This is a genomic window from Xanthomonas sp. A1809 (genome assembly GCF_017746015.1).
Classification (GTDB): Bacteria; Pseudomonadota; Gammaproteobacteria; order Xanthomonadales; family Xanthomonadaceae; genus Xanthomonas; species Xanthomonas euvesicatoria.
Map to the genome: position 1 here is coordinate 57,672 of NZ_JAGHWZ010000001.1, position 51,847 is coordinate 109,518.

Here is a 51,847-nt window from a genome sequence, read left to right on the forward strand (position 1 = left end):
AAATCGTTCCATTCGATGTTAGTAGCCTTGCAGCGCGTCTCAACTTGCTCAACAATCCAATGCGAGTAGACAAGCGCGGGTACGTTGCCTTCTGCGATCTGATCTACTGCTGCGCCGACTAGCCAGCCAAGTGCAACTATTTCATCATCCGTGCCAGCGACAGGGTCATCTTCCACTACGACCGTCCAAGAATCTGTATCGTCACCCTTAACGTAGGCAAGAACCACTCCATCTTCCCCTATAAGTTCAACAATAACGTTGCGCTCGGCATCAAAAACGGCCATCCAATTTTCAACCTTACTTGGGTCTGTCAATGGTCGCGCCTGAGCTTCTTCAGCCTTTCTACGACGCTCCTTGAGCTTTGCTTTTCGTGCCGCATCCGATTTCTTTGCCATTGTTGCTCCCAGCGTCAAACGTGGTACAGGCACCTGCTCAGCAGATGAGGTCTGTCGTCGTCGCAGTCTAAATCCTGCTTCAGTCAGGTACTCATCCCGGTTATGACATTCTCGGCCCTGTCCTGCTCGGGTCATCCGGGGTGTGATCGCGCGCCTGTGCGAGCTCTTGCAGTCGCGTTTGCTCTTGCGTGTCGCGTGCCTGGTTCGCCGCCAGATACTGTTGTTCGGGAACCGCTGCCAGTGCCTCGCTGGTCGGCATGTGCGCGCGGTTGGCATACGGATCCGGAGAGGCTCCAGGGCCACTGCGCACCACGAACATTGTGACACCCCCTGGAAGCTGGTCGGCCGGTACGTTTAGGGCGACGTCGACCTTGTCGCCGGGCTTGAATCCTGCCTCCACAGCCATTTTGTAGGCGCTCGCAACCATGCGATCGCTGCGCTCATCCCACGGTTTGTTGGCGCTCTCATCGAGCTTGGCAATGGACAAGCGCAATTGCTCCACCAGCGCCGCATCTTGAGGCTTCGGGCCAACGACGCTCTGACGATTCATAGATAGCTGCTCGTCTTCCCGGGGATCGTGCGATGCAACAGAGCGCGCACCCATCTGCATTCCCGGTGCGGCGACCTGTGCTGTGGTCGCGACCGTGGCCGGTGTACGCCCCTGCGCATGATCGTCGTCCAGCGAGGACGATCTTCCTGGCGCTGTCTGCGACGACGGCGCGCTGGGTAATGGGGTTTGCGAGGAAGGTGCTGCAGGCTGCTGCGTCTGAGGCGACTGCGCAGGGGAATTGGCTTGGGGTGCATTGGCAGGCACAGCCTGCTGCCGTTCTGCCTGCGATATCTCCGCTGCCGTCGTGGTCGCCCTGATCTCCATGCGGTCGTCGTTCTGGCCAACCACCGTGGCGATTGAGCCATCTTTTTGCAGCTGCAGGAAGAAGGGCATCTGCTTGCCCGTGTCGCGTGCATGGTCTTGTGCAACTGCAGCCGTGGCGGCATCGATCTGGGCTTCAGTGCGCGTAATGCCAGCGCGGGCGTACATCCCGGCCACCTGGCTGTGCAAGTCGCTCTGCGTCGGTGTGGGATTGCTGCGGGCGACCTCCGCCATCGACGCCATGTCTTGAAGCCCGGTCTGTTGGCTCTGCCATGTGCGGTTCAATTCCTCGCGCGTGTTACCGGTGGCCGCATTCGTGCCATAGAGTGTGCCGGGCGTGGTCCATTCGCCGTTAGCGTCGCGGCTGTAGGAATGACCGTCGGAAGCCTGTAACGGCTGCGGTTGCGTGCGTGCGATCGTAATGGCCTGCGGCACCGGTTCGCGATTGGCGAACTCATTCCAGCCGAACTGGTTGTAGGCAATTTGGTAGCGGGCCGCTGTTGCTTCCGGAGTGTTGGCGGCGTTCTGCGCAATGATGGTTTTCGACTGCTGTTCCAACTCAGTCGCACGCTCGGCGCTGATTGAAGCGCCACGGGTGATAGGTATCTTGCCATCGATACTTTCTCTAATTTCAAGCTGCCACTGCCCTGTCTGCGCATTGCGCACATAGTCACGGCCGGTTTCAAAGGGCTCGCGCGGCGGATGCGTTTCGGTCTTGGCATCCAGGCGATATGGATCCTGCGGTTTGGGTGTATTTGCCAGCCCGAGCGAATACGAGTCGTTTGCTGCCCGGTAATTCAGTTCGTCGGCAAGTCGGCCAGCGGCAACCAGGCGGGTCTCCTGATAGCCGCCGCTTGGCAACGGGGCGCTCACCGTACGCGTCCACGTGCCTTGTGGATCTTCCGGATTGCGTGTCCACTCGTTGCCACTGCGGTCTGGCTGTGTGTAGATCCGGTTGATGTCCTGCTTCTCGGCCCAACGTTCGCCAAGATAAGCACCCGCCACGCCGCCGACCAAGCCAGTAGCCAGCGCCCCAGGACCCGTCCAGGACCCTGTGACGGCACCGTAGCCTGCACCAAGCAGGAAGCCGCCTGCGATGCCGCCTGCATTGCGGCCAACGAAGTGCGTGGCTGCTGACTCGGCGCCGGTGTCGTTGCCCTGCGTCCTTAGCTGGACAACGCGGTGGCCGGTCACGGCGAAGTCATAGGCCATCAGCGCGACGCCGGCAGCACCGGCAACACGTGCTCCAGAAAGCGACCCGCGAACGCCGGCCGCTTCTCCTGCAAGACCTTCGCCCGCGACGATACCGCCTTCACCTGGGGCGCCAGGAAGCCGCGGCCCAGCCGGTGGCCGCGCAAGAACCGGGGGCATCTCCTGGGCAAAGGCGAGGCGTAGGCGCGTTTCTACCGGTTCGGTGATTGGCAAGCGACCGGCTTGGTTTGCTTCGGCAATCGCTGTGCCAAGAGATTGCCGGCCACCCCATCTATCACTGAGGGTGGATGATCCCTGCTGATCGATCGCATCCAACGCCAGTTGGACATTGCCTTCAGACCGCGTCACGCCGGCCCAGCGCGCCTCTGCTGCGGCCATCTCTCCCACATCGGCAATCTGCCCAGCATGACTTTGTTGGTAAGCCGCGAGATCGCCATGAAAAGCCCGAATCTTTGCGTTCGCCTGCTGTGGGGTCATGCCCTGCGGCGTGTTGCTTACAAGGTCGCCATTGACCAGGCCCACCTTGAGTGTGTCGGTCAGGCCATTGACCCTAGCCGCGATGCGCTGTGCTGCGGCTTGATCGCCGCGCAGCGTTGCTTGGCCGTCGGGGGACAGTTCCAATCTTTCAAGCCGATTCGCAAGTTCCTCTGAATACGCCCCAAGCGGTCCGCCGGGGTGAGGCGACAATCCCATTTTCGCCGCCAGCGCCTGGTCGGCCGGAAGATTGAGCATGTTGCGTGGACCATGCAGGTCGAACAAGCCGCTTTTGGAAAGCGACTGCAGCAACCGGCTCTCACTGAAAGCCGCTTGCTCAATGACATGGTGTCCTTGGAAAGCCGGTGTGTCAGCCATCGGTGCAACTCCCGCTCAGAAATCCGTATCGAGGGTTTGACGCGTTAGAGGTCTGCGGCGTCTCGCAGCGAAGGGCCGCTAAGTTGGGCCGCGCTCAAGGCATCGAACAGAACGCGGTCACAAATGGCCTCGGTTCCTAGGCGTGATTGACGGAAGATGTGGGCGTTACCAACGACTTCCCGCTTGAATACAAGGCTTGCACCGCCGGAGACGCTGTAGAAGTTGAGGTCTTCCCCGGTCTCGTAATCGTGTTCGATCTCGATCTGGACCCGCGATTCACTTTCATCAAGCGCATCAAGCCAACGCGTCACGCTGCAGAGGTAGTACTGAGGACCCTGCGTGCCGTCTGCAAGAGTGAAGTCGCAAGCCGCGAAGGCGAAGCCTTCCGGATCAACGGCGTCGAACACCTGTTTCAATGCTTCCGAAACGATCCAGATGCCCGCCAGCTTCTCAAAATCACGTGGCATCTCTTGCTGTCCCGGCACCTGCACTAGGTGCGGCCTCACCGGATACTGGTTTGGATCACCATTGGGTGGATCCATGGTGTTCATGCCAGGGGGTAGAAGCAGCTCTTCGTTGGCGATCTTCAAGCCAGCGCTCTGACCATTGCCTCGGAAGCTTGGCCGGAGGACAAAAAATTCTCCTAGGTGGGAGTCGCTCGCAATGGTGACGGGAATTGCTGTCTGATCATTCATTGTGGCTTCCGTTGTCAATGGGTGCGCTGCACATTGCAGCTGATTCCTTCGGCTCTAGCGATTCTAGGGCAACAGGCGACCTGCTTGTGAGTAACCTTGGGGGTTTCTCGGACATATTAATGCCTTGGAAATGCAAGACTCGGAGGTATCCGTGAGCAGCAGTTGGTGTATGGATGAGTTCAAGGTCAAGGCGATCCGGGAATTGACCGATCGTAGGTCTAGGGAGGTAGAAGTCGCCGAGCGGCTGGGGGGCACGCGCAGATTAGGCCTGGCTACGCAAGTTTGGGGCGAAGCAAACCCGCGTCCGGCTGTCTGGTTCACTCGAACCAAGGGTGGGTCTACACCAGTGATGACTGGAAGTCATCTGGCATCCAATGGTTTGGTGTGCAGCATGATTCGGCGTGGCAACTGCCACGACAAAGTACCGGTGGAGAGCTTCTTTGGCCTGCTCAACGCGAGCGGATAAGGTAGCGGATCTATCTCACCAAGGAGGCCGAACGCGCCGAGGTATTCGATTACATCGACAAGGTCTACAACTCCAGACGCCGTCATGGTTCAACTGGCGACCTATCCCCTATATCGTTTGAATGTCGCTACGGGCTATGTAAGCGTCTGTGAAACCCTGCGCGTTCAGCTGGTGCGGCCTGAGGGGTATCAAGAGTGATTGTGTGGCTACGAGGAAGGACGGCCTCACTGGCAAGTTTCCACACCGAAGTGGACAACCCTCAAGCCAGCAATTTCCCTTCATGTGACTGCCTTCAGTCTCGCAGCACCGCCGACAAATTTTCTGCTGTCTACGTAGCCGGTTGATAGCCTAATCGTTCCCGTTGAAGGGTGCAACGGCAGCCTTGCTGCAGGATTCCGGGCGGCCCAGCAGCAATCTCAAACACCACTTATCTCAAGTGAAATCCGGGAAGCCGACTTAGAGCAGGCGCCGCGGGGGCTTTGCAACGCGCGATTTCCAAGGCGTTCGGGCTTTCTAGACGTATGAGTTATAGCTGCTGGTGAGTGATCGAGCGGGGCGAAGAACTTCATTTGTTATATGAGCACGAAGGTATTCGTGTTCCGGAGACCATACGGCAACTGGTGAAAGTATGCGCGCATAGGTGCGAGACAGCGGGTCGCTGAGCTTTCTACCCACGCAGGCTATTACTATTGGGCAAGGTCGTGGCGTCAATTCGAGCCAGCTTACGTCGGCTTGGTTGTCGAACAACAAAGTGTCTTCTTCCCCTAGGCGGTACACCGTGAGATTGCGGCGTCGTAGCCTAGGTCGTTAAGCAGCAGGCTTAATGACCGCAGTAGCTGGGACCTGTGCCTGCGGAGTCAGCACCGGCATCGGGATGTCCGGCATGGCTTGTTTCCAGAGTTCAGCCGAAAATACAGACCAAGCGCCAATGCTGCTCTGAAGGAAAAGGATGTCGGCTTGTAGTTGCCCGCCCAGCTCGTTGGGGTAGAGCACGTTATAGCTGATGCCCTCTAGCGACGAGGGATCCTCCGTCTTGCGCGCAACCTCCCGCAGGATGCTGAAGTGCGCCAGGTAGCGTCCAAGCGAAGCAGTAAGTACGGCGTTGGACGACAGGACCAGGCCGCCCTTGTCGTGGATCAATGCGCTCATCTGCTCGCCGATGGCGACGATCTCATTGACCATCGGCAAGGTTTCCGGATGTGCCTTCGCTAGCTCGTGCATGGCTTCGATCAAGCGGAATCTGACCGGCTCACTCTTTGATGGATCGCAGATGAAGAGGTGTTCCTGCCCGTCAGCTTCCTTTTTAAACTGAAAGCGCGCAGGACTCTTGGCGTGAAGATGATCGCAGATCTGTCGCCGCACCCCCGAGGTGCGCTGCAAACTCAGTAACAGGGGGTAATAGAACTCGTGTGCCTGTCGGGACCGGTACTCGACGATTTCTGTCTGCGCCTTGAAAGCGGCGCTCGCGCGATTGGCCTTTTCAGTGGCGACCCGTTGCTTGCCGTGAAGCCAAATATTGATTCCGCCACCGACGAGGACGCCGAAAAGGCCCAGCAGTGCCGGCCAGAGCTTTTCCAACCAGCCTGTAGCCCTGCTGTCTTGGATGAACTGCCGTAGCCGCAAATCGCTGGCGTCAAGCTCAGAACGCAATGCCGCTGTTGTGAGGCCCTGCTCGACCGAAATCGGGCTGACAGTGTGGAGTTGCGCCGCGGGATGGGGCGGCATGCTTGGGCTCGCCTGTACCGTTGGCTTACTAGGTTGAAGGGGCGTCGACGTGCTTTGTGCCGTAACGGCACCCGCGCCGACGAAGGTCAACATTCCAGCAAGCCCCGATCGCCATAACCAGTTCATTGTGACTCCCCTGCTTCTATAGCGACCTAGTGTCCGGTCTCCGCATACTTAGTTCCATCCCCCGGACGCGGCATGGGCGCGGAATGATGTCGACAATTCGCTCGGCTAGATAAAATCAATAAAATCAATAACTTATAGGGGTTACCTTCGGGTTAACAATGCGCGCTGGCGGCATTCGCCAGGAAACTCGTTGTCCGCTGGCGGTCTCCGCCAGTAGACTGCCGGTATGGCCCTTCCCGCGCTTCCCGACGACGTTCAATTCTCTGGTCACGAGACCTTCCCGCTTCGCCAATTGTGGCTGCGAAAGGCCTACGAGGCTGCGCAACACCCTGATTTTTTTGGCAATGCCAAGTTGGCGTTTGCGCCGGAAAACGGCATTCGCCGTTTCGGGGTAGGCAAGAACATGGTCTCCGCGATCCGCCATTGGGCATTGGCCTGCGACGTTCTGGAGGAACAGCCCGCAGGGAAGATGGGTGTCGGCACGGTCGGCCGAGCGCTCTTCGGCGGCCGAGGTCTCGATCCCTATCTGGAAAAGCCGGCAAGTGCGTGGTGGGTGCATTGGCTGCTCGCAGGGCGCGCAAAGCGATCGACCACGTGGTGGTGGGTCTTCAATCGCATCAATCAGCAAACCTTCGAGTCTGAAAAGGTCGCGCTTGCGCTTGCTCATGCAGCTGAGCAGGCGGGGCACCGCGTCTCCTACGTCACCCTTAAGCGGGACGTGGATGTATGCCTGCGCTGCTATGTGGCTCGCCGAGATGGACGTGAGGCCGATGATGCCGCCGAACCTCTCCTGGCAGATCTCGGCCTGTTGGCCGAAGGGCCGATTGGCACATTCCGGTTCAGGCGCGGCGCGCAGTCCTCGCTACCCGATGGGCTGTTTGCGCTTGCGCTGCTCGACTTCTGGGAAAGCAAGGAGCGGTCTAGCGGCTCGGGCCAAGCGACTTTGTCTTTCGAAGCCATTGCGCACGAATTCGGTGCGCCGGGGCGGGTGTTCAAGCTGGACGAGAATTCGGTGGGCGACCGCCTGACGAACCTAGAGGAGATCTCCGAAGGGCAATTGCGCTGGAGTGATACGGCGGGTGTTCGGCATGTTAGTCGGATTCTGACCGAACCACAGGATGCGCTCAAACAACGACTTCTCAAGCACGCATATGGCAAGTAGCATGGAACTCCGCATACAGGTCACCCCGCGCTTCCAACGCTCCGTGCAGTTGGAGTCTGATCTCTCGCGCGCCGATGCCTTGGATGGCTACATCTGTCAGTCCAGCTCACGAAATGCGCTTGCTGTGGTTGCACACCACATCAACGAATCCCAACAGCGTGCCTTTACCTGGACAGGGCCATACGGTGGCGGCAAGTCCACTTTGGCTCTGGCCTTGGCGCAGCTGGCCGGCGGGACGCCCACGGTCCGCAAGCGTGCCAAGCAGGCCCTCAATGTCGAGGCGGATGACGAGATCTGGAAAGCCTTTGGCAGCAAGAAGCCTTGGCTGGTCGTGCCAGTGGTGGGGCGCCGTCAGGCCCTTGAAGAGGCTCTAGGTCAGGCGATCGACAAGCATGCACCTCAACGCGGTCCCAAGCGCATGCGCAACGGGCGCCGCGATGTAATCGCTGAGCTGGTCCGGCGCGCAGAGGCGGGCGAGCACGGTGGCGTAGTGGTTCTGCTCGATGAGATGGGCAAGTTGCTGGAGGCTGCGGCCGCCGCGGGAGAGGACATCTATCTACTGCAAGAGCTGGCCGAAGCCGCCAGCCGTAGCGACGGCAAGCTGGTGGTCATCGGCATCCTGCATCAGGCGTTTGATCAATACGCCTCGCGCTCAGGTCGAGCCGTCCAGAGCGAGTGGGCCAAGGTCCAAGGGCGCTTTGTGGATGTGCCGGTTGTGGCCGGTACTGATGAGGTCATCGCATTAATTGGAGGCGCCATCCGCTGCGATGAAGCCCACTCGGGCAGCCGCAGACTGAGCGAGGTGATTGCCAAGGCGATTCAACGCCGTCGGCCCGCCTCATCTGCCACGCTAGCCCAGACTCTGGATCAGTGCTGGCCACTGCATCCGGTGACAGCGGCCCTGCTCGGCCCCTGCTCACGTCGCCGCTTTGGACAGAACGAGCGCAGCGTATTCGGCTTTCTGAGTTCAGCCGAGCCACTGGGCTTCCGTGAGTTCCTGGAGGGTCACACCCGTAAGAGCCTTGGGTACTACCAGCCGGCGCGCTTTTGGGACTATCTGCGCGCGAATTTTGAGCCTGCGATCCTTGCCTCGGCTGACGGCCACCGTTGGGCAATCAGTGCCGAAGCCATAGAGCGTGTGGAAGCGCGCTTCCGTGAGCCGCATGTGTCTTTGGCCAAGACGATCGCATTGATCGAACTGTTTCGGAATGGGTCGGGACTGGCAGCCAGTAACGATGTGCTTGAGTGCTCGGTGGACGACGTCTCGCCCAAGGTTGTCAAAGCTGCACTGGAAGAACTTGCTGCGGCCAGCATCGTCATTTACCGCAAGCACAACGAAGCCTGGGCCATCTATGCGGGCAGCGATTTCGATATCGATGCTGCCGTGGACACCGCCAAGCGAGAGCGCAGCCAAAGCATTGACGAGCAGCTCAAGCAACTAGCCGTTTTGCCACCGCTGACCGCACGCAAGCACTACTCCAAGACCGGCACACTGCGTTGGTTCGAACGCTCTGTGGTGACGCCGAGCGGCGCGATGGATCCCCATGCGCCGCCGAAGAAGACGCCGACCGGACGCTTCGCGCTGCTGGTGCCGAACGAGGAGAGCACTTCTGAACAGCTGGCGCAGACGGCTCACGACCTGGCGAAGGCGGCCAAGGATCCTCTGACCTTGTTTGGTGTCCCCAAGGGTCATCATCGCTTGGCCGAATATGCCAGCGAGCTGACTGCGCTGGAACACGTAGCCGAAAGCACCCCGTCGTTAGAAAATGATGGCGTTGCCAGTCGCGAAATCCATGCACGGTTACAGCAGTTGCGTGGCGATCTCGAAGCGGCTCTGCGCGATGCCTTCGCGACGGCAACCTGGTACAGCGCGAGCAAGACCTTCCATCCAACCGCCGAAGATGGCCTCTCGCCCATTGCTAGCCGGGTGTGTGATGCGGTCTTCAAAAGTGCACCTCAGATCTCCAGTGAACTGGTCAATCGCGATGTACTCTCTTCCAACGCGGCCAAGGCCCAGCGTCTGTTGATGCACCGCATGCTTTCCCACGGTGGGCACCACGAGCTGGATTACTCGGGCTATCCGGCCGAGGCAGGCTTGTATCACACTGTTCTGGCGCCTCTCGGGCTGCATCGGACCGTGAAAAAGCGTGGCACGTTTTCTTCGCCCGAACTGTCCGACGACCTCGAGGGCGCGCGCTCTCTGGTGCCGCTGTGGCAGGCTTGGCGTGACCTGCTGCAGGGCGCCGATGGTGCGATCACCCTGGCACAGCTCTACGACCTGGCGCGGCAGATTCCCTATGGGGTCAAGCGAGGCGTGTTGCCTATCCTCGCGCTCGCGTTCCTGCTCACCCATCGCAGCGAGATCGCGCTGTATGTCGATGACATGTTCTGCCCGGATCTGACCGACTCAGACACAGACGAGTGGCTGCAGGACCCTGCGCGCATCGGTTGGAAATGGGTGCGGATGGATGCCTCGGCCAAACAGATGCTGACCCTCCTGGCCTGCCGACTGGAAGAGGCGACGCACCGTCCGGTCTCAGCCGATCCTCTCGACTCTGCACGGGCGCTGGTGTCCTGGACCCTGTCGCTTCCGCAGTGGGCACAGCGCACAGCGAAGGTCAGCGATCTGTCACGCAACACGCGCACGCTTCTCCTGCGCGCCTCAGATCCTGTCAAAACGATATTTGTGGACCTGCCTGAAGTGCTCGACACGGGCCGCGATGGCAAAGCATTGGTCGATAAGATCGGCCAAGTCGTCGAAGAGCTCAATCTGGCTTATCCGGCTGCGCTCAAGGCGTTGGAAGGCAAGTTCCTCGATAGCATCGATCATGTGGGTGCCTTGGACGTCTTGCAGCAGCGCGCACAGGCGGTGCGAGGCGTGAGTGGTGACCTTAAGCTGGAGGCCTTCGCAAGTCGGCTGACAACCTATTCCGGTAGTAATGCGGACATTGAGAGCCTGGCGGCCTTGGCCGTCAGCAAGCCAGCCCGGGAGTTTAGCGATCACGACCTCGACCAGGCAGCCGTGCAGCTCTCGCAGTGGGCCTTCGAGTTTCGCCGTATCGAGGCGCTTGCTTCGGTGCAGGGGCGTCCGGCCGGTCGCCGCGTCATGGCGGTGGTCTTTGGTGGACAGGACACAATCTCGGCGACAATCGACGTGGCCGAGTCCGATGCGTCGGTCATCCATCGGATGCGGGATGGCCTGATCGAGCACCTGCGAAGCAGTGCGGTGAAGCCAGATTTAATCCTGGCAGCCATCGTGGAGGCGGGCGCCAAAGTTCTTGAAGAGTTGCATCCACAAGGAGGCAAACGTGGCTGACCGGCATGTGCTAGGAATCTCGGGAGGCAAGGACAGCGCCGCGCTTGCGGTCTATATGCGCCTGCATCATCCCGAGCTCGACCTTCAGTACTTCTTCACCGACACCGGCAAGGAGCTTCCGGAGGTGTATGAATTCCTGGGCAGCCTCGAAGGCTTCCTTGGCAAGCCGATTCTGCGCTTGAATCCTCAACGCGACTTCGACTTCTGGCTGCGCGAGTACGGCCACTTCCTGCCCTCAGTCAACACTCGCTGGTGTACCCGTCAGCTGAAGCTGGTGCCCTTTCGCAATTGGATCAAGCCTTGGCTTGAGGCTGGCGATCGCGTGCACAGCTATGTCGCCATTCGTGCCGACGAGTCGCATCGAGAAGGGTATGACTCGGGTCATCAGAATCTGACGGTGCATCTGCCCTTCCGCGAAGCGGGCGTCGATCATGCCGGGGTCATGGATTTACTGCAGGGCGCGGGTGTAGGCTTGCCGAAGTACTACAACTGGCGTTCACGCAGTGGATGTACGTTCTGTTTCTTCCAACAGAAGATCGAGTGGGTCCGCCTCAAACAGCAACATCCGGATCGATTCGAGGAAGCCAAGCGCTACGAAAAGAGCGCCATGGAACATGGCTCGCCGTTCACTTGGAGCGACCGGGAGTCGCTGGTAGAGCTCGAGCAGCCTGAGCGTGTGGCCGCCATCGAACGCGAGCATGAGCGCCGTTTGGCGCGTACCAAGGCCAAAAAGCGGATTAATCCACTGCGACCAGAGGCTACTTCCGAGGGGCTGGACATGGAGGATATGTTCGGCGCTGGCGATTCATGCCTGGTGTGCCACAAGTAGGTGTGACCGTCATGGGCGCTCAAGCTGGAGAGCCGCTATACCTCGATTACGCCGCGTCGGCACCTCCCGCCGAGGAGGTCGTTGAGGCGATGCTTCCATGGCTGCGTGGTCAACACGCCAATCCTCACGCCGAGCATTGGCATGGGGCACGGGCATCGCGCGCCATCGACGATGCTCGCGAAGCGATCGCCACGCTATTGGGGGGAGACCCAGAGGGAGTGATTTTTACTTCCGGTGCGACTGAGGCGAATAACCTGGCGTTGAAGGGCTTGGTTGGCCCGAACCGCTCGCGCATCTGGCTGAGCAAGATCGAGCACAAGTCACTTTTGGAACCAGCCCGCGCCCTCGCCGATCAAGGCGTCGTTGTGACCACGCTCAACGTGGATGCCCTAGGCAGGATGGACGCCTCGGGACTTGAGGCACAGCTGGAAGAGTTGGATGCCGCGCCTGGGCTTATCGCGGTAGGGCATGGAAATAACGAGATTGGTACTGTTCAGGACGTCGCGGCGCTAGCCAGGGTCGCGCATGAGCACGGCCACTTGCTGCACGTCGATGCCTCTCAAACGGCGGGTCATTGGCCCTTGTCCGCCCTCGAAGACGAGCTCGATCTGGTGTGCCTGTCTAGTCATAAGATGTACGGTCCGGCCGGCATTGGCGCGCTCTATGTCGATCCCAGTGTGATGCAGGAGCTGCGACCGATGATGCATGGGGGTGGACAGCAGCAGGGCGCCCGGTCTGGAACGGTCGCGCCGTTCCTGGCGGTGGGCTTCGGCGCTGCGGCACGCCTTGCCGCCCTTTCCGCAGCAGAGCATCGGTTGCACCTGCAGTCAATGGCCGCCGCTTTCCTCGCGCAGTTAGATGCCTGGGGGCTTGCTTATTCTGTCCTAGGTGACCCGGTCAACCGCATTCCCGGTCACCTGAGCCTGCACATCCCCGGCTTCGCGGCTGACGATGTGCTCGGTCGCCTTTTGCCGCATGTCTCGGCATCCAGTGGCGCGGCCTGCGCATCTGGGGAGCTACGCGCATCCCACGTGCTTAGGGCGCTCGGATTGAACGAAAGCCATGCCAGCCAGGTGATTCGCTTCAGTTTCGGCCGCTCCAGTAGCCTGGAAGAAGCCAGCGAGGCAGCCGCGCGCTTGCTTGATGTGATCCAACGGATCCATGCTTTGTAGCGTCCGGAAGCTGAGTCGGGCCGCCAGCCACGCGGCGCAACGTCATTTTGAGAGGACGCTCCGGGCGCAATGGTGCTCTGAGCCATCATGGAGAGGAGATCAGGTGTATGGCGAGACCGAATAAGAAACCTAAGGCGAAACCGGCCCGTGCTAGTCGGCCATCTACGCTGAAAGGATCCGGCTTCCGGGTTGCGGCGCGGACACTTCTGCACCTCGGTCGAGAGCTGATCACCTCCGATGAAATCGCGATCAACGAGTTGCTGAAGAACTCGTTCGATGCGGGGTCGCCTACAGTTACGGTGCGTTTGGTGTGCCCTGTGCCAAGTACGCTCTTGCACAAGATCGCCACACAGCTGAAAAAGAGTAGCAATCCGGTTGCGCAGCAACTGGAAGCAATCATTGAACAGCTCAAGGCTGCAGCGACCAAAAGGCAGAAAGGCTCAGTAACAGCTGAGTACTTTGAGGCCACTCTTTCTCGCCTGCGCCGCTCCAAAACAGTCGACGAAGCGGTAAAGATCATCGAGGAAGTCAACTTCGTCGAAGTGGTTGATACCGGCTGTGGCATTTCCGAAAGTAATCTTTTGCCCGTGTTTCTGACGGTGGGTACGGACTTTAAGGTCGGCTCTCAGCCGCCCGCCAATGTTGAGGAATACCTCGGGAATAAGGGTATCGGTCGCCTGGCAATGATGCGCGTGGGGGAGCGTGCCTACGTGGAGACTTGGGTTGCTAATGCTACCCGTGTGTCGTCTGTAGAGTTCGACTGGCGCCTGTTCAATAACGCCTCCCTGCAGATTTCTGATGTGCCAGTAGATGTTCGAAGGACTACTCGGAAGACGGATATCCCGAGTGGAACGATCGTAAGGATATTTGCGCTGCGCAGCGATTGGGCTGCTGAAAGTGATCAGATCAAGGATCTGCAGTCTTTTATCCGACGCCTGCGCAGCCCATTCTCTAAGTCGCGCCGCTTTCGAATCAGTGTAAGCCTCAATGATCTGCCTCCGATCGCTTTTCCGCCCTTGCCAGAAGAGGTCAGGAGCCTCGCCGATCAGTATCTGCTCCTGGAGTTCTATCCCCAGACAGCCAAGCAGCCTAAGGACGAGGTGCTGACCGTCACGCTCAAGGTGGCCCCCGAGGACGAGTCTGCGGACGTGCAAACGCGCAGCGCGGGGATCGTAAGCGGAAGTCTGGTCGAGGGCGGGGCAGTAAGCTTGGATGATCTCAAGTCCATTGGCCCCTTCAAGCTGCACATCATGCGATTCAATCGCAGATCCGTGCGGGAAAAGACCAAGGAGTGGAACTCGATCATCCGTCCGGAGCTGGACATCTGGTCCGGCGGCATAGCGATCTATCGTGATGGCTTCCGCGTAGGATTTACGGGCTCGGAGCGTGATGGTGATTGGCTGGGACTGGACCACAAAGCATTGCGTGGTAGCGGTTACATTGTCAATCGCATCCAGGTCGTGGGTGCGCTGGAAATTACGCACAAGGGCAATCCACAACTCGTCGATCTTACAAACCGGGAAGGTCTGGTGACGACGCCAGAAGCCGAGCTTCTCAAGCTATTGCTGCTCAAGTACGCGATCGGCCCCCTTCGTTCCCTGGTTGAGGCAAACGACGAAGCGCTTAAGCGGCAGGAGCTTGAGAGCCTTGTCAATGATGGGACTTCAACCCTCAATGACCGGCTAACGCTGGCCAAGCAGGAGGTGGCGTCACTGAAGTCAGAGATTCCTAAGAGCCTGCGGCCAACTGTCAATTCGCTAGACGAGCATCTGCACTTCATAAGCACCCAGGTGAAAAAGTTCGAGACAGCCATCGAGAAGGCTACAGAGGGGCGTGAAGACATTCTGGAGTTGGCGGGCATCGGCAACGTTATGCATGGCGTCATGCATGAACTGACGCGCACTACAGCTCAGACGCGAAGGCTGATGCTAGACCTGGCTCAGGACGCGGATGAAGACACGCAAAATCTTTTGAATAAGCTGGAAGAGGAAATTCGGGCGATCAACACCCGACTGCGGCAGTTTGATCCGTTGATGCCCGGCGCGCGACACACTAAGCGTGATATCGAAGTGGTCAAGCTCACGCAGACTATTCTCAAAGGCTATGCTTCGCGCTTCGCCAGGCATGGCATCGATTACGAGGTGACTGTCATGCCGAAAGACGCGGTGGCGAAGGTGCGGATGGTGCCGGGCTTCCTCAGCTTAGCGTTGGAGAACCTAATCAGTAATTCGGTGTACTGGTTAGGACAGCGGAAAGACACCATAGAACGTGGCCTTATAGAAATTGAAATAGACGCGAAGTCAAATACGATTACCGTCACAGACAACGGTCCTGGCATCTTCTCTTCCGATCGGGATCGTGTCTTTAATCCTGGATTCTCTTTACGCGCCAAAGGGAAGGGCTACGGCCTCTACCTGGCGCGAGAGGTGGCGGAATATCACGGAGGAAGCCTATATTTAGCTCCGACGGCTGGCGAAGATGGTCAGCTACGTACGTTCATATTGGAACTGCCTAGGACAGAAAAATGAGCTTGGAAGCGAACTTCATGAGCGCCGGGATTGGGCGAGTGCTTATCGTGGACGATGATTTGTCCCGCACGGTGGATATGGCAAGTCTCGACAAGCATGGAAAGGGGGTAGCAATCTCACAGGTGCTTGCCGACGAGAATCACGACTACACGTTTGCGCTTGACGAAGAGCTTGAACGGATGGCGTTACCGCATGGAAGTGCTGATGACCGCCTCAAGGCTCTTAAGGCTCCTGCCGTTCGGGCAGTGGCCCACGAAGTTCTTCGCGGCGCCTACGAGCGTGCGATGACAGACCGGGAAGCACTGCGAGCTCCGTTAGAAATGATCAAAAGCTGGCTCACCGTCCACGGAGTCGAACTAGATGAGTGGTCGGAGGCCAGAGATCTTCCCGAGGCGGATCGCTACGATTTGCTAGTGGTCGACTACTTTCTAATGGATAACGACCCGCAAGCTACCTACAAGCTCATCCGAGATTTCAAGCGGGCGCACGCCAACAGGGAACACCCACTCCTTGTCGTTCTCATGTCATCAGACATCAATGCCATTCGGGGGCATTTTGAGGACATCCGGGACGAGTGTGAAATATCTGCGTCTCGATTTCGGATTCTGGCGAAACCTGTCATCGCCAATCCCGACTCGGATGAGAATGTAAAGGAGAAGTGGCTGAGGGCGTTGCAGCAGCTTGCCACCGAGCGGCCCTTGGTCATGCCGATCGAACGTTTTGTTGAGGCTTGGAAGACGAGCTTAAACAAAGCTGCCGAGCAGATGGTTCGTCGCCTTTATGACCTCGACGCTAGCGCTTTCGCATTGCTTTCGGCCACCGCCAGCCAAGATTCGATGAAATTGGAAGAGTATCTGGCAGATGTGCTCTCGCGACGTGTCAGTGCGGAAGCCGAGGAGCATGGATTTCCTTTCGACGAAATTGATGCTCTCAGGGAGGCACTGAACGGCGCGCAATCAACCATTGGGCCCACGATCGACCAGGGCGTAGAAGTGCGGCATGCGCAACGAGCGATCAGGAGCCTCATGAGCGATGTCGCTTGGCACCGCCGGCCCTGGTGGGAACCTACGGCTGGTCCGCCCGGGCCGGCGGTCACACCACCAGCGGACCCTGCGGTGGCGCCCGCAGACGTCGCATCCGAGGCACACCAGAAGTTGCAGGCTGACGTGCAGGCCGATATTGCCCAGGAAGTAACTGCGGCAAATGCAGGTGACCTAGAAGAAGCTGTGGCTCCAGCTATCGTACCCAAAATGCCGCATCCAGCGCACACCGAAGATCGTCTGATCTGGATGAAGCGGCACCTCAGGTTCGGCACGATTCTGCGAGAGAAGGAAGGTGCCAGACGCTACTTCGTCAATTTGACTCAGGCATGCGATGTCCAGTCAGAAAAGCTGAGCGGCGTCGCTGACGTGCACTACTTACTGATCCAGGGCAATAGATTTCCGGTGGATCGCGTGGCAGTGGGCGAAAAACTTTTCGACTCTCCCTACTACTGCGATGACCTCGATTCAGACGACTTCTTTGCGCTTCAGTGGCGCTTACGGCAACCATTCACCCCTGCGATGGCGACGCTGCTGGAAACACTTGAAGATTACAACTGGGTAGGCCAGCTTCGTAGCGATACAGCCTACGCGGTTTTGTCAAAGTATGTCTCTCAGGCTTCGCGTGTGGCCCAGATCCGTATGCCTAAGGTCTACCGCTACTCCGCGTCGGTCTACCACAAGCAAGCCATAGGCTGGGTCCAAAAGAATGTCAATAAACTGATTGAGGTGAGCGCGTGGCAGACAGAAAAAAAGCTGTGGAGAATCCAGTTTCCGGTCGCCGATGCTCGAGCCCTACTGCCGCTTCTGAGCGGAGTCGCAGATGCTAAAAAAGCTGAATTCGTTAGCGAGCTCGTCTCTGGTATGGAATTGAGTCAAGGAGCGCCTTTTTCTTCGAAGGCGATCAAGAACACGGGCGCCCTGCTGACTCGCATGGATGCGAGCGCTGAGTTTGATGGTGCTGCATTGGTAGCTGAGATCAATAAGGCTGGAATGGGAAGCAAGCTGCCCGTAGGGGCCACTCTGATTCTTACCCGCGCATTCGTGTAGGTTGGCAGGCCACAAGAGCATTTCGACTTGTTGGCAGGCTCCTCCGCGACCGGCTTCCATGCGAATTCTGGTCAATCTCGATGTGCTTACGCTCATCACCCACGGCGATGAAGATCAGATCTTTCCCGCCCAGGGTCTGTGGTGATGATCCAGGGCTCGAGGCTGGCGGCCCTGGACTGCGGAGGGTGTCGTCAGCATCTGTGCCGCGTACCAAGCTAGCGCTAGCGCACAAGGTGGATTCAGCGTTCTGATCGCACGCTGAGGCGGCCGACCCGTCGCCTGACGGCGGTGTCGGCGCCAATTTTGCGCCGCTCGCAGCACCGCAATGGCTAGGCTTCGCACGGTTACCTGAAGGTGCTTCCGCTATTCAGCAGTGGCGGGTCGCCTCGGTACTATGAGAGTTGCATCCTCTTTGCCTAGTTGCACTGACTTTGCCAATTCACACACGTGAATTCGCTGCGTGGGGCGTGCCTAGTGCAAGGGATATTGGTCGCGGTTGCGATCGCTCAATGCTGGCCATCCACGTGCGTGACCGAGGCCCATCCCAAGGCGTTCCTGCGCGTATGGCCGGAGGCGGATGCTTTCGTATCGAAACATCCTTTCAGGACAGACCATGAGCGCGACGCAGCGCTTGGCGCCTACGCCGCGAAGGCGTACCACGAGCAGTCGCCTGGGTGGGGCAACTGGATCGCCCGGGAGAACAACGTATTCCTGCCTAGCGGTAGACCGGTCGCATACTGGTTTCCGGAGTGTCCCGAAGGTTAGCGCTTTGGTGCGTGTCATGACGCGTGGAGGCGGCCGAGCCTCGGCTTCTGGCCGAATGTGGACTGTCGCCCTCCAGAGCGAATAGCCTGACCTAGGCGCCCGCCCTGCTTGCACACGAGCGAAAACAGGCCTGATCCCTAGATAGATTCGACTTCTGGCCCGGCCGCCGGGGATTTAAACGTGTGTGCCTGACCCGGATCGGCTTGGCCATCGAGGGCGAATCATGACCATTAAAGAACAGGCTTACCGTGCGCACGCGTTCTTCCAGGCACGTTGCGTCACGTCACTCAAGCGCAGCCACGTTCACGAGCTGCTCGCCGCTGCGGTGGGCTACCACACCCACGCCGGGTTCCAGCACGACGCGACCTGGTGCGGCGTGCCGTTTCGCGTCACCGGTATCCATCCCGACCCAGATGCCATCCGGTCCCGTTGCCTAGAGCTTGGCCTTCCTGCGGACGAGGCTGAGCGAGTCGTTGAGGGGTTGCCGATTTTTCTGCACGACGCTGGTCACGCCCCGATACGGTTCAATGCGCTGATCGCGGCGGTCGAAGGTGACGACGAGGACTCCGACTGGCATCAGTGGGTATGGACACACGTTATCGAGCCTGCGAACGGCGCCCTGGACTTCTATTTCGAGCACCAGCGATTGCTACTGGAAGGCTTAGAGGCGGCGGCCCAGCGCGGGGCGCCGGCCGCGCACTTGGCGATCGCGAAGCTGCTCGAGTCCGACGCGGTGGGGTTTGGCGACGAAGACGAACGAGTGAGAAGGCAAGTAAAGCGCGAGGGCACGTGGACGAGCCCGTTTGTGAGCTTCGTAGACGTTGAGGCCCAAGGACTACGCGCGGAAGAAAAGCACCGCCACCACCTGCTCGCCGCGGCCCGAGGCGGAGACATTCGGGCGCTCATGGAAACGGCCGAACGCTACGGCGACCCAGCAATTCTCGAGCGCCGTCCGTCCGCCGAAATGGACCCGATGAGCATGGTCGATATCGCAAGCGAGTACGGAGATCGAGAGACAGCGCGCTATTGGCTAACGGCCGCTGCGCAGGAAGGCGACATCGGCGCAATGCGCGAGCTGATCCTCGACCATGAAGAACCAGACGAGCGGGCGTGGGTTTGGATGCACCTGTCCCGCCTGCTGGAGCACGACCTGAGTAAAGACAGGTACGAGGCTATCTATGAGGATGGCTCGCCTTATGACGATGACGTCGGAGGACCGGCCTACGTCGGCGGCGATGAGGGCATCGACTTAACGCCGCTCTCGAACAACGCTGATGCCATTGCGCGCCAGACGGCCGAGCAGCTCTTCGCTCAGATCAACGCCGAACCTGATCGCATGTGACGGCGACTCTGGTTCGCCGCTAGGGGTGCCGGTGGACATCGGCGCCCCGCTGGCCACTCTACTTTGCGATTCTTGGTGATTGGCGGCCCGAAGTAGTGGCTGCCGCGCTAAAACCTTCCCAGTCCCGGCGAACAAGTTGGGCGGGGGACTTGCTTGAGTGGTTCTTTTTTTTCTGCAAAATTGAGCACGCATCCCAGTGCCGCCTTCTCGGACGTTCAGAGTCGTCCAAAGAAGTCCAGCAGCATTAGATGGAAAAGTGAGTCAAAGTGTGAGTCTTGATTGTAGATCAATCTAGAAAAATATATAGGTTTCAACTACTTATTTTTCTAATTCGGTTGTTGGTGGGCCACCATAAAATCAAGCGCTTAGCTCCTGCCCGGCGCCTCAAGCTGAGGTTGCCGGGAAAATTACCGGGAAAATTAGCTGCGCTTTGGAGGCTTCACTACCGGCAGCGCGTGGTCATAGCGGCCGGTCATTTCTGGTGTCACGTGCCCTGCGGCGTCTTGTTTGTCGCCCCGGTTACCCACTGTGTCGGTAATGCCGCGATGCTTAAGGCCGTGCAGCGAAAAGCGCTCCTGCTTCGAAATGATTTCTTCTTTCAGTGCCAGCTTGATGAATCGCTGCCAGGCGCTATCCAGTGATGACTTAGCCATCGGATTACCGGTCTGTTCAACGAGTAGGCGTCGATCCTCAGCCTTGATTGGGACTGCAAAATTCCGACCTTTTTTAGTCCAGATGGCGGTCCGTCGTGCTACGAGAAGATCCCACGCCTCGATCATTTCTGGATCCCATTCGGTGAGGGTGTCGCGTGATCCCTTGCGCCGTTGAGCATGGATGCCTGCAGGTTGCTTATGTGTGTCGTTGAGTGTGCACACCTCGATGCCGCGTAGGCGTGCGCTATACGCCAGCACCATGACCGGTGCTAGGTAGCTCGGGCAGCTGCCTTTCGTATGCGGCGTGAGGGAGCCACGCTCTCGAGCGAAGGCCAGTACCTTGTCGAACGCGGCCGGCGTTGGCATCCGGTGTCTCTTTGCTTCGCGTGCTTGCCTCACGCCGATTGCTGGATTGGATCTGCATAGGCCGGCACGCACGCCCCAGGCGAGTGTGCGACGTAGATAGCGATGAAGGTGGTTTGCTTTACTGGGCGTCGCTGGAAGTGCGGGTTGGTAACGATTGGCCGGTCGCCCCATTGCGAAGACTTCCACGAGCCGCTGGACTACAGGCGTGGTGATCCGGTCAATCTGCACTGAACCCAACTTCGACCCATCTTTGCGGAGATAGTTGGCAATGGAGTCGGCATAACGCCGATAGTCATCCTGCGTGTCGATCGCCAGTTCTTTGAACTCCAACGACTCGTGAAAGCGATCGAAGAGATAGCGCAACGTGCCGCGCGTGCCCTTGCCCGCACGTTCCTCAACGATTCCATGCAATTCCGATAGACGAGCTCCAGCGTAAGCCACGGTTTGCTTTCGTGTGGCCCCGCCTTCTGGATGCGGTTCGACGACGTACCATCGACCATCTTCCCAGTACAGGCCGCGCGGGAGCGCGGCCTGGTCAATATGGGCTGGTATGAGCGGATTAAATTTTCGCTTGCGGCCTCTTGCCATTACATCAGCTCCTGTTCCGTATCCATCTCGATATTGTTGTCTTGCTGCAAGCCCAGTGCGGCGTTGAGCGCATCTAGCGTTGTCCAGATTCCCCCTCGACCGTCATACCTGTAACGGATGCCCTGATCGTTGGCCCAGCGCACCACGGTCGCTGCGCGCGGGGAGGGGCCAATTGGTGCGCATAGACGCCGCAGATCCTCGAACGTAAGCACCGCACTGCTCATGCACCTTGCTCCTTGATCCACTCCCGCCTGTGCGGCCATTGCTCGCGCATTTCCTTGACGAGCAAGTCAGCAGCGGCGTAGCCGCGCTGAGCGGCAATGCGGAGCCGCAGCTCTAGCACCTTGGCTGCATCCGTGTAGCCCTGCCGTAGCCAGTGACGCGCCTCGCACGCCCTGCGAAACCCTTCCATGTTGGCGCCCTCGATCATCGCTGGCGCGCCCCAGTGAAGCGCAGACCGAGCTGCACGACGTTTGGGGCGCAGTGCCTTGGTTGGCGTGGTGCGCGGATCCGATGCGCTCGGCGCCATTCGGTCATGGCCAACTCGAAGCTGGGGTGCTTCTGCGTCCGCCCACACACGCACTCGATGAAGTGCCCGCCGCCCGCCTCAGGTCGGCGGGCATCGAGCATGTGGCGAGCGACGTGGCCGCTTTTGCAGGGCGGCAGAGGTGTGTCGTGGTCGACCTGGCGTTGCGTCACTGCACCTCCGAGCGCAGCACGCGCTCGGCCTCTCGAAGATGTTGCGCAGTGTCCGAATCGATTCGGTCCAGCGCCTGGGCGATGGTGTAGTCCATCTCGGCCAGCCAATCAGCACGGTTCAGCACCAGAGCGGCAGTGAGCGCTTCGCCAGTGGACAAAGGGCCAGGCCCTCCCATACGGACGGCGGCGCGCGCAATCTCGATTGTGCGCTGCAGGTTCATGGTTGCGTCCTCCATGCGGAGCCCAACTGCCTGCGGGCTTCTTCGATACGAAGGACACGAAGACCCCAGCGCACCGACCATGTCTGTGCCTGTTGTTGATCGCAGGTCAGCATCAGCTGCCCCACGGGCTCCAGGCGATCGGCACGGAAGGTGTGCAGGATGTCTTCCAGCTCGATGACTTCCTCAAGGTCCAGCGCGTGGCAAAGAGCATCGGCATTGAGCGATTTTCCCGTGCCTTGCGGGCCAAGAAAGATGACGGACTTAGCCATGGAAGGCCTCCCTGCGTACTGCCATACGGGCGCGGCCACGGCGACGCTGTGGCACCTGGCCAACAGCCAGTCCCGTCCGAGTGAGACGTGGGCGGCGAGTCGCCCATAGCCGGTAGACCAGTGCGCCGCCGAGCGCCGGCGTAAGCACCATCGCGAGCGCGAGCAGCTCAGCCATTGGCCACCTCGCATGCAGCCTGTGCCACCGCGGCGGCGGCGGCCGCAGTCGGGCGGCGCGGCAGCATGTTGGCCAGGTCGAAGGGAAAGTCCAGGCCGTCCATGAACTCGGCCAGCTCCGTGCTGATCGAGTCCTCGGCAGCCGTCCACAGGCGAGGTCCTTCGATGAGTTTCCAGCCGCCGCCCGAGCCGCGTCGCCGCTCCCAAGACTGATGGGCCTCGCGCAGTGCCCCCATATTCAGCGCGGCAGTGACCACCACCGAACCATGCGTGACATGCAGGGTGATGGTGGCCGAGCAATCGCCCACGGCGCGATCGTAGGCCACGATGGCCGGCGTGCTAGCCTCCGCGTCGGGTCCGGTGCCCAAAGCCAGCAGGCGTGCTGCTGTGGCTGGACATGTTCCAGTTTGCTGTTGCATATCGACTCTCCTGAGTTGCGTTGGTGGAGGGCCTTGGGGCGGTGTTCCAGCACCGCCCGCCGGGCCCGCTGAAACGGTTAGATCAAATCGGTGGGGCGGTCGTGGTCTGCCTCCTGCTCGGGATGGATGCGCTGGGCGTGCAGCACCACATCGAGCAGCGTTTCGCGCACGTAGTCCGCAACTGCAGCGGTGCTATCAGCGGTAATTCCGGCCTGGCTCGTTATGTCGTTGCTGAGTGCGGCGAGGAGTGCCACCGCGTAGTGCGCGCGCCAGAGGCTGTCGTGCTCGGCTTCGCTGATCGTGTAGTCGGCCTCGCCGACCGTGAACTGGGGCATGTCGGCACGGTCCATCACAGTACCTCCGGCGCAGGCATGCGCCCGATGACCCATTCCTGCAGCGCGACGGCCTCGGCTTCCGGCATCAGCACGTGCAACGTGCCGATGACCAGGCCGGTGCCGTCATCGGCGAGGAACACGGCGGAAGGTTTTTCGATTGCGCTGCAGGCAAACATCACCGGTGCGCGGTCGTGCAGGCCATCTGCATACAGCTCGGCGAGCACGTCCTGGCTGCGTATCTGCAGGCTCAGGTACACGCCAGGGGCGACGCGTTGGGTCTTGATCATGGCGCGGCGGCTCACTGGCGCACCTCGGCCTGGTCGGCATTGATTGTTGCAATGGCCGCGGTAACGTCGGCCAGGGTCAGCGCTTCAGGCGCCTTGCCGCCGGCCTGCAGCTTCGCCTGCAGGGCGAGCCAGGCGGTGTGATTCCAGTCGAGGGTGTTGGCGATCAGGCCGAAATAGTGGGCGATCTGGCGCGCGGCAGCGGCCGGCGCTTCTTGAGCGTCGTAGGACATGCGGAACTCCGTTTGTAGTTTGGAGTCCGCCGCCCCGACGCCAATCGGGGTGGCGGACGGTGCGGGTTGGCGTACCGGACAAACGGAACCGGCGGGCCTTGCGGCCCCCACGCACCGCCCGCCATAGAACTGGCAGGCACGCACCCGAGCGAATGCCGGGCGAGAAAAAAGCGCCGGGCATCGGTCGATGGGCGCTGTTGCGCCGTTTGAAGTCGGGACGCCAATCCCGGTCGCCGAATGTGCGGCGACGCAGTAATAGTTGCTCCGTCCTTGGGGCGCTGTCAACGAAAAAATCCCAAAATTTCCAACATGGGCTAGAGCATTCATTTCGCAAACACCCAGCACTTAACGGTGGTGCCCACGCCGGTCAGTTCGTCCTTGAGGATCGCGCTGTTGACTGCCACGTTGGCGCCGATGAACTTGTGCCGACGCGAGTCGCTCAGCAGCGCCCGCAGTACCTTCAGATCCGGCACGCCCTGGCTGAACTGCGCCGCGCGTGCGGCGAAGTGGTTGAGGTTGATGGCGATGCGCTGCGCGTCGCGGCTGTGGTTGACCACGGCTTTGCCGTGGCCCGTGGCTTCGAGGTACTCGTAGACCTCCCAGAACTCGTTCACCAGCGCGTGGTCGGCGCTGATCGCCTTCTGGCGCTCCAGGGCCATGTCCAACAGCGCAAGGCGCGTTTTCTCGACCATGTCGTCGGGGATGGTGAGGACCAGGCGCAGGCAGTCAAACAGCGCCAGCATCTGCGCGTGGTTCTTGATGACGCGCTCCAGGCGCAGTTCTGGCTGAGCGCGCAGCTTGCCCTCGAACATCTTCACCCGTTCGGCGAACAGGTCCAGGATGGCGCGCTCCTGACGCACCGTGCGCACCAGAAAGTGACTCAGCTCTTCGACCTGCAGTGCGTTGAGGTTGTCGGCGGCGATGCGGCTTTCCGTGGTGACGTTGGGCCGCTTGAAGTGCAGCTTGACGATACGTGTCAGGATCGCCTCGGAGGCGTCCACCGCAGCGTTCTGGCTGATGACAATCGTGCCGCGGAACGGAGGCTCGTAGGTTTCGTTGCCACCGTTGCGCACGCCGCGCGTCGTCAGAGTGCCGCCGCCGAAAAAGTCCTTGAGCTCGTCCCACTCGAACGTCTTGGCGTGCGCCTTGTCTGGCTCACTGCGGTCGGCTTCGAGCAGCACCACCGGCATGCCGGACACCTGGCCCATGGCGCGCGCACGGCCGGCCTTGGACGACTTCGCCGGATCGAAGCCTTCGTAGTCCGACCTCGCCAGCAGCTTCCAGAGGAAGGTCAGCAGCGTGGTCTTGCCCGCGCCCGCTTCACCGGTCGCCTCAAGAAACGGGAAGCTCTTGTGCGCGGTGCGAATCTGCTCAGCGAACAGTGAGCCAAACCAGAACGTCAGCGCCACCATGCCGTGCGTGCCGAAGCACAGCCATAGCCAGGGCAGCCAGTCGGTACGGAACGCCTCGGCATCACGCTGGATGTCCAGCCGGATCGACTTCTGCGTGGTCTTGAGCCGCAGCTTGTCGAACTCGAAGTAGTCCTCTTCGTTTGCCACCACCAGCTCGCCGTCGCGCACGGCGATATCGCCCAGCAGGTAGGCGTGGTGCTCCTTGCTGTAGCCCACGAAGTCGATCGCCTCTACGGTCTTGATGGTTTCGGTCTGTTCCTCGATCAGCCGATCCAGCTGGTGGCCGCTACCGGTGAACAGCGCACCAGGTGCCAGCGAGATCAGGCGTTTTTTGAACTCGGAGGCGCTGGCGACATGGCCGCCGGTGAAGGTGCCTTTGACGCTGGGTTTGTCGTCCGGGTAGTCGACGCGGAAGTAGTACCAGCTCTCGTCGGTGACCTCGTGGCGCTGGAAGTACAGCGCCTGCGGGTAGCAGCCGGCGATACGCTGAACCGCGCAGGCGGCGCGCTTGATCTTGCGCAGATCCTCTGCCTCCAGTTCGTCATCCCCGTCTGTGTCTTGGTCGCCCAGCTTCTCGCGGCGCAGCTTCTCAAAGCGCTGCACGTCGAAATCGAACCAGAACAGGCGCGAGCCAAATTCCAGCCAGAAATCAGAGCGGCCGTCGTGCTCGAACATCAGCAGGCCCTTGTCCACGGCCGACCGGGCTGTGAGCAGGTCGCCCTGGTAGCGCGCCTCGGCGAGGTCGTTGTCCCACTGCTCGGCATCGTCGGAGGCCAGGGCGCGTAGATGCAGGTCGTTCCAGTCGGTCTTCTTGCCGTCACGCTGGACGATTTGCGCCGCGCGCGACTTGAAACCCAGCGCTGCAGCGCGCTTGATGTGACGGTGCGTGTAGCCGCGTGCGCCTGGCTCGTTGTCCAGCCCCCACACCAGGGTGGGAAGGTCGGCGGCGCGCGCCTTGGCCAGCTCGCGCAGGGAGTCCTCCGGATAGGCGTTTGACGACATCGCCGACACCGCGCAGACGCCATGCTGGAGTAGCGCGATGGCATCGAAGATGCCCTCCACGATCCATACCTCGCGCGCCGTCTGCATCGCGGTCAGGGTTGCCGGAGCAGCCCACCACACGCCCGCATAGCTCTGGCCCGGGGCGAAGCGCGCCTTCTGCTTGCCGAAGCGGTGCGGTCGATCGATCAGGCGCTCCCACCAGCCACCCTTGACCAATGGAAAGCGCACCGTCGCGGTGCCCGCGCTGATCTTGCGATCGTAGTGGCTGTCCTGGGTGTAAAGGCCTTTCAGCGGTGCCAGGTCAAAGCCACGCGAGAACTGCAGGTATGCATCGGCCGCAGCGTTGGGAGCCGCAGCCGTTGGCTGGAAGCGCTTGGACCAGTCGTCGAACAGGTCGTCGTACAGATCCTTGACGTGCAGCTCGCGCCCACACTTGGATTGGCGGCCGCATTTCACCACCCACGGCTTGAGGTGGTTGGTGTACAGCTCCTTCTTGCTGCACGACGGGCACTTGCCGCCTCGCATGTACTCGGTACCGCTACGGTGCTTGAGTCCGTAATCCCGTTCCAGCCGGGTCAGCACCTGTTGCCGCAGATCCTCTTGCATGTGCGTCCTTACGCGCCTGGCCGGCGCAGAGGCGCGGGCATGGCCGGGGTGCCGTCGAGGACGACGTAGGCGCCGCCTGCCAGGCGGTGTGCTTCGACAGCAGCGTGCAGCGCCTGCGCTTCCGCATGCTTGGCGCATGGGCGGACACGCTGCGGCGTGTGCGCAGCGCTATCGACAAAGCGCGGCTCCTGCGCGCTGTACCAACCACAAGGCGCCCTCATGCCTCCACCCCAGCGTGCGGTGTGTTGGCGTGGAACAGCACCTTGGCCGAGTCGGTCAGTGCGACATGGCGCTCATCGACACAATCAGCAGTGGCCAGTCCGTGTTGCATGAGCTGGGCGATGACAACGGCGCCGAAGCGCTCCTGCGTATCGGCAGGCGCACTCCGGCCGATGTAGCCATGCTCGGTCTGCTGCAGGCCGCCGTGGAGCAGCGCAATCTGCAGGCAAAGCTTCGCCGTGGGCGGCAGTGCCGCCCAATCAAGGGTGTTTCGCATAGGGGTGCCTCAGATGAGCGGGAAGACCGGCTCCCCGCCGGTGGTGATCAGATCCAACTGGCGCTCGCCGAGCGATTCGCGGTAGGCCTGCAAAGCCAAGGCGCGCTCAAACGCGGGTGTGGGCGGCAACTCGCTGTGTGCGGTCGGCACGCCGCTTGGACTGGCAATGCCGGTCAGCTCCGAGTGACCGGTGTAGGTGGCGCCGCACATCGGGTTTTCGCAGACGTAGGAGTCGTGTCGTAGGTACTTATGCGATAGCGAACTGGTGCGCTTGATGAGCCTGCTGCCGCAGGACTCACAACTGAAAACAACCTTCTTCCTGCCGAACATGCTCACCCCTTCGATCGCTTGGAAGTTTGGACTTTTGCGGCATAATCCGGCGGTGATTTGAGGCCAAGTGCGACCGCAGCGGTATGTGCATCGCCGTACTTGCCCTGAGAGCGCCCACGGAGCAGGTCGTCAACGACCGTGCGGCTGACACCAAGCTGCCGCGCGAATCCAGACACCGTGATGCCGTTGGACACCAACCACTGCCGGGCCTGATCAAGGGTTCGAACCTGGAACTGCTGCTGAGCTTGCACTTTGCGGGGCATCGGTGGCGGTCGTCTGCGGTTTTGGAAATTGTTGGTGTTAACACCAACTTTGTCAATATGAGGAAAAACCCGAGTGACTGTAGGGAAACGCCTGAAGGAAGAACGCAAGCGCCTGCGGCTGACGCAGCAGGAGATGGCCGATGCGTGTGGCATCTCGAAGTGGGCACAGCTGTACTTCGAGAAAGATCAGAACATGCCGGGTGGAGCCTATTTACTCGCGGCGCATGCGCGTGGCGTCGACATCATGTACGTGTTGTTGGAGCAGCGGTTGGAATTGGACCCGTCTGAGACCGCGTTGCTGGCTGCGTTCCGCGCTGCACCGCAAGGGGTACGGGCGGCAATACTGTCCAATCTTGGACCCGCCCACGTTGGCGTCATGAATGCTGCGCCCGTGGTGACGCTCAACGACGACAGTAACGTTTCTCAGCTGCTAACGACGACAGGCCCGATCGATCAGCGAAACGTACAGTTCAACGTAGGCGGTCGGAAAAAAAAGAAGTCGTGATCAACGTTCGCATAGGACAGCTGGTCCTCGGAAAAGAGAGCGTTATCGGCAGACAGCAACCGACGTTTAGTCTCTGAATTCGTAAATCGAACGCCTGTCAAAAAAAGCCGCCGGTGTGTACCGGCGGCTTGAAAGGTGTCGGCGCGTAGCTCCTTGCGATCCGTTCGCCGCCGTCCTGGTAGCGCGAGATGACCTGACATCCAGTATCAACAGTACGCACACCGTATCGTTTCGGCCATCAGACAATTCCCACATTCGAGGTCGGGAATACGCTGACGCAACGCCAACGCGATGCCGCGTAGAGTCCTGATTGCCTATCAACTACCACGCATGGAAGCCTGCATGATTCGAGCAGTTGGTGATTACTTACTGACGGCACACGCCACAACGGCCGGTGCTATGTTCATTCCTGAAATCCTGGTATCAAAAAGTGGCGGGCTGACATTGGCCCGGCACCAGTTGCCAGGGTCAGGGTATGACACCTACGCCCAGGCTGTGGCGTGCGCGCAGAGCGAACTGGGGCTGTATCGCGTGCTGAGCAATGGTTCGCTATTGGCTTGTCATTCCCAGGAAGCTGCAGCTGGATAAGCAGTTCGGCCCCTGCGCTACGTGCTCGTTTCCAATTCGAGTGCCGTGGTAAAGCCACTGGAGCCGCTCACCGTGTGGGTGGCTTTCGCGATCAGCCAGGATTGCCCATCAATTTCTGGCTTGAAGCCGCTGACCGTGATGCGTTGCTCTGGGAACAGCTCTGCACGCCCGACTGCCAGGACGTAGTCGAACTTCGCCGCGCCGCGTTTGGCCCGCTCCAGCTCCGCGTGCGCATGCTGGCGCGCGGTTGCCTCATCCGCGTATGACTCGCGCAGACGCTTGGCGTTTTCGTCCGTGCCTACGAGCACCGACTCCCGCCGTGCCTTGCCCTTGTCCATCCAGTACGCGCGCACGCCGGTGTAAGCATCACGGTCGGCGACCGAGTAACGATGCTGATCACCATCGCGCCGCGTCAGCGTGGAAGTCGGCAGCGGCTTACCGTTCGCCGTGGTGCCGGCGCCGATCGGCGCGAACAGCAGCGCGCCAGCTTTTACCGTGGCAACGGCATCAAAGCGCTGGCCCAGGCGTGTCAGCAGATTCATATCGCTCTCATTGGCCTGGTCGAGATGCGAAAGCTTGGTACTTGCTAACGCGCCGGCCACGCGCGGCGTCAGTCCGTGCTCACCCGCCAGGGCATTGAGCACTGCGCCCAAGGTGGTGTTGTGCCAGCTACGCTCACGACGCGTGCGCATGTCTGCGGTGAGGTCTGCGCTGCGCGCGCGTACAGTGATGATGTCCGGCGCACCGCTGTATTCCACTTCGTCCACGACGAACGTGCCTTTGTCGATCAGGCCGGTGGCCTTCCAGCCCAGTGCCACGGACAGGCGCACGCCACGCTTGGGCAGCGCCATCTTGCCGTCGTGGTCATGGATGCATAGGTCCAGCTGATCGGCTTCGCCGCCACGGCATTCGGTCAAGGTGAGATCGCGCAGGCGTGGTGCGATACGCTCGGTGAGGTCGACACCATCGAGCACCACGCGCCACTGCGGGATCGAGTAGCTCATGCGGCGGTCGCCTCTGGGATGTCGTCGGCGCGGCGCAAGCTGAGCTGGAATTCGATACGGCGCGGGGTTCCATCTTCAAAAAACAGCGATGCGGTCTCGTTGACTGACAGGAGCAGGTACGGCCCATAGACCACGCCGGCACCATCCACCAGCGGCAATGGCTCGCCATCTGCGGCTAGCTCGCGCAGCGTGTCCAGTGAGGCGCGCGTGCCGGTGAGTTCGGGCGCGATCAGGCCTGAGAGTTCGATGGTGTCATCGCCTGGACCCAGGAACTGGCTGGCCGCGCGCGCACCGACGCGCTCGCTGGTGGCATGGCGCCAGCTCATTTGCCGCTGCAGCTGCAGGAATGCGGCGCTGTCGAGGGCAAACACAAACGTGCCGTAGGACATCATCATTCGGGTGGATCCTCAGTCGTCGCGCAGGCTGGAGCGGCGGCTCGCCGCTGCGCGTCGGTCGCGCTCTTCGATCTGGCGAGCGACTTCGCGCGCCAGTGCATTGGCATCCATGCCCGGTGCGGCATGGACGTGGATGACGTAGCTGTTGCCGGCTGCCGGCGCACTGGCGGCGCGCGCAGGCGGCGACAATGGTGCGCGGCTATCGATCGCCGCCACTGGGGCTGTGGCCGTCGCCAAGGCCAGGCCAGCTCCCACCGCACGCATCCGGTTGCCGAGCGCCATGACGGCCTGCACAGGCGCGCCCTGGCCGCGCTGCAGGCCGACGGTGAGGCCTTGCATGGTGAAATCGCCCAGCTGGGCAAACACGCGCGAGGGACTGTGGATCCCCAGCAGGCCCTTGAACCGATCAACCACGCCGGTGCCGACGCTGGCGATCGCATTGCTGGCGGCGCCGAGCTTGGAGCGGATGCCCTGCACAAGGCCGCTGATCATGTCCGCGCCGGTCTGCAGCATGCGGGCCGGCCAGTTGGCCAACTGCAGGTTGATGCCGGCCCACAGCTGCAGCAGCCCCTGGCGGATGCGGTCGCCGTTGCCGGTGAACACGCCCACGATCAGCGACCAGGTGCCCTGGACGGTTTGCCAGACGCCGCCGAGGATCTGTTTGATCACCGGCAGAACGAACACAAACGCCTGCACCAGCCAGCCAATCGCCTTGACCGCCAGCTGCAGCTGGGTGACCAGCACCGCGCCCAGGATTTGCCCGAAGCCGCGCCCGGCCTGCGTTGCACCGTGCAACTGGGCGGTGGTGGCCTCAAACGGCGTCAGCAGCTGCTTGACCCACGCCCAGGCCTGGCCCATCGCTGCAGCCACGGTGTCCCACACGGGCGCTAGGGGCGCGAGCGCGGTCTTCAGCTCGGCGAGGACCGGCGCGGCGACATCGACGATGCCTTGCCAGACGCCGATGGCGAAGGCCTTGATCGGCCCCCAGTACTTCCATACCAGCAGCGCCACCGCAGCGACGGCCGCACCAATCGCCAGCACCGGCAGGCTGACGCCGCCGAGCAGCGGCAGCAACAGGCGCGCGCCATTGGCGAGCATGGGCAGCACGCGGCCGCCGAATGACAGCACCTGGCGAATCAGGACACCAAACCCGCCGCCGCCCGACAGCAGCGCGACGGCGCCGTGGATCTGCGAGAACGCCATCGCGGCCACGCCGCCGGCCACCAGCAGTCCGCCCAGGATCGTCACCAATGCGGCGGCACCGATCGCCACCTTGGCGATCGCACCCACCAGCACCGGATTGGCGCGGATCCACGTCGTGACCTGGCCGACCACCGCAGCCGTGCGCTCGGTCAGTTCCTTGAACTGCGGCAGCAGGGTCTGGCCGATCGATTGCGACACCACCACAGCGGTGTTCTTCAGCAGCTGCAGCGAGTTGGCTGAGGTGGCCACTCGCGATGCGTACTCAGCCGACATCGAGCCGCCGTAGCGCTGCGCATCGGCCACTTTGGCGAAGTTGCCCTGCAGCAGCTCCAGATTGGTCAGCAGCGGCGCGATCGCACCGATCGACTCGCGGCCAAACAGCTGCGTCATCGTCGCGGCCTGCTCGGCCTTGGGCAGTGCACGCAGTTTCTGCAGCACCGACATGATCGCCCCGCCTGCGTCCTTCTGCATGACCTGGGCCATGGCGGTGGCCTTGATGCCCAGCTTGTCGAATGCCTCGCGCTGGCTCTTGGTGGCCGACTCGCCCGAGGCCAGAGTAAGCAGCATGTTTTTGATGCCGGTAGCCGAGACTTCCGACTCGATGCCCATGCCGGCCACCGTGGCGCCCAGCGCGGCCAGCGGCCCGCTCTGCAGGCCGGCGACCTCGCCCAAGGCACCGATGCGGTTCACTACGGCGCTGATCTTGTTGACGCTGGCCGGCCCGGTGTTGCCGAGGTAGTTGATCTTGTCGGCCAGCACGACGACCTCGGCCTGGCCCATGCGGAAGGCGGTGCGCCAAGTCGCCATGGTCTGGCCGGCTTCCTCGGCGCTGCTGTCGAAGGCCACGCCCATCTTGGCCGCGTCCTCGGCGAAGCGCACCAGCTCCTGACGCGGGATAGCGGCCTGGCCGGCAGCGGCGACGATCTTGGCGATATCGGCCGGCAGCATCGGCAGGCGCATCGAAAGGTTCTCGACATCGCGCCCCATCTGCGCGAACTGCTGCGGCGTCTTGAAGTCCACGACCTTGCGCACATCGGCCATGGCTGACTCGAATTCCATCGCATCGCTGATCGGCAGCACCGAGGCGCCCAGTGCGCGCTTGCCGGCGAACGCCATGCCGGCACCGTAGGCGCTTGCCTGCAGGCCGGCGCTCTGGATGCGCGCACTGCGGCGCTGTGCCGCGTCGATCGCCGCCAGCCGCTGCTGCTGGGCGCGCATGGCGGTGTTGGTACTCTCGATCTCGCTGCGCAGGCGGCGCTCGTGCGTGACCAACTCGCGCGTGCTGATCCCGGCCGTCTCGAGACGGCCGCGCAGCCGCTGCAGGCCGGCTTCCTGCGCGCCGTGTGCGGTCTTGAGTTCGCGTGCGCTACGCACGGCGCGCTCAAACTCGGCATTCATGGCAGCGGTGGGTGTGCCGGTGGCCTTGATCTGCTGAGCCAGCGTGCGCACCGACTGCCGCTGCGCATCGAGCGCAGCCTTGGCACGCTGCGCCATCGCGACCTGCTCACGGTAGGCGCCGATATCGCGGTGCTGGCTGTTGAGTTGGCGCAGCGCATCGCGCTGGTTGCGTAGTGCGGTGGCAACACCACGGCTGCCACTGAGCACGCGTTTGAACGGGCCAGTGGCGCGATCGACTGCGGCCAGGATGACCTGCAGGCGCAGATTGTCAGAGGCCGCCATTTAGGCGGCCTCGCGGGACAGTAGGTGCAGCATCATTCGGCTCCGCTTCGCAGGCGGGCACGCTCGCGCCACGCCGTGAGTTCGTGCAGCGACCAGCCGTCCATTTCAGACGGAGGCCAGTGGAAGATGGCCGCGATATCGGCCATCGCATCCTCTACACAGTTGGGGAAACCACTTCCCTCTGTGCCTTCGGCAAGAAAAAAAGCGCGACCTCCTGGCCGACTGCCAGCAGGTCGGCAGGATCCATTGCATTGACGTCGGCGGTGGTCAGCGTGGGCGAGGAAATGCGCGGCAGCAGCGTAGCCAGCGCAGTGACATCCATCTGCAGCAGCTCGGCGAGTTTGAGACCGCGCAGTTCACCGGCGCCCGGCTTGCGCACCTTGAGGTCGGTGATGGTCTGCTCGCCGCGTACGATCGGCTGGTCGAGGGAAATGGCTGGGGAAAAGGTCGGGGTCATCGGAACGTCTCAAGGAGAGGCCTGGCGGCGCCAGGCCGGAAAGGTCACGCGCCGATGGCGCGGCGTTGGGCGGCCAGCAGATCCATGCCGTTGACGATCTCGGTCATGTTCACCAGATCGATCTCGATCACGGTGGCGCCGTTGATGGTCAGCTTGTAGTAGCTGGCCGAGGTCTTGACCGAAAACTCGGTGTCATCGCCGGACTTGGCCGTACCGGGATCAATCTCTTTGTGCCGGCCGCGCACGACCACTTCCACCGCGGCCACCTCGCCGCTGTCATCACGTTGGTAGGCGCCGGCAAAGCGCAGCTGCACGGCGTTGTGCGTGGTGGCGCCGTACTGATTCAGCACACCGCGCATCAGGCCGCCGCACTTCCATTCGAGCTCGATCTTCTCCTGGCCGAAGTCGATGTCGACCGGGCCATTCATGCCGCCGCCACGGTATTCCTCCATCTTGCGCGACAGCGTGGGCAGTTTCACTTCGACCACTTGGCCGAGATAGCTCTCACCGTCGTTGAACAGGTTGAGCGCCTTGAGTTTCTTGGGCAACGCCATGGGGTTCTCCGGGAATCAGATCGGGTGCGTTACGCGTTGACGCGCTCGGCGAAGTCGGCCAGGTAGCTGGTGGTGATCTTCTGATACAGCTGCAGGTTCTCCAGCGGCGGTACCGGGGTGTAGTCGTAGTCGATGCGCAGCGCGCCATCGGCCAGCGTGGTGGCGCTGTTGACCGATCCGTCGTACCAGGCGTTGGCGTCGATCAAATAGCCGGCCGACTTCAGGTCTCGGAACTTGGCGTTGATGGTTTCCAGCAGGTCTTTGACCAGCGATGGGTGCATGGGCTTGTCAACGTAGAACGCCACGCCCTCGGCGATGGTGTCGGCCAGGATCTGCGCGGTGCGCGTGGCTGTCTCGAAGGCGAACATGCGGTCCTCAGCGCACGTGCGCGAGCCCCAGAAACGCTGGCCGTTGAACGTCACCAGCGTGGTGATGTCGCCTTCGTTGAGGACGCCGGCATCGGTGGCCGGATCCTGCAGATCCCAGTGCACATCCTTCGAGATTCCGGTGACACCGGCCACCGGCACGTTGGACAGGCTCTTGTGCCAACCTTGCTCGGTGTCGATCTTGGCGCGCAGGCCGAGGGCACGCGCGGTGGCATACGCCGCCGTCGTGATGCTGGTGGCGGTATCGAAGGCCAGGAAGTCCGGCCAGATCAGCATCAGCTCGCGGTCGCTGAACTGCCCACGGTAGGTGACGGCCTCGGCGACGGTGTCGGCCACAGGGCGCATATAGGCCATCGCGCGTAGCTTCTTGGCGATGGTGGCCAGCGCTTTGGCCACTGGCAGCGTGTCAAGGCCAGGCGCGCCCAGAATGCGCGGGCGCACGCCCAGCTGCGCCTGCGCGGCGAGCAGCGCGTACAGACCGGTGTAGCCGCTGGACTTGGGCTCGCCGATCACGTTGGCGGTGGTCTTGGCCGCGTCTGCGTCCTCGGCTACACGCACGACGATGGTGACCGGGTTGGTTTGGTCGGCGATGCCCTGCAGCGTGGCGCGCAAGGTGCCCTTGGTGCCAGCGCTGGCGATCGCGCCGAGGACGTCGGTGATCAGCACCGCCTTGTTGAGCGGGAAAATGGTCTCGTCCGCGTCGGCGGCTGTGGCGACCAGGCCGACGACGGCGGTGGAGACGGTGCGGATGGTGCGAGTGCCGGCGCTGACTTCGATGACGCGAACGCCGTGGTGGTAGGCAGTGGACATGGATTCCTCGATCAGGACGTGCGGAAGCGGAGCGGAATGGTCAGGCGCGAGCGCGCATTGGCGGGGGCAACGTCGGTGCGCTGCCCTTCGATGGTCAGCAGGAAGCTGCCCGGCGCCTCGCCGACGACCAGGTCGACGCGGGTCAGGCGCAAACGCGGCTCCCAGCGCATCAACGCAGTGGCGGTGGCGCCGTAGAGCAGCGTGCGTGTGGCGCCGTTGAAGGGTTGGTCGATCAGCTCGGGCAGCAGCGAGCCGAAGTCGCGCCGCTGCTCGCGCGTGCCGATGGGTGTGGTGAGAACGCAGGCGATCGACTGGGCCAGGTGCTGCTCGCCCTGGATCACTCGTCCGGTGGTGGCGTCAACGCCGATCACTGCGGGCCACCGCTGAGCGCGCTGCCGGCAGTCACGCCAGTGGTCTTGTGGTTCTTGAGGCTGATCCCGCCGCCGAGCACGTCGGTGTCGACGGTAGCGGTGCCGGTGATGCCGGCGTCGCCGTTGATCTGCGTGTTGCCGTTCACGGTCAGCGGACCGTTGAGCGTGATGCCGCCGTCGGCAGTGATGGTTGCAGTACCGCCGCTGGGCAGCGTGGCCTGCAGCGCGTGCGCGTCGGTGTCGTACTGCAGCTGCGCGCCATCGGCGAACCGCAGCACGTGTAGTGTGTCGGAGGCAGCAGGCGCTACGAACTGGTCCGAGTAGATGCCGCGTAGCACCAGGCCATCGGCCAGATCGCCGGCCGGCGACAGCACCACGACTTGTTCGCCGATCGCTGGCGCTGACCAGATGATGGTGCTGCCGGCCAGCGTGACCACCCAGGGCAGATAGTCGGTGAGCATCTCGCCGACCTGCACGCGGCATCGCGCGTTGGCGAGATTTACCTCGGCCACGGTGCCGAGGCGAATGGCGTTACTCAATGCGGAGGATGCGTTGCCCATGCAGCCATGGTCAGCGGCTGCGTGCTATGACGCACTTGAATTGATGCGTACAACCAGTACCTACACAGATCGCTGCTGGGTGAATCCAATCAAGCGACTGTACACGTCACGCCACGCGTTCCAGTATGCGCTGGCCCAAGCGTCAGGCGAAGCCTACTGCTTCAGCGACGAACGAAATAGCAGTGGTAGAAACATAGCCAGTGACATTGTTGCGAATCCGAATCGCCAGCCTTCCTTCTCCATAGCACTCGTTGCCAGACCCCGACAGCGCTGTGGACGTGATGCTGCAACCGTAGTCGCCTGTCATTGCCGAGTAGTTGGCGGCGGTGTTGGAAGATGTCCCATTGCGATTGCCGCGTAGCCAAGACACTGCAAAATCCAGCTGCACAGCATAGTTGCTCGCCGGTTGACCGTTGGGTAACCACGTGCCGGAAGTTGGAGAACCACTCACCGCTTTCCCAGAGAGGCCAATCGCCCAGGTCCCATTCGCTCGAATCCAGAACGATGCGCTTGCCGTCTGGCTGCCGCCTTCGGACGTGGCGGCTTGGCTGCCCGCGTAATAGTGGACGCCATTGTTGGACAGCGTGTAGACCGCGCTGCCCTTTCTCGCCCATCGGTTACTGAGGTCAGAGCCCGCATTGTCACGGTAGCCAACGTCCGCCGCTCTGCTTCCAAATGCCAGCGGTGCATACCGACGGTGCAAGTCGTTGCCATCGTTCGAGCGGTAGCCCGATGCGCTGCCAACGTCACCTTGCACGTACAGGTCGAAGACATCATCGAAATCGAGCCCTGCGCCCGTGCGGAATCCCGTTGCCATGATCAGGCGATCGCCGGCGGCATGGCGGCAGCAGTCTCGTTGTGCAGGCGGTCATAGACAGCCTTCAGGTAGACGACGACGCCTGCAGCGCTGACATTTGACAGATCCTGGCCGGTTACAGGATCCGCAAGGCCGGCTGCGAACATGCGCGTCGCGATGGCATCTGAGGTTGTGGTGAGCGGCTCCCGGCCATCCAGCATCTTGTTCACCGCGCCATCCAGCAGCAGAAACTCCATGCCCTGGAAGACTACGTTTGCCACGCCGGTCAGCGGGTCGTAGAAGAAATGGGACTCCACGGCGATGCGCTCAACGTCAACGCCTGGCGCAAGTGTGCGGATTCGAGAATTGCTCTGCATAGGATCTACCTGTTGGGTCAGTGGCTGGGGCGTAGGTCAGCGAGATCGGCCTGCAACTGTCGAACAGCAGTGGATAGTTGCTTGATTGCGTTGAAGGCGACGGGTAGCAGCTGGTCAATGTGCACTGCCGGGACCAGTTCGCCCTGAAAGCTCACGCCATGTGCATCAACAGTCTCGGGCATCACCTCCAGCAGCTGCTCTGCATCGAAGAACAGGCGCACGCGGCCATCCGGGTTGTACTGCTCCTTGTAGCGCCCCAGCAGCGTGGTGACCTGTTCCACCTCGGCCAAGCCGTAGGGCAATGCGCCGATGATGTTTTTCAGCTTGCGGGAAGAGCCGAAGTCAAACCCGCCAACGGCTGATAGCGCGCCAGAAGTAGTCAGACCCATGCGCTGCTGCAATGCGCCGTTGTAGGTCGCCATGCCGATACGAAGGTGACCGTTTTCGCTCCAAAAGCCGATGTTGTAGGCGCCGTCGATCAGTCCGAAGCCGCCACCGAAGCTGCCGGAGCTCAGATGGGCAAAGCTGTTGACGCCGTTGCCTGGACTGCTCACGGTTGCCTTCAGCAGTAGGCTGCCTGCAGTGTTCAGTACGGCCTCTGCCGCGCCGTTGAAAACGCCGTTGGGGCGAAGATAGATACTTGTGCCACCCTCAGCCCCGAGGACGGTGACGTTGCTCTTGCTGATGAAATAGCCCGATGCGGAGCCTAAGCTATCGGCGTTCACGGACCCGCCGAACGAGCCTGTACCTGTGACGGCGAGCTGCGTGGTTTCGAGGTAGAGCGCATTGGCGCCGGTCCGGATGCGACCTGCGACCCAGGAATTGTTCGCCGTGTTGACGAAATCCATGACGGGCGCGCCATTGCCATAGTCACGCATGAGTACCCGGCCGGCGGTGGAGACGATCGCGTCGAACGCGCCTTGTGCACCGCCGCTCAGATTGATGCCCAAGCGCGGCACCGTGAGCTGCCCCGTCATGGCGTCGCCACTCTTCAGCACGTAGTTGGCGTGCGAATGCTCGGCGGGAGTGAAGGTTTGCGGCTTGTTGCCGACCTGGTCCCACGACGGCCACTGGCTCGCGGTGGTGGGGATGCCGGTCAAGTTCTCCCACGCCCGGTAGTAGGCGCCATGCTGCCCGTCGAGCTTGTCGGCGTCCAAGTTGTTGCCGGCCCCTTCATCCTTGAGGGCAGCTCCCTTCAGCTCCAAAGCGGTACGCAGCAAGGCGGCGCTGGTAATGCCCAGCAGTCCACGCATGAAAGCCGACGGCGCGTCGGCTCCCAGGCGGGCATCCAAGATCCTCTTCAACAACCACGTGGTGATGACGCGGATTTTGTCAGTGCCTGCGGTGGCTTCTTCTTCAGTGGCGAGTTCGACGATTCCGGCCACGTCGGTTGTGGCGGCCGGGTCGGTGAAGTTGGTTGCGCCGAAGGCGAGCTGTTTTACATCGATGTCGGCAAAGACCGCATCCACGGCGAGCAACATCATTGCGGCGGCTGCCTTGCCCAGTAAAAGCGTCGGCTGGCTGTACACCGCAAAGAGCGTACCGTTGGACAGGTACATGCCGAAACCGTAGCAGTCATAGACGGCATCGGATTCATCACGAATGGAGACATGAATCGTGTCGTCGGCGGTGACGGCCCCGCCCACAGCCGCTACCCGCTTGATTTCGCTCGGCATTGCGGTCAACGCAGCAGAGACACTGAATGGCGCGCCTGCGATGCCGACATGGCTGATCAGCACCGGATTGGTCCCGGTGTTGGGTGCATTGACCAACGCGGCGCGGCCGGCGGTGGTGACTTGGAGCTTGAGACCGGGCATGTCGGGGTCCAGTTACTGGGCATCCATGAGCAGGCGCCGGTAGACGGCTGGCCGCGCGACGGCGAGCACACCGATGCGGGCCTCTACTTGGAATCCCTGGGTGAAGGTGAAGTGGGAGCGGACAGGCTTGGTGCGCTCGACCTCGGCGATAACCTCATTGACGAAGCGAGACGTTGCGGTCTGGCCATCGGTCCCGGTCAACGTGAGCGTGAGCTCGAAAGTGTGTGGCGCGCCGCGCGGCTCGGTCTGCCACCACTCGCGGATGGCCACCGCGCCGCCGAACGACTCGACCACCATGCGGACACTGTTGGCGGTGCCCTTGCGGCGCTGGATTGCCATAGCGCTGCGCAGGCGCGAGCGCTTGACCGCATCGCTCCATTCGGCCTTCCAGTCGTCAACGGATAAGGTCCACGCCAGCCAAGGCAGATGGCTCGCCGGGCAAGTGTCCGGGTTCCACAGGTCGGGATACGGCAACGGGATGGCGGCCAGGCGCTCGGTGACGGCCGCCAGGGCTCGCTCCATCGGCGTGGCATTGGGCGGTAGCGGTGAACTACTCATCGATGCCGGCGTGCACGATGTCGATCGAGGTGCAGTACGCAGCCTGCGTTCGACTGATCCGAATGTCGGCAGCAGGCGAGTCCAGCTCAACACGCTGCACGCCATCGGCGAACAGCTTGGCCTTGATCGCTGACTCGGGCACATCGCGGCCGATGCGTTGCGCTTCGTCCAGATAAGCCAGCAGGCTTCGCATCGCCTCGCGCATGACAACCGTCGAGTCGGGGCCGGCGTAGGTGTAGACGCGTCCACGAATGGCATACGGAACGACTTGGGTGCTCTGGACAGTCACCTCGTCTGTCAGCGGGCGCACATCGTCCTTGTTGAGGATCGCCGCGACTTCGTCCAGCAACGCCTGGGGAGCCGTGCCATCGCCAGTGCGGGATTGGACCGTGACCAGGACTTGGCCAGGCGCCGGGCTGGTGGCGCTGGCATCCATGACATCGGCCGCTGCGCTGAGCGCGTGATAGATGTAGGCGCCCTCGGGGCCGGCAACACTAAATCCCTCCGGCGCCAGCTGGATCCGGCGGCGGAAGTCCATGTCCGACTCATAGGTCGGTGCAATGTCGTTCTCGGGTTGGCCCAGATCGAGCACCAGGCGCGCCACTCCAAACAGCGCGCCCAGGTGATCGAGGTTGGTGCCGGTTGCGAAGGCCAGCATCGTCTGCTGTGCCTTGTCGTTGGCGCGCTGGCGGATCAGTAGCTCGCGGGCGGCAAATAGCTGCAGGAGCTTGTAAACCGGATCCGCCTCGGTGAGTGCGGAAAACTCAGGCAGTAGCTCGCGGAATTGAGCAAGCGCCTCTGCAAAAATTGTCTCAAAGTCCAACGCCTCTATTAGATCAGGAGCTTGCAGCTTCGAAAGGTCCACTGCTGTAAATGAAGGCATGTGACTGCACTTAATTCAGGAGTCGAAATTATCTTTTAGTGACGCAAGAAGGCACCAGGCGTGTGTGTTGTAGATGCCACTTCAACGGCCTTTAAAATTCGTTGCAAGTCTGGGTGCGTACTGGCATGATCGCGGTCGAGGTCGCTTAATGCAGTATCAAGGAAAATGTAAAAAATGAATCGGAAGCATTTTGCAGGCGGTTTTGCAGTTGTAATTGCGGTAACAATTTTAAGTTTTTTTTCTTATCGCATAAATGATAAATTGCATCCTGGCGAAGGTAATGCCGGCGGTCACGATAAAGCCATTGCGCCCAGGAATGCCCCAGTGGTTGCAACACAGCATGCATCCTCTCTTGTTGCTGCCAATAAAGTCGACGGAAAGTTTGTAAAGCCAATTGGCAACAAGGCTTTTTTAATTGTGCGTAATGAGCAGCGGCCGAAAGGGGATGTATTAAATTACGTCAACTCGCTGTTGGAGAAATCAAAGGCTGGTGATGCGTCTGCTACTTATTCTATCTATTTGGCAGTTGCTCAGTGTAATGCAAGTTTGCAACCTCCTTCGCAGGCCGTGCTTGACGGCTATAGAAAAATTGGCGCCGAAAAAAGTTACTTAAATACGCTTGAAGAAAATTTTGAGGAATGCAAAAACCTCACAGAGCACTCCGACTTGATGAATGTTGCATGGCTGCAAAAGGCGGCTGAACAGGGTTCGATAGAAGCGATGATTGTTTACGCGACGGATCCTGACTCTGTGATTGGGCCTCCTTCCGAATACTTGTCCCATCCGGAACAACTTGTTGAGTATCGAAAAAAATCTATTAATTACCTAAATGAAGCGGCCAGCACTGGAAGTGTAGATGCGCTGATGGCTCTTGCTCGGGCGTACGAAAACGGAATAATGGCAGATAAGTCCCCCGTCAAGTCTTACGCTTACTATAAGGCTGTGCAGGCTGTTCAAGCTGACATTGACCTTCGACCGACTTTGATTCGTTCGCAGAGGCAACTAAGTTCGAATCAACTATCTCAAGCAAACCAAATGGCTAGCCAGATCGTTGATTCTTGCTGCAAGTAATTCAACATCCACTCAACTTAGATGGAATCTATGAACAGTATTAATTTACGTTCTTTTGCCGTTGCGCTCGGTAAAAATAAGATTTTTTTCGGCATTGCCATTATCTCAATATTGGGTTGTGCAATAGGCGTCGCTGTTGCTGATGGGGGGGGTAAAAACTATTCGTTTGGCTGTGGTGGCTGCGATCTTGGTTCGCCTATGCCAACTACTACAACCTTAAACGCAATTAATCAAAACTACGAGCGAAATATCCGAAATCCCAATCAAACGCTCATGTATACGGACATGCATCCAGGAGATACGGTTACAGTTTGTAATGGCTCTGCTTGTGTAACATATACATACAATTCTTCCGGTAATTATCTGGGCGCTCCCCCTGTCCCGCAGGTTAGGAATCCACCACGAGGTGGTGGCGGCGATAGCCATAGTGGTGGTGGCAGCTTCAGTGGTGGGGGTGGTGGTGTAGGCATAGGAAGTGGCGGAAGCTCAGGCGGATCCGGTGGTGGAAGAGTCGAGGTGGGTCCGCCAACCGAAGCAGAATAAAAATAATGCTGTATATTAGCTGACGCCTGCGGAAACGCAGGCGTTTCTGCAAGAAATGAAACGCCAACTTATTCCATTATCCAGCCACAACACATCTGAGTGGCTTCTATGCCCAACTCTTATCCTAAGTGATCAAGTAGTTGATCACGCACGATCCGCCGGTCTTCAGCGGAGAGCCCCAAGAGCACACGCCTCTCGTAACGTGCTATCGGACCACCCGGCCGCACTCGTTCGGTCAACCCGCCCTGGTGCACGCGCGCAATGCGCGACACGCGCCCCACAAACCCTACGCTTACAGCGTTTGGACTTGCGCTGACCTTGAAGTACTTGGCCTGCCGCAGCTTGGCAAACATCTTCGCGCGTTTGATGCGTCCGGACTTCTGCCGCAGCTGCTGCTTGCGCGGCGCGTACGGCGAGCCATCGGGCGCCTGTTGCTTGCCAATACGCTGGCTCTGCGAGCGCCGGAGCTCGGTGCCGATCTTACGCGCCAGCGTGCTGCGCTCACCGGGCTGCAGGCGGGCCAGCAACGGCGTGGCCCAGTTCTCCAGCGCGGTCAGCTCATCCATGTTGGATCGATCACAGGCTCTGGCGCATGCGTCATGTCGTAGCCGCCGTCGTCCTTCGCTGTGACCACGACGCGCTCGGTCAGCGGCAGCTTGATCGACAGATCCACGGCATCATTGGCGAGGATGTCGGCTTCGAAGGCGATCTCGCCCCGGCGCGCCGGGTTGGACAGCAGCTCGGACTGATTAACCTGCACCCATTCCAGCAGCGGCAGCATCACGCTGTCGGGGTGGCCGGCATAGTCGGTCACGATCAGATTGAGCGTGTACTGGTACTCGAACGACAGTCCCGGCTGGAACGTGCTGACCAGGCTGCCGGCATCGATAAACACCAGCAGCCGGTCGGCATCGCGTGCCAGATCCGGCAATGCCGCCACCAGGTGCGCGCGCAGGCTAGCGGGTTTGATCATGGCGCCGGCTCGGGCGCATGGAGGTTGACCCAGTCCTGCAGCGCGCTCAGTTGCGTGGCGGTGGCGTGGCAGCTGGTGTAGTTGTCGGCGACGGTACCGGCAATGCCAGAGAGCGTAATGCCGGCGGCCGGCGCATCAGGATCTCCGGCGGGCGGCCCGGCAGGGTTGCCCGTGGCGGCGGCGTCGTGCAGCCGCACAAAGCCAGCAGGGATAGTGCAATCAGCGTCGGCTTTCTGGGTGACATAGATCGGGATCTCGCGGGTGATGGTGGCGCCGGCTTCGCGCACGATCTGCACGCGGTCGACGTACTGCGTCACGACGGTGGTGGAGCCTTTGGCGCTGTCGCGTTCCGCCTCGGCCCGGCGCTTGGCTTGCAGCGCAGCATCGCGGTCTATCTGCGCGGCGCTGACGCGATGCTCCTGCCACACGCAGCCGCCGACGAGCACTGCAATCAACGCCAGCAGGACGATTAGGCGCGTGACCATCAGCTGACGCCAAAGATCTGCAGGGCGCGCTGCGTGCGCGTGACGCGATCGCTGTGGCCCTCCGGCAAGCGCTTGGCACGCACGTTGCCCAGGTTGATCTTGCGGCCCAGGCCAAGCACATCGCCCGTATCGGCCAGCGCGTTGAGGCCGTTGTCGTGCCAATACGCTGCCGCGCCCAACGCGCTGGGCTCGATCTGCAGCAACAGGTCCGGCTGCTCTTCGACCGGCAAGCCGATCAGCTCACCGATACGGCGGTAGTTGCCCCGGAAGGTGTGCTGCATCGGGCCTCGGCCACGGTAGCGGTGCCCGTCGCCGCTGGCGGCGTTGCCATTGCCCAGGCGGTCGGCGTAGACGAAGTTGGCAAGGCCCACCGGGTTGCGCAAGAACTTGGGCGCTTGCGCTGGCGTAATCCGTGCGCCGAAAACTTCCAGCAGCCTGGCGCTGGTGGTGTAGGTCAGGCCTTCCTCCATCCGCGACAGACTCAAGCTTTCGTGGCCGACCTGGCCGAGCCAATGCGCGGCGCGGCGCTTGGTGGTGATGCCGAAGCGGCTGGCGGCGGCAACCAGTGGGCCGTGCCAGCGCTGTGCGCGTTGGGCCGGGCACTGCATGATCGAGGCGAGCTGGGTATCGGTGAACATCAATCGACCTTCAGGATGCGCGCCACATTGCCCCGGGCGCGGTAGGTGAGCACCGCCAGCACAATCAACGTGCCCAGATGCCAGAGACTGACGTGTGAGCCGGCGCCGGCCAGCAGGATGTGCAGCGCCTGGCCGCCGGTGCTGGCGATCAGCAGCCACGCGCACCAGCCCGCGCCGCGTCGATGATGCGCATCGACGGGGCGGTGATAGGTAAGCAGGCGGACGCAGATGGCGAGCGAGGCCATCAACGTCAGGACGGTGACCAGGCTATGCACTGGGCGGACCTCCACGACGTAGGAAGGAAAAGTCGAAGGACTTGCTCTTTTCGATTAGGCCCAGCGTGACGGTGATGGCACACGCCGCGCTGGCGAAGGCGGCCACGCCACTGGACTTGATCGGCAACCAGCGCAGGATTTCCGGCGCCAGCTGGTAGCCGGCGATCACGCTCACCGGAAAATAAATCAGCCGCGCCAGCAGTGGTTGCTTGGCGGCGGACACCACGAACAGCGCGCCGCCGGCGAAGGCGCCGATCAGCGCATCGCCGTCGATGCCAGGCAGCACGGAGGCCAGGCCCACACCGGTGGCGATCACAAAGCCGCTCGATACGGAGGTGGGTTCGGTCATCAGATCAGTCCCATAGCTGCACAAGCGGCGTCATTGCCGCTGTGTTGGTGGTTACCTCGGGCAACTCCACTGGCGTGCCATGCGGCAGCACGGCGCCCAGTTCGGCGAGGCCGGGATTGAGGAGGTAGGTGCGCTCGACCAGGCCGGCCGTGCTGCCCAGGTGGCGCCAGCACAGCAGGTCAACGGTGTCGCCTTGCATGGCGTGCACGCGCATCAAATGAGCTCCACCGTGCTGCGCGGCAAGTTCTGCAGATCGCGTACCGCCCAGCGTTGATCGCGGCGCAACTCGGTGATGCTGGGCGACAAGTCATCGGCGCGCTGGTTCGCGCTGTCGGTGGCATCGAAGCTGCGGTAGCGCTCTGCCACCTCGACGGCGGTGGCACACGCCACCGCGCGCAGGTACAGCTGCACACGACGCGAGACGCCATCGACGGTGGTGCTGGGCACATCAGCCAGCGCCGCGTAGCCAGCCGCCTGGTGCATATCCGCCCAGGCCTGCAGTTCGTCGTTAACCGCCAACATGGCGGCGACGATGGCCTGGCGCAGACGCGCATCGGTGACGGTGCCATCCAAGCGCATGCTGGCGCGCAGCTCAGCTGGTGCGATCGCTGGCCAGAACGGCGCGTTGGCGATCGCATTGGGCGCTGCGCTAGTGGTGCCGGTGGCAGTGAATCCGCTCATGGATGGCTCAAATAAGTCGCCGGTGGTCGGGGCGTCACCGCAGCGAGAGAGACGCTGTGGATCAGCCCCGAGCCGGCGAGGGTTGCGGGGACGCCCGGTTATGCGCTGGTGCCCGCAGGCTCAGCGCTGAACTTCTTCAGGAGTCGCTCTGCGCGCTCCAGATCTTTCTTGCCGCCGCAGCTGCCGTGCAGTGCGATGGCGCGCTGCAGGTCGGTCACGGCCGCCGCCACGATGAGCTGGGCCTGGTCGACCGGCGTCTCGTCGGCGATGCCCACCAGGCAGGCGCGGGCCAGCGCCAGGTGCACCTTGGCACGCACCTCGTCGGGCATGTCCTGCTCGGCGGTCAGCGTGGCGGTATCAGCCAGCACGGCTGCATCGAACACCTGGCCGGTCTTCTGCGCCGACAGCGCGGCTTCGGCAATTTCCTCAGCGAGTACGCAGCCCACCGTGCGGGTGAAGCGGTCCGGCATCTGCAGGCCATGCTTGAGCACATAGGCGCCCAGCTCCAGCGCGCCGGCGTAGTCGCCGGCATCGATCCGCCACACCATGCAGGTGGTGACGATCTCGTCCTGCGTGCCCTGGCCACCGGCAAGCACGCCGGCAAGGTACGGCGCGTAGCCGGGCAGTAGCTGCACCTTCAGCGCGGCCTTGCCCTGGTCGGACTGGATCTGCTTCAGGCGCAGGCGATCGCTCTGCAGCTGCGCCATGTGCTGTTCGTAGGCGGTGGCGCCCGCCATGAGCTGATGCGGGGCGCGCTGGGCCGCTTCCAGCTCGGCGAGCACGCGGCTGTGGTGACGCTTGGCGGGACTGTCGGCCACGGCTTAGGCCTCGATCTCGATGTGCTCGACCACGCAGCCCAGGCCGTAGTCTTCGACCACGTAGGCATCGTTAGAGGACTCGTAGTTCTCGATGCGATCGCGCGCGGGCACTTCCTGGATGTAACGGCGACGGCCGCCGGTCTGGTAGTAGATCGACAGGTTCGCCAGCGAGGTGACCATCAACGCACCGTCCGGCAGGTACGGCACCTCGGCTACCTGCAGGCCACCAACGCGGCGCTGGCTCAGAATCAGGTCGGTGGCGATCTTCTCGCTCGCCGGCTGCTCCTTGTTGACCATTGGGAAGTACTTGTCGTGCATCAGGTCGCGGCCCAGCACCACGACCAGGCTCGGGTCTTTGCGGTGCCAGGGATCGAGCAGGTTGCTCACCACGTCGAAGACCAGCGCATCGAGGTTGCCGTAGTCGGCGCCGGCAGCTGCGCCACCGATGACCACCTTGCCGGCGGCCTTGCCGCTGGCCAACACGCGCTGCGCAGCGTTGGTACGGTACTGCTGCAGCCAACCGATGTTGACGTCTTCCAGCAGTGGGTACGCGGCGCGATCGGTATCGGCAGCCGCATGCGTACCGTTGAAGCCGATCTGCAGGCGATCCAGTGCTTGGCGCTTGACGATGGCGTCGCGCAGCCGTGCCTGGAAGTCCGGGAACTTGGCCCAGGTATCGAGCAGCGCGTACGGGATAGCGGTGTCGAAGTCGGTCTTCTTGGCGATGTATTCGTTCTTGTCGAGCGCAGCGACATTGCGCGGGGTGCGGGTCTTGCCGGCGCCGGTGTCGGTGCGACTGGCGATGCTGCCAGTGACGCCGATGCCCACCTTCTGCCCGGACAGCTCGTCCACCGGGATGATGTTGATCTTGGACAGGAACTCGCTCGATTCCTGCATGCGCGATTCCAGCTTCTGCTGCACGGTTGGATCGACGGCGAACGAATGGAACGGCGAGGACACGCCGTTGAGCTTGGCGATCTGCTCGGCGAACTGATTGAACTGCAGGCGGGTGGCGTTTTGCATGGTGGCTCCGAAGGTGGGGCGCTGGCGGCGTGTGTGGTGTGTGGGATCAGCAGTCGGTCAGCACGGCGGCACCGCCACCGGTGACCACCGGGCGCGCGGGCTGTGCGGGATCGGGCTGTTGCGAAAGCGACTCGCGCAGCTGCGCCAGGTCGTTCGCCAGCTGCGCGTGCTTGGCCTTCTGCTCGACATGCTCGGCCTGCAGGCTCGCGAACCGTTCGTCCTGGCCGCGCACGTGCTCGGCAATTTCTTCGATGCCTTGGCCGAGGTCTGCGAACTGCTCGGCAGTGATGCTGGCGGCGTCCTCACTCTTGAGTGCGGCGCGGATCCGGCTGAGCAGGCCGGCCACCGGCCCGTCGCTGACCTCGCTGAACTCCAGGGCGGTTTCCTCGGCGACGGTGAACAGGTTGCCGGGCGATTGCTTGCGATCGGCGAGCGGGTTGGCATCCGGGTTCTGGCTGGCGAAGCTGAGCATCGAGGTGCCCAGGCTGGCCGGTGAATCGGTCACAGCCAAGCCGACCAGATAGGCCTTGCCGGTGTTGGCGAACTTCTCCTGTACCTCAATGCTGGTGTAGAGCTTCTGCTTGGACTTGTTGATGGTGATCAGATCGGCGGTCGGCTCGATCTGCGCGAACAGCGCTAGACGCTTGGTGCCGTCGATCTCGACCTCTTCGGCCTTGACGGCGGTGACATCGCCATACGCACGAAACGGCGAGTCCGGCAGCAGGCTGCGCATGTGCTCGATCCAGATGCGGGCGTTGTAGGTCTCGCGGTTGTAGGTGGCGGCCATGTCGTCGATCCAGCTGCGCTGAATCGTGCGGCCATCGGTGGTGGCGCCTTCGACGGCCACGCGGAACCAGTTGGAACGGAACTTCTTGGCCTTGGCCGACATGCGTGTCCTCTGCGCTGGATGCGTTTGCGATGCGATGAGTGCATGGTCAAACGCTGCGCAATACGCAGCAACGCAAAAGGGCTGTAATTCAGGGTGTTACGCGGCCCGCTGCTGTCGGGAATAGATCGCGCGCGTCACTCTGATTGCATGAGCAGCGTCGCCACTCAACTCCCGATGGACACCCGCAGGCAGGCGAAATTCCTGTACTGGATGGGGTGGCGCGTGACTGAGATCGCGCAAGCCGTCGGCGAGAACGAGAAGACTGTACACAGCTGGAAGTCGCGTGACGAGTGGGATCGCGCAGATAACGTCGAGCGCATCGGCGGCGCACTCGAAGCGCGCCTGGTCGTGCTGATCATGAAGCCAGAAAAATCCGGCGGCGACTTCAAGGAAATTGATCTGCTGCACCGGCAGCTGGAGCGCCAGGCGCGCATCCAGCGCTACCAGGGCGGCGGCAACGAAGCCGACCTGAATCCAGCTGTCGCGAACCGTAACGCCGCACCGAAAAAGAAGCCCAAGCGCAACGAGTTCACCGAAGAGCAAGTCGAGCAGCTGACCACCGCGTTCGTCGACGGTTGCTTCGACTATCAGCGCGATTGGTACCGGGCCAGCAACGAGCGCACCCGCATCATCCTCAAGTCGCGCCAGATCGGCGCAACGTACTACTTCGCCCGCGAGGCGCTGATCGATGCGCTCACCACCGGGCGCAATCAGATCTTCCTCAGTGCCTCCAAGGCGCAGGCGCACCTGTTCCGCGGCTACATGCAGCAGTTCGTGCGCGAGACGATCGACGAGACACTCTCCGGCGGCGACAGCATCGTATTTCCGAACGGCGCCGAGCTGTTCTTCCTGGGCACCAATGCGCGCACCGCGCAGGGCTATCACGGTAATTTCTACTTCGACGAATTCTTCTGGACCTACGGATTTAACGAATTGAACAAGGTCGCCAGCGGCATGGCGATGCACAAGAAGTGGCGCAAGACCTATTTCAGCACGCCGTCCAGCATGGCGCACGAGGCTTATACCTTCTGGACCGGCGAGCGCCGCAACAAGGGCAAGCCCGCCGCGCAGCGGATCCAGATCGATGTCTCGCACGATGCGCTGGCCGGCGGCCGCCGCTGCCAGGACCGCGCGTGGCGGCAGATCGTCAACATCCTCGACGCCCAGCGCCGTGGCTGCGACCTGTTCGATATCGACGAGCTGCGCGAGGAATACAGCCCGGACGCCTTCGCCAACCTGCTCATGTGCGAGTTCGTCGACGACGGCGCCAGCATCTTCCCGTTGGCGATGCTGCAGCCGTGCATGGTCGACAGCTGGATCGAATGGGGCCAGGACTACAAGCCTTTCGCCCCGCGCCCCTATGGCGATCGCGCGGTGTGGATCGGCTACGACCCGGCCGAGACCGGCGACACCGCCGGCCTGGTTGTGCTGGCGCCACCGCAGCAGCCCGGCGGCAAGTTCCGGCTGCTGGAGCGCATCCAGTTCCGGGGCATGGACTTTGCCAATCAGGCCGCCGAGATCGAGCGCATCACGCGGCGCTACTGGGTGACCTACATCGGCATCGACACCACCGGCATGGGCAGCGGTGTGGCCCAGCTGGTGAAGCAGTTCTTTCCGAACCTGGTCACCTTCAGCTACTCGCCCGAGGTCAAGACGCGCCTGGTGCTCAAGGCGTTCGACGTCATCCACAACGAGCGACTGGAGTTCGACGCCGGCTGGACCGACGTGGCGCAGTCGTTGATGGCCATCCGCAAGACCATGACGGCCAGCGGCCGGCAATCCACCTTCACCGCTGGCCGCTCCGAAGAGACCGGCCACGCGGACCTGGCGTGGGCACTGTTCCACGCGCTGCAGAACGAACCGCTGGAAGGGCGCACCGCGCGCAACTCCGGCTTCATGGAGATCTCTTGATGTTGACCGACCAGCTGCCCGCCACCGCGCCTGCAGCGCCCGCACGTGCCGAGGTCTTCACCTTTGGCGACCCGACGCCGGTGCTCGACGGGCGCGGCGTGCTGGACTATCTGGAGTGCTGGCAGAACGGGCGCTGGTACGAGCCGCCTGTGGCGCTGGACGGCCTGTCCAAGACCACGCGCAGCAATCCGTTTCTGCAGTCCGGGCTGATCTTCAAGCGCAACATGCTGGCGCGCACCTTCAAACCACACCGACTGCTATCGCGCGAGGCGTTTGAGCAGCTGTCGCTGGACTGGATCACCTTGGGCAATGGCTACCTTGAGCGCCGCCGCAACCGCCTGGGCGGCCCGTTGTCGCTGGCCGCGCCGCTGTCCAAGTACGTGCGGCGCGGCGTTGCCGAGGGTGAGTACTTCCAGGTCCGCACCTGGCACGACGAGTACGTATTCGAGTCGGGCAGTGTGTTCCAGCTGCGCGAAGCCGATGTCGATCAGGAGCTCTACGGCTTGCCCGAGTGGATGCCGGCCATGCAGTCGGCGCTGCTCAATGAATCGGCCACGCTGTTCCGCCGCAAGTACTACAACAACGGCTCGCATGCCGGCTTCATCCTGTACCTGACCGACCCGCAGCAGAGCCAGGAGGATGTCGATGCGCTGCGCACCGCCATGAAGGGCGCCAAGGGACCGGGCAACTTCCGCAACCTGTTCCTGTACTCGCCGGGCGGCAACAAGGATGGGCTGAAACTGATTCCGGTCAGCGAGGTGGCGGCCAAGGACGAGTTCAGCGGCATCAAGGGCATCACCCGCGACGACATGCTGGCCGCGCTGCGGATCCCGCCGCAGCTTATGGGCATCGTGCCGCAGAACGCAGGCGGTTTCGGGTCGATCCGCGAAGCCGCTGCCGTGTGGGCTGCCAACGAGCTGGAACCCCTGCAGGCACGCATGTTGAAGATCAACGACTGGGTGGGCGATGAGGTCATCGCCTTCACCCCCTACGCGCCGCCAGCGGCCGCGTAATCCTTTCCAACCGCAAGACCACGCAATGCTCAAGAACCTCCGTTGTGGCGAATGCGCCCGCCTGCTGTTCAAGGCCGGCGCCTTCGATGAAATCCAGATCAAGTGCCCGCGTTGCGGCACGCTCAATCACCTGAAGGCCGAGAGCCTCACCTCCGATCGCCGCGAGCGAATCCAAGAAGGCTCTCACCATGAAAAACCAGATGCTCCAGGGCGACGCCCTGACCATCCTGCCCACGCTCGAAGCGAATTCGTTCGACGCGCTGATCACTGATCCGCCCTATGCAAGCGGCGGTCTGACCGCTGCGGCACGGGCCAAGCTGTCGACTCCCCGCAATTCA

57 protein-coding genes and 1 pseudogene (1 of these 58 running past the window's edge) are annotated in these 51,847 nt (G+C 61.7%); 15 read left to right on the forward strand and 43 right to left on the reverse strand.

Features of this window, described 5'->3' with window-relative positions; genetic code table 11:
• The 3 genes from J7396_RS00235 to J7396_RS00245 all read right to left on the reverse strand — a co-directional run.
• On the reverse strand, nt 1-395 hold the 5' portion of the coding sequence (locus tag J7396_RS00235) for a hypothetical protein (RefSeq protein ID WP_209260741.1). Its footprint begins 64 nt before the window's first position; 395 of the gene's 459 nt are visible here — the first part of the coding sequence; the start codon lies at nt 393-395; its stop codon lies off the left edge, out of view.
• Between the two features lie 100 nt (nt 396-495).
• Nucleotides 496-3,330, reverse strand: a complete 2,835-nt coding sequence (locus J7396_RS00240; protein ID WP_209260742.1) for an XVIPCD domain-containing protein — start codon at nt 3,328-3,330, stop codon at nt 496-498.
• A gap of 44 nt (nt 3,331-3,374) precedes the next feature.
• The gene (locus tag J7396_RS00245) at nt 3,375-4,025 is read right to left on the reverse strand and encodes a DUF1629 domain-containing protein (RefSeq protein WP_209260743.1); all 651 of its coding nucleotides are present in this window, start codon (nt 4,023-4,025) and stop codon (nt 3,375-3,377) included.
• Between the two features lie 276 nt (nt 4,026-4,301).
• Here J7396_RS00245 and J7396_RS00250 point away from each other — a divergent pair.
• A pseudogene (locus J7396_RS00250) lies at nt 4,302-4,643 on the forward strand (IS3 family transposase); the annotation flags it as partial.
• A gap of 655 nt (nt 4,644-5,298) precedes the next feature.
• On the opposite strand, the gene J7396_RS00255 reads toward J7396_RS00250, so the two are convergent.
• The gene (locus J7396_RS00255; protein ID WP_209260744.1) at nt 5,299-6,342 is read right to left on the reverse strand and encodes a hypothetical protein; all 1,044 of its coding nucleotides are present in this window, start codon (nt 6,340-6,342) and stop codon (nt 5,299-5,301) included.
• 226 nt (nt 6,343-6,568) lie between these two features.
• Between J7396_RS00255 and J7396_RS00260 the strand changes: the two genes are divergently transcribed.
• The 7 genes from J7396_RS00260 to J7396_RS00290 all read left to right on the forward strand — a co-directional run bounded on the left by J7396_RS00260 (nt 6,569) and on the right by J7396_RS00290 (nt 19,546).
• Nucleotides 6,569-7,504 (forward strand): DUF4007 family protein, encoded by a 936-nt coding sequence (locus J7396_RS00260; RefSeq protein ID WP_209260745.1) that lies wholly within the window; start codon nt 6,569-6,571, stop codon nt 7,502-7,504.
• Nucleotide 7,505: 1 nt separating this feature from the next.
• Nucleotides 7,506-10,820 carry a hypothetical protein gene (locus J7396_RS00265; protein WP_209260746.1) on the forward strand — a complete coding sequence of 1,105 codons (3,315 nt, stop codon included), beginning with the start codon at nt 7,506-7,508 and terminating at the stop codon, nt 10,818-10,820.
• A complete protein-coding gene (locus J7396_RS00270; protein WP_209260747.1) occupies nt 10,813-11,649 on the forward strand; it encodes a phosphoadenosine phosphosulfate reductase family protein in 837 nt (278 codons plus the stop codon). Before J7396_RS00265 ends, J7396_RS00270 begins: the two co-directional genes overlap by 8 nt.
• Before the next feature lie 11 nt (nt 11,650-11,660).
• The gene (locus tag J7396_RS00275; RefSeq protein WP_209260748.1) at nt 11,661-12,821 is read left to right on the forward strand and encodes a cysteine desulfurase family protein; all 1,161 of its coding nucleotides are present in this window, start codon (nt 11,661-11,663) and stop codon (nt 12,819-12,821) included.
• A gap of 332 nt (nt 12,822-13,153) precedes the next feature.
• Nucleotides 13,154-15,349: a HAMP domain-containing sensor histidine kinase gene (locus J7396_RS00280; RefSeq protein WP_209260749.1), complete on the forward strand. Its 2,196-nt coding sequence runs from the start codon at nt 13,154-13,156 to the stop codon at nt 15,347-15,349.
• Entirely contained in the window at nt 15,346-17,439 is a 2,094-nt protein-coding gene (locus tag J7396_RS00285; protein WP_209260750.1) for a hypothetical protein, read from the forward strand. The genes J7396_RS00280 and J7396_RS00285 overlap by 4 nt, the downstream gene beginning before the upstream one ends.
• A gap of 988 nt (nt 17,440-18,427) precedes the next feature.
• A complete protein-coding gene (locus tag J7396_RS00290) occupies nt 18,428-19,546 on the forward strand; it encodes a hypothetical protein (protein ID WP_209260751.1) in 1,119 nt (372 codons plus the stop codon).
• A 419-nt stretch (nt 19,547-19,965) separates the two neighbouring features.
• Here J7396_RS00290 and J7396_RS00295 read toward each other — a convergent pair whose 3' ends face one another.
• From J7396_RS00295 to J7396_RS00355, 14 genes are all read right to left on the reverse strand, one after another.
• Nucleotides 19,966-21,153 (reverse strand): integrase, encoded by a 1,188-nt coding sequence (locus J7396_RS00295; protein WP_209260752.1) that lies wholly within the window; start codon nt 21,151-21,153, stop codon nt 19,966-19,968.
• On the reverse strand, nt 21,153-21,377 hold the full coding sequence (locus tag J7396_RS00300) for a hypothetical protein (RefSeq protein WP_209260753.1): 225 nt from the start codon (nt 21,375-21,377) through the stop codon (nt 21,153-21,155). The genes J7396_RS00295 and J7396_RS00300 overlap by 1 nt, the downstream gene beginning before the upstream one ends.
• A complete protein-coding gene (locus J7396_RS00305; RefSeq protein ID WP_209260754.1) occupies nt 21,374-21,583 on the reverse strand; it encodes a hypothetical protein in 210 nt (69 codons plus the stop codon). Before J7396_RS00305 ends, J7396_RS00300 begins: the two co-directional genes overlap by 4 nt.
• Nucleotides 21,584-21,848: 265 nt before the next feature.
• Nucleotides 21,849-22,073, reverse strand: a complete 225-nt coding sequence (locus tag J7396_RS00310; RefSeq protein WP_126215523.1) for a hypothetical protein — start codon at nt 22,071-22,073, stop codon at nt 21,849-21,851.
• On the reverse strand, nt 22,070-22,342 hold the full coding sequence (locus J7396_RS00315; RefSeq protein ID WP_126215522.1) for a hypothetical protein: 273 nt from the start codon (nt 22,340-22,342) through the stop codon (nt 22,070-22,072). Before J7396_RS00315 ends, J7396_RS00310 begins: the two co-directional genes overlap by 4 nt.
• The gene (locus J7396_RS22485; protein ID WP_080576148.1) at nt 22,335-22,517 is read right to left on the reverse strand and encodes a hypothetical protein; all 183 of its coding nucleotides are present in this window, start codon (nt 22,515-22,517) and stop codon (nt 22,335-22,337) included. The genes J7396_RS00315 and J7396_RS22485 overlap by 8 nt, the downstream gene beginning before the upstream one ends.
• Nucleotides 22,510-22,935: a hypothetical protein gene (locus tag J7396_RS00320; protein WP_209260755.1), complete on the reverse strand. Its 426-nt coding sequence runs from the start codon at nt 22,933-22,935 to the stop codon at nt 22,510-22,512. The genes J7396_RS22485 and J7396_RS00320 overlap by 8 nt, the downstream gene beginning before the upstream one ends.
• A 77-nt stretch (nt 22,936-23,012) precedes the next feature.
• A complete protein-coding gene (locus J7396_RS00325; protein ID WP_209260756.1) occupies nt 23,013-23,285 on the reverse strand; it encodes a hypothetical protein in 273 nt (90 codons plus the stop codon).
• On the reverse strand, nt 23,285-23,572 hold the full coding sequence (locus J7396_RS00330; protein ID WP_209260757.1) for a hypothetical protein: 288 nt from the start codon (nt 23,570-23,572) through the stop codon (nt 23,285-23,287). The genes J7396_RS00325 and J7396_RS00330 overlap by 1 nt, the downstream gene beginning before the upstream one ends.
• A complete protein-coding gene (locus J7396_RS00335; RefSeq protein ID WP_209260758.1) occupies nt 23,569-23,787 on the reverse strand; it encodes a hypothetical protein in 219 nt (72 codons plus the stop codon). Before J7396_RS00335 ends, J7396_RS00330 begins: the two co-directional genes overlap by 4 nt.
• A 323-nt stretch (nt 23,788-24,110) precedes the next feature.
• Nucleotides 24,111-26,807, reverse strand: coding sequence for a toprim domain-containing protein (locus J7396_RS00340; RefSeq protein ID WP_209260759.1), 2,697 nt, complete (start codon nt 26,805-26,807; stop codon nt 24,111-24,113).
• A gap of 217 nt (nt 26,808-27,024) precedes the next feature.
• On the reverse strand, nt 27,025-27,303 hold the full coding sequence (locus J7396_RS00345; RefSeq protein WP_209260760.1) for a hypothetical protein: 279 nt from the start codon (nt 27,301-27,303) through the stop codon (nt 27,025-27,027).
• A gap of 9 nt (nt 27,304-27,312) precedes the next feature.
• Complete coding sequence (locus J7396_RS00350) at nt 27,313-27,633, reverse strand: ogr/Delta-like zinc finger family protein (RefSeq protein ID WP_025982179.1); 321 nt, start codon at nt 27,631-27,633, stop codon at nt 27,313-27,315.
• 2 nt (nt 27,634-27,635) lie between these two features.
• A complete protein-coding gene (locus tag J7396_RS00355) occupies nt 27,636-27,896 on the reverse strand; it encodes a hypothetical protein (RefSeq protein ID WP_017167604.1) in 261 nt (86 codons plus the stop codon).
• A 73-nt stretch (nt 27,897-27,969) separates the two neighbouring features.
• Between J7396_RS00355 and J7396_RS00360 the strand changes: the two genes are divergently transcribed.
• Nucleotides 27,970-28,401, forward strand: coding sequence for an XRE family transcriptional regulator (locus J7396_RS00360; protein ID WP_209260761.1), 432 nt, complete (start codon nt 27,970-27,972; stop codon nt 28,399-28,401).
• A gap of 342 nt (nt 28,402-28,743) precedes the next feature.
• A complete protein-coding gene (locus tag J7396_RS00365) occupies nt 28,744-28,989 on the forward strand; it encodes a hypothetical protein (protein WP_238532726.1) in 246 nt (81 codons plus the stop codon).
• Between the two features lie 17 nt (nt 28,990-29,006).
• Here J7396_RS00365 and J7396_RS00370 read toward each other — a convergent pair whose 3' ends face one another.
• The 14 genes from J7396_RS00370 to J7396_RS00435 all read right to left on the reverse strand — a co-directional run bounded on the left by J7396_RS00370 (nt 29,007) and on the right by J7396_RS00435 (nt 40,840).
• Complete coding sequence (locus J7396_RS00370) at nt 29,007-29,993, reverse strand: phage late control D family protein (RefSeq protein WP_209260762.1); 987 nt, start codon at nt 29,991-29,993, stop codon at nt 29,007-29,009.
• The gene (locus J7396_RS00375; protein WP_017167607.1) at nt 29,990-30,388 is read right to left on the reverse strand and encodes a phage tail protein; all 399 of its coding nucleotides are present in this window, start codon (nt 30,386-30,388) and stop codon (nt 29,990-29,992) included. The genes J7396_RS00370 and J7396_RS00375 overlap by 4 nt, the downstream gene beginning before the upstream one ends.
• Before the next feature lie 12 nt (nt 30,389-30,400).
• The gene (locus J7396_RS00380; RefSeq protein ID WP_209260763.1) at nt 30,401-33,271 is read right to left on the reverse strand and encodes a phage tail tape measure protein; all 2,871 of its coding nucleotides are present in this window, start codon (nt 33,269-33,271) and stop codon (nt 30,401-30,403) included.
• 32 nt (nt 33,272-33,303) lie between these two features.
• Nucleotides 33,304-33,417 carry a GpE family phage tail protein gene (locus J7396_RS00385; protein ID WP_005922203.1) on the reverse strand — a complete coding sequence of 38 codons (114 nt, stop codon included), beginning with the start codon at nt 33,415-33,417 and terminating at the stop codon, nt 33,304-33,306.
• An 8-nt stretch (nt 33,418-33,425) separates the two neighbouring features.
• Nucleotides 33,426-33,728 (reverse strand): phage tail assembly protein, encoded by a 303-nt coding sequence (locus tag J7396_RS00390; protein WP_209260764.1) that lies wholly within the window; start codon nt 33,726-33,728, stop codon nt 33,426-33,428.
• A 44-nt stretch (nt 33,729-33,772) separates the two neighbouring features.
• On the reverse strand, nt 33,773-34,282 hold the full coding sequence (locus J7396_RS00395; protein WP_209260765.1) for a phage major tail tube protein: 510 nt from the start codon (nt 34,280-34,282) through the stop codon (nt 33,773-33,775).
• Between the two features lie 29 nt (nt 34,283-34,311).
• Nucleotides 34,312-35,478: a phage tail sheath protein gene (locus J7396_RS00400; protein ID WP_209260766.1), complete on the reverse strand. Its 1,167-nt coding sequence runs from the start codon at nt 35,476-35,478 to the stop codon at nt 34,312-34,314.
• 11 nt (nt 35,479-35,489) lie between these two features.
• On the reverse strand, nt 35,490-35,849 hold the full coding sequence (locus tag J7396_RS00405; RefSeq protein WP_209260767.1) for a GPW/gp25 family protein: 360 nt from the start codon (nt 35,847-35,849) through the stop codon (nt 35,490-35,492).
• The gene (locus J7396_RS00410; RefSeq protein ID WP_209260768.1) at nt 35,846-36,409 is read right to left on the reverse strand and encodes a phage baseplate assembly protein V; all 564 of its coding nucleotides are present in this window, start codon (nt 36,407-36,409) and stop codon (nt 35,846-35,848) included. The genes J7396_RS00405 and J7396_RS00410 overlap by 4 nt, the downstream gene beginning before the upstream one ends.
• 142 nt (nt 36,410-36,551) lie before the next feature.
• The gene (locus tag J7396_RS00415) at nt 36,552-37,226 is read right to left on the reverse strand and encodes a hypothetical protein (protein WP_209260769.1); all 675 of its coding nucleotides are present in this window, start codon (nt 37,224-37,226) and stop codon (nt 36,552-36,554) included.
• Nucleotides 37,227-37,228: 2 nt separating this feature from the next.
• Nucleotides 37,229-37,522 (reverse strand): hypothetical protein, encoded by a 294-nt coding sequence (locus J7396_RS00420; protein ID WP_209260797.1) that lies wholly within the window; start codon nt 37,520-37,522, stop codon nt 37,229-37,231.
• Nucleotides 37,523-37,599: 77 nt separating this feature from the next.
• A complete protein-coding gene (locus J7396_RS00425; RefSeq protein ID WP_209260770.1) occupies nt 37,600-39,399 on the reverse strand; it encodes a hypothetical protein in 1,800 nt (599 codons plus the stop codon).
• A gap of 12 nt (nt 39,400-39,411) precedes the next feature.
• A complete protein-coding gene (locus J7396_RS00430; RefSeq protein ID WP_017171503.1) occupies nt 39,412-39,957 on the reverse strand; it encodes a phage tail protein I in 546 nt (181 codons plus the stop codon).
• On the reverse strand, nt 39,950-40,840 hold the full coding sequence (locus tag J7396_RS00435) for a baseplate J/gp47 family protein (RefSeq protein ID WP_209260771.1): 891 nt from the start codon (nt 40,838-40,840) through the stop codon (nt 39,950-39,952). The genes J7396_RS00430 and J7396_RS00435 overlap by 8 nt, the downstream gene beginning before the upstream one ends.
• A gap of 174 nt (nt 40,841-41,014) precedes the next feature.
• On the opposite strand from J7396_RS00435, the gene J7396_RS00440 reads away from it, so the two are divergent.
• Nucleotides 41,015-41,911: a sel1 repeat family protein gene (locus J7396_RS00440; RefSeq protein ID WP_209260772.1), complete on the forward strand. Its 897-nt coding sequence runs from the start codon at nt 41,015-41,017 to the stop codon at nt 41,909-41,911.
• A 30-nt stretch (nt 41,912-41,941) separates the two neighbouring features.
• Complete coding sequence (locus tag J7396_RS00445; RefSeq protein ID WP_209260773.1) at nt 41,942-42,454, forward strand: hypothetical protein; 513 nt, start codon at nt 41,942-41,944, stop codon at nt 42,452-42,454.
• A 119-nt stretch (nt 42,455-42,573) separates the two neighbouring features.
• Here J7396_RS00445 and J7396_RS00450 read toward each other — a convergent pair whose 3' ends face one another.
• The 11 genes from J7396_RS00450 to J7396_RS00500 form a co-directional block, all read right to left on the reverse strand.
• Nucleotides 42,574-43,020 (reverse strand): phage virion morphogenesis protein, encoded by a 447-nt coding sequence (locus J7396_RS00450; RefSeq protein ID WP_209260774.1) that lies wholly within the window; start codon nt 43,018-43,020, stop codon nt 42,574-42,576.
• Nucleotides 43,008-43,427: a phage tail protein gene (locus J7396_RS00455; RefSeq protein WP_209260775.1), complete on the reverse strand. Its 420-nt coding sequence runs from the start codon at nt 43,425-43,427 to the stop codon at nt 43,008-43,010. The genes J7396_RS00450 and J7396_RS00455 overlap by 13 nt, the downstream gene beginning before the upstream one ends.
• Nucleotides 43,424-43,912: a hypothetical protein gene (locus J7396_RS00460; protein ID WP_209260776.1), complete on the reverse strand. Its 489-nt coding sequence runs from the start codon at nt 43,910-43,912 to the stop codon at nt 43,424-43,426. The genes J7396_RS00455 and J7396_RS00460 overlap by 4 nt, the downstream gene beginning before the upstream one ends.
• Entirely contained in the window at nt 43,912-44,550 is a 639-nt protein-coding gene (locus J7396_RS00465) for a glycoside hydrolase family 19 protein (protein WP_209260777.1), read from the reverse strand. The genes J7396_RS00460 and J7396_RS00465 overlap by 1 nt, the downstream gene beginning before the upstream one ends.
• A complete protein-coding gene (locus J7396_RS00470) occupies nt 44,550-44,825 on the reverse strand; it encodes a phage holin family protein (protein WP_209260778.1) in 276 nt (91 codons plus the stop codon). The genes J7396_RS00465 and J7396_RS00470 overlap by 1 nt, the downstream gene beginning before the upstream one ends.
• The gene (locus tag J7396_RS00475) at nt 44,818-45,174 is read right to left on the reverse strand and encodes a phage holin family protein (RefSeq protein WP_209260779.1); all 357 of its coding nucleotides are present in this window, start codon (nt 45,172-45,174) and stop codon (nt 44,818-44,820) included. The genes J7396_RS00470 and J7396_RS00475 overlap by 8 nt, the downstream gene beginning before the upstream one ends.
• Nucleotides 45,175-45,178: 4 nt before the next feature.
• Entirely contained in the window at nt 45,179-45,388 is a 210-nt protein-coding gene (locus tag J7396_RS00480) for a tail protein X (protein ID WP_209260780.1), read from the reverse strand.
• Nucleotides 45,388-45,855, reverse strand: coding sequence for a head completion/stabilization protein (locus tag J7396_RS00485; protein WP_209260781.1), 468 nt, complete (start codon nt 45,853-45,855; stop codon nt 45,388-45,390). The genes J7396_RS00480 and J7396_RS00485 overlap by 1 nt, the downstream gene beginning before the upstream one ends.
• A gap of 98 nt (nt 45,856-45,953) precedes the next feature.
• The gene (gpM, locus tag J7396_RS00490) at nt 45,954-46,673 is read right to left on the reverse strand and encodes a phage terminase small subunit (protein ID WP_209260782.1); all 720 of its coding nucleotides are present in this window, start codon (nt 46,671-46,673) and stop codon (nt 45,954-45,956) included.
• Nucleotides 46,674-46,676: 3 nt separating this feature from the next.
• On the reverse strand, nt 46,677-47,696 hold the full coding sequence (locus J7396_RS00495; protein ID WP_209260783.1) for a phage major capsid protein, P2 family: 1,020 nt from the start codon (nt 47,694-47,696) through the stop codon (nt 46,677-46,679).
• Between the two features lie 46 nt (nt 47,697-47,742).
• Nucleotides 47,743-48,585 (reverse strand): GPO family capsid scaffolding protein, encoded by an 843-nt coding sequence (locus J7396_RS00500; protein WP_209260785.1) that lies wholly within the window; start codon nt 48,583-48,585, stop codon nt 47,743-47,745.
• A 147-nt stretch (nt 48,586-48,732) separates the two neighbouring features.
• On the opposite strand from J7396_RS00500, the gene J7396_RS00505 reads away from it, so the two are divergent.
• From J7396_RS00505 to J7396_RS00515, 3 genes are read left to right on the forward strand one after another with little or no spacing between them, the layout of a single operon-like run.
• Entirely contained in the window at nt 48,733-50,496 is a 1,764-nt protein-coding gene (locus J7396_RS00505) for a terminase ATPase subunit family protein (RefSeq protein ID WP_209260786.1), read from the forward strand.
• The gene (locus J7396_RS00510) at nt 50,496-51,509 is read left to right on the forward strand and encodes a phage portal protein (protein WP_209260787.1); all 1,014 of its coding nucleotides are present in this window, start codon (nt 50,496-50,498) and stop codon (nt 51,507-51,509) included. The genes J7396_RS00505 and J7396_RS00510 overlap by 1 nt, the downstream gene beginning before the upstream one ends.
• Nucleotides 51,510-51,534: 25 nt before the next feature.
• Nucleotides 51,535-51,780 (forward strand): Com family DNA-binding transcriptional regulator, encoded by a 246-nt coding sequence (locus J7396_RS00515; RefSeq protein WP_209260788.1) that lies wholly within the window; start codon nt 51,535-51,537, stop codon nt 51,778-51,780.
• The last annotated feature ends 67 nt before the right edge of the window (nt 51,781-51,847 follow it).

Excerpts from the sequence above, each read along its gene's own strand:
- J7396_RS00245 (WP_209260743.1), bottom strand. The coding sequence starts at position 4,025 with ATGAATGATCAGACAGCAATTCCCGTCACCATTGCGAGCGACTCCCAC.
- J7396_RS00450 (WP_209260774.1), bottom strand. The coding sequence starts at position 43,020 with ATGGATGAGCTGACCGCGCTGGAGAACTGGGCCACGCCGTTGCTGGCC.
- J7396_RS00375 (WP_017167607.1), bottom strand. The coding sequence starts at position 30,388 with ATGATGATGTCCTACGGCACGTTTGTGTTTGCCCTCGACAGCGCCGCA.
- J7396_RS00350 (WP_025982179.1), bottom strand. The coding sequence starts at position 27,633 with ATGTTCGGCAGGAAGAAGGTTGTTTTCAGTTGTGAGTCCTGCGGCAGC.
- J7396_RS00345 (WP_209260760.1), bottom strand. The coding sequence starts at position 27,303 with ATGCGAAACACCCTTGATTGGGCGGCACTGCCGCCCACGGCGAAGCTT.
- J7396_RS00455 (WP_209260775.1), bottom strand. The coding sequence starts at position 43,427 with ATGATCAAACCCGCTAGCCTGCGCGCGCACCTGGTGGCGGCATTGCCG.
- J7396_RS00380 (WP_209260763.1), bottom strand. The coding sequence starts at position 33,271 with ATGGCGGCCTCTGACAATCTGCGCCTGCAGGTCATCCTGGCCGCAGTC.
- J7396_RS00415 (WP_209260769.1), bottom strand. The coding sequence starts at position 37,226 with ATGGCAACGGGATTCCGCACGGGCGCAGGGCTCGATTTCGATGATGTC.
- J7396_RS00485 (WP_209260781.1), bottom strand. The coding sequence starts at position 45,855 with ATGAGCGGATTCACTGCCACCGGCACCACTAGCGCAGCGCCCAATGCG.
- J7396_RS00370 (WP_209260762.1), bottom strand. The coding sequence starts at position 29,993 with ATGAGCTACTCGATCCCGCAGTGGCGCGTGGTGCTCGATGGTGTCGAC.
- J7396_RS00255 (WP_209260744.1), bottom strand. The coding sequence starts at position 6,342 with ATGAACTGGTTATGGCGATCGGGGCTTGCTGGAATGTTGACCTTCGTC.
- J7396_RS00320 (WP_209260755.1), bottom strand. The coding sequence starts at position 22,935 with ATGCAACAGCAAACTGGAACATGTCCAGCCACAGCAGCACGCCTGCTG.
- J7396_RS00365 (WP_238532726.1), top strand. The coding sequence starts at position 28,744 with ATGATTCGAGCAGTTGGTGATTACTTACTGACGGCACACGCCACAACG.
- J7396_RS00385 (WP_005922203.1), bottom strand. The coding sequence starts at position 33,417 with ATGGCCGATATCGCGGCCATCTTCCACTGGCCTCCGTCTGAAATGGAC.
- J7396_RS00335 (WP_209260758.1), bottom strand. The coding sequence starts at position 23,787 with ATGTCCTACGACGCTCAAGAAGCGCCGGCCGCTGCCGCGCGCCAGATC.
- J7396_RS00260 (WP_209260745.1), top strand. The coding sequence starts at position 6,569 with ATGGCCCTTCCCGCGCTTCCCGACGACGTTCAATTCTCTGGTCACGAG.
- J7396_RS00480 (WP_209260780.1), bottom strand. The coding sequence starts at position 45,388 with ATGCGCGTGCACGCCATGCAAGGCGACACCGTTGACCTGCTGTGCTGG.
- J7396_RS00430 (WP_017171503.1), bottom strand. The coding sequence starts at position 39,957 with ATGAGTAGTTCACCGCTACCGCCCAATGCCACGCCGATGGAGCGAGCC.
- J7396_RS00275 (WP_209260748.1), top strand. The coding sequence starts at position 11,661 with ATGGGCGCTCAAGCTGGAGAGCCGCTATACCTCGATTACGCCGCGTCG.
- J7396_RS00410 (WP_209260768.1), bottom strand. The coding sequence starts at position 36,409 with ATGGGCAACGCATCCTCCGCATTGAGTAACGCCATTCGCCTCGGCACC.
- J7396_RS00295 (WP_209260752.1), bottom strand. The coding sequence starts at position 21,153 with ATGGCAAGAGGCCGCAAGCGAAAATTTAATCCGCTCATACCAGCCCAT.
- J7396_RS00305 (WP_209260754.1), bottom strand. The coding sequence starts at position 21,583 with ATGATCGAGGGCGCCAACATGGAAGGGTTTCGCAGGGCGTGCGAGGCG.
- J7396_RS22485 (WP_080576148.1), bottom strand. The coding sequence starts at position 22,517 with ATGGCTGAGCTGCTCGCGCTCGCGATGGTGCTTACGCCGGCGCTCGGC.
- J7396_RS00290 (WP_209260751.1), top strand. The coding sequence starts at position 18,428 with ATGACCATTAAAGAACAGGCTTACCGTGCGCACGCGTTCTTCCAGGCA.
- J7396_RS00510 (WP_209260787.1), top strand. The coding sequence starts at position 50,496 with ATGTTGACCGACCAGCTGCCCGCCACCGCGCCTGCAGCGCCCGCACGT.
- J7396_RS00340 (WP_209260759.1), bottom strand. The coding sequence starts at position 26,807 with ATGCAAGAGGATCTGCGGCAACAGGTGCTGACCCGGCTGGAACGGGAT.
- J7396_RS00445 (WP_209260773.1), top strand. The coding sequence starts at position 41,942 with ATGAACAGTATTAATTTACGTTCTTTTGCCGTTGCGCTCGGTAAAAAT.
- J7396_RS00265 (WP_209260746.1), top strand. The coding sequence starts at position 7,506 with ATGGAACTCCGCATACAGGTCACCCCGCGCTTCCAACGCTCCGTGCAG.
- J7396_RS00515 (WP_209260788.1), top strand. The coding sequence starts at position 51,535 with ATGCTCAAGAACCTCCGTTGTGGCGAATGCGCCCGCCTGCTGTTCAAG.
- J7396_RS00435 (WP_209260771.1), bottom strand. The coding sequence starts at position 40,840 with ATGCCTTCATTTACAGCAGTGGACCTTTCGAAGCTGCAAGCTCCTGAT.
- J7396_RS00355 (WP_017167604.1), bottom strand. The coding sequence starts at position 27,896 with ATGCCCCGCAAAGTGCAAGCTCAGCAGCAGTTCCAGGTTCGAACCCTT.
- J7396_RS00495 (WP_209260783.1), bottom strand. The coding sequence starts at position 47,696 with ATGCAAAACGCCACCCGCCTGCAGTTCAATCAGTTCGCCGAGCAGATC.
- J7396_RS00395 (WP_209260765.1), bottom strand. The coding sequence starts at position 34,282 with ATGGCGTTGCCCAAGAAACTCAAGGCGCTCAACCTGTTCAACGACGGT.
- J7396_RS00475 (WP_209260779.1), bottom strand. The coding sequence starts at position 45,174 with ATGACCGAACCCACCTCCGTATCGAGCGGCTTTGTGATCGCCACCGGT.
- J7396_RS00460 (WP_209260776.1), bottom strand. The coding sequence starts at position 43,912 with ATGGTCACGCGCCTAATCGTCCTGCTGGCGTTGATTGCAGTGCTCGTC.
- J7396_RS00315 (WP_126215522.1), bottom strand. The coding sequence starts at position 22,342 with ATGGCTAAGTCCGTCATCTTTCTTGGCCCGCAAGGCACGGGAAAATCG.
- J7396_RS00390 (WP_209260764.1), bottom strand. The coding sequence starts at position 33,728 with ATGACCCCGACCTTTTCCCCAGCCATTTCCCTCGACCAGCCGATCGTA.
- J7396_RS00425 (WP_209260770.1), bottom strand. The coding sequence starts at position 39,399 with ATGCCCGGTCTCAAGCTCCAAGTCACCACCGCCGGCCGCGCCGCGTTG.
- J7396_RS00500 (WP_209260785.1), bottom strand. The coding sequence starts at position 48,585 with ATGTCGGCCAAGGCCAAGAAGTTCCGTTCCAACTGGTTCCGCGTGGCC.
- J7396_RS00285 (WP_209260750.1), top strand. The coding sequence starts at position 15,346 with ATGAGCTTGGAAGCGAACTTCATGAGCGCCGGGATTGGGCGAGTGCTT.
- J7396_RS00300 (WP_209260753.1), bottom strand. The coding sequence starts at position 21,377 with ATGAGCAGTGCGGTGCTTACGTTCGAGGATCTGCGGCGTCTATGCGCA.
- J7396_RS00400 (WP_209260766.1), bottom strand. The coding sequence starts at position 35,478 with ATGTCCACTGCCTACCACCACGGCGTTCGCGTCATCGAAGTCAGCGCC.
- J7396_RS00240 (WP_209260742.1), bottom strand. The coding sequence starts at position 3,330 with ATGGCTGACACACCGGCTTTCCAAGGACACCATGTCATTGAGCAAGCG.
- J7396_RS00465 (WP_209260777.1), bottom strand. The coding sequence starts at position 44,550 with ATGTTCACCGATACCCAGCTCGCCTCGATCATGCAGTGCCCGGCCCAA.
- J7396_RS00310 (WP_126215523.1), bottom strand. The coding sequence starts at position 22,073 with ATGAACCTGCAGCGCACAATCGAGATTGCGCGCGCCGCCGTCCGTATG.
- J7396_RS00505 (WP_209260786.1), top strand. The coding sequence starts at position 48,733 with ATGAGCAGCGTCGCCACTCAACTCCCGATGGACACCCGCAGGCAGGCG.
- J7396_RS00325 (WP_209260756.1), bottom strand. The coding sequence starts at position 23,285 with ATGGACCGTGCCGACATGCCCCAGTTCACGGTCGGCGAGGCCGACTAC.
- J7396_RS00440 (WP_209260772.1), top strand. The coding sequence starts at position 41,015 with ATGAATCGGAAGCATTTTGCAGGCGGTTTTGCAGTTGTAATTGCGGTA.